Genomic DNA, 45,124 nt, shown 5'->3' with positions numbered 1-45,124 from the left:
ACCAATTCATTGGGTCAGACAAGATCCCATTGCGTTCGGCAGACTGCAAAAGCCTGATAACACAAGGTTTCAGCCATTTTCGCACATCGCATTTTAGGGCTTAGAATCGCCCCTGCGCCGCCCTGTCGGCCCGCCCTGAAACACGCCTGACGCACCTGCGCCATTCACGGCACAACGCAGGCGGTCAAAACCTGCCGATCCTGTCCGCCGCTTCGCTGATGCAAGGGCCCCCGGTCCGTACCAAAAAAATACGCTGCATGACCCTGCGTTTGATTGATTTGGCTCAACCGCGCCGCACAGCCACACCCTAGGTTGACCTTGAATGCGCAAACAGGGGAATCCGACCATGCCACCAATCGGTACATTTGACTGGACCAAATTACTTGCCAGCGATCAGGCCAAATCGAACGAGTTCTTCTCAAAGCTCCTCGGCTGGAATCGCGGACTGGCCGATATGGAGCCGATGAGCATCCTCACGCTTTTCCGGCTGACGGGAAAAGACATAGCAGGCATGACGGACCCGCTGACCGACTACACCAAGAACCACGCCCCATTTTGGTCCACATATATCGAGGTGGACGATGTCGATGCGCTTGCGGCGAACGTCGAAAACCTCGGTGGCCAGATCGTCGCGCCGCCGCAAGACGTCCCTGCGATGGGCCGTGTCTGCATGATCAGTGACCCGGCAGGCTCATCGGTTTGCCTGATGGCCCCGCCTACCCTTTCCGCAAGCTGATGTATCGCCTGATAAAAATCAATTGGGGCCGCAGCCGATGCAGTACCGTGTCAGGCAGACGGTAAGCTAGCGGGCCGGATTTCCCAGCCATGCGGTCAACCGCACGCAAAAAGGAGCGCAACATGTCCATGAACCACTTGATAGCCGCTAGTTTGATTGCCAGCCTTGCTGGTCCTGCTTTTTCGCAAGACCAAAGCGCGGGTCAGGGAGAGTATATGGTGGCTTGCGCCGTCTGTCATGGCGAGACAGCGATGGGCGATGGGCCGTTTGCGTCATTGATGAATGTCGAAGTTCCCGGATTGACCGGACTAAGCGCGGCCAATGAAGGCATATTTCCCTATCTCGAGGTCTTCATGATCGTTGACGGACGCACGGGCGTACGCAGCCATGGCACGGTCATGCCGATCTGGGGCGACCGTTATTCCCGCACCGCGCGCGAAGAATTCGGGTTCTACGGCGCAGAGGTGATCACCCGTGGCAGGGTCGGCGTCTTGGTCGATTACCTCGAATCAATTCAAGAATAATCTCGCGGCGCGGACCAGTTTGGCGCAGAACGTCCCGCGAAACAAAAAAGGCCCCCGCAACCGAATGCGGGGGCCTTTGCTTTGCCAAATGGCAATAATCTTATTCGTCGCGCTTCAGAGCCGCACCAAGGATATCGCCCAAGGATGCGCCGGAATCAGATGAACCGAACTGCTCAACTGCTTCTTTTTCTTCTGCGATCTCACGTGCCTTGATCGACAGACCCAGCTTGCGGGTCTTGCTGTCGATGTTGGTCACGCGCACGTCAACCTTGTCACCCACGCCGAAACGCTCTGGGCGCTGCTCGGCACGGTCACGGGACAGATCGGAACGACGGATAAAGGATTTCATGCCTTCATACTCGACCTCAATGCCGCCATCTTCGATCTTGGTCACTTCGACAGTGATGACCGAACCGCGCTTTACGCCGCCAACAGCATCCGCAAACGGATCACCGTCCAGGGCCTTGATCGAAAGCGAAATACGCTCTTTCTCAACGTCCACTTCAGCAACTTTCGCACGCACGATGTCGCCCTTGCGGAAATCGCCGATAACGTCTTCGCCGCGGCCTTCCCATGTCAGGTCGGACAGGTGAACCATGCCGTCGATGTCGCCTTCGAGACCGACAAACAGACCAAATTCGGTGATGTTCTTGACTTCGCCTTCGACTTCGGTCCCCTCAGGATGGGTCTCGGCAAAGACTTCCCATGGGTTGCGCTGTGTCTGCTTGAGGCCAAGGGAAACGCGACGCTTGGCGCTGTCGATTTCCAGAACCATGACTTCGACTTCCTGGCTGGTGGAAACGATCTTGCCGGGGTGTACGTTCTTCTTGGTCCAAGACATCTCGGACACGTGAACCAGACCCTCGACACCGGCTTCCAGCTCGACAAATGCGCCATAATCGGTGATGTTGGTCACGCGGCCCTGATGCACGGAACCCAGGCTGAACTTCGCTTCGACAGCGTCCCACGGATCTTCCTGCAGCTGCTTCATGCCAAGGCTGATACGGTGGGTTTCTTTGTTGATCTTGATGACCTGCACCTTGATCGTCTCGCCGATCGACAGGATCTCGGATGGGTGGTTGACCCGGCGCCATGCCATGTCCGTCACGTGCAGCAGGCCGTCAACGCCGCCCAGATCAACGAACGCACCGTATTCGGTGATGTTCTTGACCACGCCGTCAACTTCCTGGCCTTCGGTCAGGTTGCCGATGACTTCGGCACGCTGCTCGGCACGGGATTCTTCAAGGATAGCACGACGCGATACAACGATGTTGCCCCGGCGACGGTCCATTTTCAGGATCTGGAACGGCTGCTTGAGACCCATCAGCGGGCCTGCATCGCGTACCGGACGCACATCAACCTGTGAGCCGGGCAAGAACGCAACCGCGCCGCCAAGGTCCACGGTGAAACCACCCTTTACACGGCCAAAGATCGCGCCATCGACACGGTCTTCGTCAGCATAGGCTTTTTCCAGACGATCCCAGGCTTCCTCACGGCGGGCCATTTCACGTGAAATGACGGCTTCGCCACGGGCGTTCTCGACCTGACGCAAGAACACTTCAACAGTGTCCCCTACGTTGATCTCAGCTTCTTCGCCTGGGTTTGCAAATTCCTTAAGATCGATGCGGCCTTCCATCTTGTAGCCGACGTCGATAATGGCTTGGCCCGCTTCGATCGCGATAACCTTGCCTTTGACGACAGAACCCTCAGCGGGCGTGTCCATCTCGAAGCTTTCGTTCAAGAGTGCTTCAAACTCTTCCATTGTGTTAGCCATGTGGCAGCTTTTTCCTAATCTAGCATTTATACGGGCCGTGCGGTTGTCTCCGCCGGTCTTTAGATGAATGCCCACCTTCGGCGGGACGGATTTTAGTTGGTCGTTGCGCCCTTGCGAATATAAAACAACAGGGTCGGCAACCTACCGACCCCGCTCAGGTCTCACATCCGCGCCTGTATCGACACTTAGACAAGCTGCCATATAGGCCCGTTCAGGCTTGTTTGCAAGGGGAATTGGACCAATATCGCCCCGGCCACGTACAGCGCGGCACCCCCCCGCCTACACCTGCCGCAGACCCATTCAAAAGCTGGCGCAACACCGCGAAATCATTATGATTATAGCGACAGGTTGCCGTCATGCCACAGGCGGCGCTCATATTTGGCTGTTGCAAGGTTGGGTCCATGAAAGCGCGCTTCATCCGCTATATGTTGCAATTGCACCAGCGTCTGTGGGCCAGACCCTTGCTGTATTGCATCGTGGCCGTTTTCGCGTCGCTGCTTGCGCGGGCTGCTGACTATGGGGCGCTGGGGGCGCTGCTCCCGGAAATTACGCCCGATACAATCGAGACGCTGCTCACCATCATCTCCTCGTCAATGCTGGCCGTCGCGACCTTTGCCGTGGGGTCCATGATCGCCAGCTATGCGTCGGCAAGCGCGTCGGCCACACCGCGCGCCTTCACGCTTGTCCTCGCCGATGACGTCTCGCAGACAGCCCTGTCCAGCTTTATCGGCGCGTTCATCTTCAGCATCGTGTCGATCGTCGCCCTGAAAACCGGGTTGTACGACCGGGGCGGCCATTTCGTGCTGTTTATCCTGACCTTGGCGATCTTTGCATGGGTTGTGCTGACATTCGTGCGCTGGGTCGACAATATCGCCCGTCTTGGGCGATTAGGCACGACAATCGACAAGGCAGAGGCGGCCGCCCTCGCCAGCCTCAAGGCGCGGCGCCTCATGCCGTTTCTGGGCGGCGTTGCAAAAACATCCGCGAATACGCTTCAAGGCACCGCGGCGTTTTCGGCCAGAATCGGCTATGTGCAATACATCGACATCAAGGCGTTGCAGCACCTCGCCGAAGAACATGACCTGCGGATCATGGTTGATGCGATGCCCGGTGCCTTTCTTGCACCCGGTCGGCCCTTGGCGATTTTGGACAGGCCCGGCGATATCGACGAAAAAGTCGCCGCTAAAATCGCAGACACTTTCGTGATCGACGGCAATCGCAACTTCCATGATGATCCGCGCTTTGGTCTCATTGTTCTGTCCGAAATTGCAGCCCGTGCCTTGTCGCCCGCCGTGAATGATCACGGCACCGCAATTGTGATCACCGGACGTTTTGTCAGGCTCTTTGCGGCATGGGCCGAGCCGATGAAAAAAGACGAGGTGACAGAAGAAAAATATGATCGGGTGATCGTCCCCCCGCTGTCATTGGCCGAGATGTTCGGCGACGCCTTTACCGCCATAGCACGCGATGGTGCCGGGATCGTCGAGGTCGGCATCAGACTGCAAAAGGCCTTCGTGTCGCTGTCCACGCTCGACTGTCCGGGTTTTCACGAACAGGCCCGGCGCCATTCTGCGCTGGCACTGGACCGTGCCAAAGACCGGTTGTCGTTGGAGGATGATTTCGCGCGCCTCCAAAAGATTGCACGCCTGCTCACCTGACGTGCCTCACAGTGACCGCGCGACCAATATCCGGCATCGGCATCGGCATGGGTCGTCCCGCTAAGATGGCATTAACCAAATCTCAATAAACCTTAACACCAGCGCCGCGATCCGGCGAGGCAGCCCGCATGGGCGTACATTTGTACGTACAGCTTCTGCACGCATTCCATACGGGTTCTGCACCGTCTCGCAGCCCTTTTTTTCCTGCGAAATACCCCGTCAGCAGACCTGCGCGCCACGCCACCCCCGCACCCCGCGCGCGCGGCGTTAACCGCGATCCAGCGCCGCCTGCACCACCGCGACCGCGCGGGCCACGGCCTGCGTGATCGTCATGTCAGACGTATCGATCAAGACGGCATCCGCCGCCGGGATCAGCGGCGCGGTTTCCCGGCTGCTATCGCGCGCATCGCGTGTTCTGACATCGGCCAGCACCGCTTCTGGCGTTACGTCCAATCCCTTGTCGCGCAGCTCTTTGTACCGCCGTGCCGCACGGCATTCCGCACTGGCTGTCACGAACAGCTTTGCGGCCGCATCCGGGCAAATGACCGTGCCGATATCGCGCCCATCCAGCACCGCACCATCCGCCCGCGCCGCAAATTTGCGTTGAAAATCAACAAGTGCCGCGCGCACATCCGCGATCACAGCCACCTCGCTTGCGGCCTGTGCCACCGCCGGGGTCCGCAGCGCTTCATCCTCAAGATCGGCGGGGTCCAGCGCATTGGCCACCGCCACCGGGTCACCCCCGGCCAAAACCTTGGCACCCACGGCCCGGTACAGCAGCCCCGTATCCAGATGCGCAAAGCCGAAATGCGCCGCAACTGCCTTGGAAATCGTGCCCTTGCCAGCTGCGGCAGGTCCGTCAATGGCGACGGTCAATCGCATCAGCAGTCGCGCGCAATTTGCGCCCCAAGCTCTGCCATCAATGCCTCGAACACCGGAAACGATGTGGCAATCGGCGATCCATCATCCACGTGCATCGGCTGCTGCGTGGCCATGCCCATCACCACGAATGCCATCGCGATCCTGTGATCCAACCGGCTTTCCACCGTCACACCACCGGGCACCTCACCATGGCCAAGCCCCGTCACCTGCCACCAATCAGGCCCCTCATCAACCGTGACCCCCGCAGCACGCAGGCCCTTGGCCATTGCGTCGATCCGGTCACTTTCCTTGACGCGCAGCTCTTTGACGCCCTGCATATCGGTCACACCTTCCGCAAAGACAGCAACAACCGAAAGCACCGGATATTCGTCAATCATGCTGGCCGCACGCGCTGGCGGCACCACGACGCCGCGCAAGTTGGGCGAAAAGCGGGCGCGCAGATCCGCCACCGGCTCACCACCCTCTTCGCGCAGGTTTTCATAGGTCAAATCGGCACCCATCTCTTGCAAGGTCGTGAACAGACCCGCCCGCGTGGGGTTCAGCCCGATATTGGGAACCAGCACATCGGACCCCGGCACAATAATGGCCGCACAGACCGGAAACGCCGCCGATGACGGGTCACGCGGCACAACGATATTCTGCGCAATCAGCTCGGGCTGGCCGTCCAACGTGATCACCCGCCCCTCATCGGTTTGCGCGACATGCACGGTTGCGCCGAACCCCTGCAACATCCGCTCCGTATGATCGCGGGTTGCTTCCTTCTCAATCACAACGGTCTGCCCCGGCGCATTCAAACCAGCCAAAAGCACCGCAGATTTGACCTGCGCAGACGGAACAGGAACCATATAACGCACCGGCGCAGGATCAGCGGCACCCACGATCGTCATCGGCAAACGGCCCCCATGACGCCCGACCGCCTGCGCCCCAAACAGCGCCAAAGGATCGGTCACCCGCCCCATCGGCCGACCATTCAATGACGCATCGCCAGTAAAAGTGGCCGTAATAGGTGACGTCGCCATGGCCCCCATGATCAAGCGGACACCGGTGCCCGAATTGCCACAGTCAATCACACCGTCCGGCTCGGCAAACCCACCAACCCCAACACCCTGCACCGACCAAACGCCGCCACCGTGATCCGTCACGCACGCACCGAACGCACGCATCGCTTGCGCCGTATCCAAAACATCGTCCCCCTCCAAGAGACCCGTAATCCACGTCTCGCCAACGCATAGCGCACCCAGAATCAACGCACGATGCGAAATGGATTTGTCACCGGGCACATTGGCAATCCCGCTCAGCGGACCACATGCGTGCGATGTCATCGGGATAGGGCTACCGTGGCGGGACATGAAAGCTTCCTTTTTCAATACTACTGCCTGATAGCGCAGGCAAATGGCAGGGTCCATCGCCCCAACTTCTTCCGAGAGGAAATATCCCCCCCGGAGGGTCCGCAATCAGCGCCTGCGGAACGTCAAATAATGCGGGGTCCGCCCGTCACGTAACGCCTTTTGTTCATAGCGCGTAGACAGCCAATCATCCCAGGCCACGCGCCAATCGTAGGGGCGTTCTGCCAGCCACTCAAACCCCTGACGCGGCACCTGCTCCAATGTCTGCCGGACATAATCGGGAATATCCGTGGCGACCCGCAACAGGGCACCTGGCTTCATGACACGATGAAGCGGTGCAAGATGCTCGGGCGTCACGAAACGCCGGCGATGATGGCGCTTCTTCGGCCACGGATCGGGGTAATTCAAGAACACCTTGCTGATGGTCGCATCCGGCAAGACATCGAACACATCGCGCACGTCGCCGGGATGCACAGCAAGGTTGTCAACCTGCGCCTTGCGGATCTTGCCCAACAACATGGCAACACCGTTGATAAACGGCTCGCACCCGATCAAACCGATATCGGGGTAACGCTGCGCCATATGCACAAGATGCTCGCCACCGCCAAACCCGATCTCAAGCCAGACCTCTCTGCCGGGAAAAAGCGCCTGCAGGTCGATTGGATTGCGGCTGGGGTTTTGTTCCCAACTCACAGATCCCGGCGATAACGGCGCGAGGTCGTTTTCAAGATAATCATGTTGGCTGGCGCGGATGGTCTTGCCACGAAACCGGCCATAAAAATTGCGCCATGGTGCGCCCGAGGGGTGATTGGTTTTTGTCATGCGGCGGGATGTAACAAGCGCGACGCGTCACTGCAATCACCCAAGGTGGGTGGGTTGAAACCCACCTTTGTCAGACCGCGCGCTTCAACGCATCGACGAGGTCCGTTTTTTCCCAGCTGAAACCACCATCCGCGTCAGGCGCGCGGCCAAAATGACCATAGGCTGCCGTCCGCTCATAGATCGGCTTATTCAACTGCAAATGCTGGCGAATGCCGCGCGGTGTCAGGTCCATCACCTGCAAAAGCGCCCGTTCGATCGCCACGGGATCAACCTCGCCGGTGCCATGCGTATCGGCATAAAGTGACAGCGGCCTAGCCACGCCAATTGCATAGCTCAGCTGGATCGTGCAGCGCTCAGCCATACCGGCCGCAACCACATTCTTCGCCAGATAGCGGGCCGCATAAGCGGCTGAGCGGTCCACTTTCGTCGGATCTTTGCCCGAAAACGCACCTCCGCCATGCGGCGCGGCGCCGCCATAGGTATCGACGATAATTTTGCGCCCCGTCAGACCCGCATCACCGTCAGGGCCACCGATGACAAACGTCCCGGTCGGGTTCACCCACCATTCCGTCTGCGCCGTGATCAGCCCCTCTGGCAGGACTTCGCGAATATAAGGCTCGACAATCGCGCGAATATCCGCGCTGGTCTGGCTTTCGTCACGGTGCTGGGTGGATAGCACAATCGACGTTACCTCGACGGGTTTGCCATAGGCATAGCGCAGTGACACCTGACTTTTGGCATCGGGGCGCAGTGTAGGCTCTTCGCCCGACTTGCGCACCTCTGCCAGCCGGCGCAGAATTGCATGGGCATATTGGATCGGTGCTGGCATAAGCGCATCCGTCTCAGTCGTGGCGAAACCGAACATGATGCCCTGATCGCCCGCGCCTTCGTCCTTGTCGGCGGTCCCATTCACGCCCTGCGCAATATGCGCGGATTGTTCGTGCAACAGATTGGTGATTTCGCAAGTCGCGTGATGAAACTTGTCCTGCTCATAGCCGATGTCCTTGATGCAGGCCCGGGCGATGCCGTCGACACGCCCCATATAGTCTTTCAACTTTGCCTTATCCGACAGACCTACCTCTCCGCCGATCACAACGCGGTTCGTCGTGGCGAATGTTTCGCACGCAACGCGTGCCTCCGGCTCTTCGGTCAGGAATGCATCCAGAATAGCATCTGAAATCCGGTCACACACCTTATCCGGGTGCCCCTCAGAAACGGATTCCGAGGTGAAAATATAGTCTTTGCGCGTCATGGGGAAGTGCTCCAGTGTAATCCACTGCCACGTCAGGAAGCCGTTGTGACAGAACCGAGGAAACGTCTATGCCGTGGGTTGCGCGGCGTCAATCACTATCGCGCTGGCGCATAAAAGCCCCCGACAGCACCGCGGCCACAAGCAGCAAGATGACTGGCCAATCGCCCCAGCGGGTATAGACGGGTGCCGCCAAGGCTGGTGGCAGCGGCACATCAACGGCACCTTCCACATCCAGCGGAATCTGCGCCCGCAGGCGGCCGCGGGCGTCGATCATCGCACTCACCCCGGTGTTCGCGACGCGGACCATAGGCAGGCCCTGTTCAATCGACCGCAGCCGCGCCTGCGCCAGATGCTGATAAGGCCCCGCAGCCGTGCCGAACCAGGCGTCGTTGGTGATCAGCACCATCAAGCGTGGCCGCTGCGTGCCCCGCGCGATTTCTTCGGCAAAGATGCCCTCGTAGCAGATCAGCGGGATTGCCGGACCGATCCCCGGCAATGTGATCAGGCCATGCGCGGCCCCGGCCGCAAAGCCGCCGCCATCAGTGGTGGCCAGACCGGAAATACCAAATTGTCCAACCAGATTGCCGCCGGGGATGTATTCCCCAAATGGCACCAGATGTCGCTTGTCATAAATACCGGTAACCGCCCCCCCCTGCCCCATAACCACAAAGCTGTTGTAGAACTGCCCAATGTCATCCCGGCGCTGTATGCCGAAAACAAGCGGCGCGCCGCGCGCCGCGCCTTCAAGTAGGCTCATATCGCCAACGATATAATTGAGCAGGGATGGCACGGCGGTTTCGGGCCACACGATCAGATCAGGCACCGGCCCCTGCCCAGTCAGCGCCACCAGACGGTTCAGAAAGACATCCCTGTAGGCCGGGTCCCATTTCAGGTGCTGGGGCGCATTGGGCTGCACCAGCCGCACAATGGGCGCATCCGCCATCGGTGCGGGCGGCGGACCGGGCCGCACGACGAACCCGGCCACCACCATCAACGCCACGATGCCCAGCCCCCCGGCCCATCGGCCCGCGACCATCAATGCCACGGACCATGCCACCAGTACCGTGATCAAGCTTAGCAGATGTGGCCCGCCCAAGGCCGCGAGTTGGGCCAGCGCCGTCGGTACCCAGATATGCCCCAGCAGGGCCCAGGGAAACCCGCTCAGGATCAACGACCGTGTGACCTCTGCTCCGACCAGCATCAGACCGAACATAGCGATATTTCGTGGCATCAGACGCCCCGCGAGATACGCCGCCACCGCCCAGAATAACGCCGCCCCGCCCGCCATAAGCAGCAGCGCAAAGGGCGCCATCCAGCCGTGACGCGCGACATCCACCAAGAACGGCTCGATGATCCAGCGCAGGGTAAAGGCAAAGTAGCCCAGACCAAAAAACCACGCCTGCCCTGCCGCCTGCCGCGCCGATCGGCAGTCCCCATGCAGGACAAACGCGACCGCCAGCGCGACAATCGTCGCAGGCCACAGATCGAACGGAGCCTGCCCAAGGCCAGCGATAACGCCCGAAACCAAAAGCACCGCAAACCGCCCCGGCCGCGACAACATCGCAAAACGCGCCCGCAGGTTAGGCATCTTGTGCGCTTGGCAACCGGACCCGCAACCGCTTGATCCGGCGCGGATCAGCATCCACCACCTCGAATTCGGGACCGTCAGGATGGATGATCACTTCGCCACGGGCGGGCAAATGTCCCGACAACATGGTCACAAGACCACCCAGCGTGTCGATCTCTTCCTCGTCAATCTCGTGATGAGCGGTCAGGTTCATCCCGATCTCGGCTTCGAAGTCTTCCAGATCGGTGCGCGCCTGCACCATATAGACGCCGGGTTTTTCCAATACCCAGCTTTTGACCTCTTCGATGTCGTGCTCGTCCTCGATTTCGCCCACGACCTGTTCGATCAGATCCTCGATCGTGACCAGCCCGTCGGTGCCGCCATATTCATCAATGACCAGCGCCATGTGGATACGCTCGGCCTGCATTTTTTGCAGCAACACGCCCAGCGGCATCGACGGCGGCACAAAGATCAGCGGCCGCAGCATTTCGCGCAGGTTCATCGGCGCGCTATCACTGTTGAACCCGTGACGCAGCGCAAAATCCTTGAGGTTCGCAATGCCAATCGGCGTGTCCAACGTGCCGTCATAGACCGGTAGCCGGGTCAGCCCGCTTTCGCGAAACACCTCGACCAGTTCGTCTTTGGTGATGCCAATCGGCACCGCGACGATATCGGCTTTGGGCACGGAAACGTCCTCGACCCGCATTCGCCGCAGGTTCAGCATACCCAGCATGGACCTCGCAGGTTTGCTGATTTCTCTCGCGGCATGACCTTCTTCTTCTGCCGTGCTTGCCGTGCCAAAAGCACTGCGAATCCGGGCGAAAATACCGCCCTCTTGTATGTCTGTCTCATCCGATGGCGCGCTGTGCGCTGCCATAGATGGACCGTCGTCCGTCTCGCCCATTTTTCCCTTACCTATGTGGGCCACATGGCCCGATTATGCCCTATATGGGTCAGCGATACCCAGTTTGCCAAGTATCTCTGTTTCCAACCCCTCCATAAGGGTGGCATCCGCGTCACGTTCGTGATCGAAACCCAGCAGATGCAGCGTGCCATGCACCAGTAAATGCATGGTGTGATCTACTATCGGCGTGCCTGCTTCTGCAGCCTCTTTGGTGCATGTATCATAGGCGATTGCGATATCACCCAGCTCTTCGTCCAGACCCGGCTTGGGGCGCAGCGGCATTTCGCCGTCCGTTGCGGCCCCCCGCTCGCTTGACGGCCAGCTCAGCACATTTGTTGCCTTAGGTTTGCCCCGAAAGTCCGCGTTGAGCGTGGCGATTCGGGTGTCGTTGCAGGCCAGCAGGCTGATTTCAAAGTCATCAGGTGCAAGGCCAAGCCGCTCCAAAGCGGCATCTGTCGCGACCCCGGCCAGCCGTTCCAGATCAATATCGGCCCAACGGTGATCTTCGATCAGACAATCCACGGTCATCGGCTAGCTATGTCCTTCATCGGCCTCGTAGGCCTCGATAATTGCCGCCACCAACGGGTGACGCACCACGTCCTTGGACGTAAAGTAGTTAAAGCTGATCTTGGAAATATTCTTGAGCAGGCGTTCCGCATCCCATAGCCCCGAATTGACCCCGCGCGGCAGGTCAATCTGGGTGCGGTCGCCGGTAATGACCATCCGCGACCCTTCGCCCAGACGGGTCAGAAACATCTTCATCTGCATGGTCGTCGCGTTCTGGGCTTCGTCAAGGACCACAAAGGCGTTCGACAACGTCCGCCCGCGCATAAAGGCCAAAGGTGCAATTTCGATCACCTTTTCCTCCATCATCTTCGCCGCCTGCTTGCCGGGAAGAAAATCGCCCAGCGCATCATAAAGCGGCTGCATATAGGGATCGACCTTGTCCTTCATGTCGCCCGGCAGATACCCCAGCTTTTCGCCCGCCTCGACGGCCGGTCGGGACAAAATAATCTTGTCCACACGCCCGCTGATTAGCATATTCACGCCCACCGCTACGGCGAGATAGGTTTTGCCAGTGCCCGCAGGCCCGATGCCAAAAGCCAGTTCATTGTCGAAAAGCGCCTTCACATAGGCTTTTTGTGCATCTGTGCGCGGTTCCACGAGTTTTTTGCGGGTCTTGATCTCGACACGGGCCACCTCGCCCTTGAACAGCTCTATCTGATCCCCCGTGCGCGCCAGACCGCGCACCGTTTCTGGGCCCATCCGCAACTCTCGGTCAATATCGCCGGATTCAACACTGCGCCCCGCCTCAAGCCGCCCATAAAGCGACTTCAGCACCTCAAGCGCGGTCTGCCGCGCACCATCTTCGCCCACGACGGCAAGCTGGTTGCCACGGCGGATGATCTGCACGCTCAGCGCATCTTCAATGGTGGTCAGATTGCGGTCATATTCGCCGCAAAGGTCGATCAACAGAAAATTGTCGGGGAATTCCAGAAGCGATTCCGAAATGTCATCAGCGGGTGGGGTCAGCGCACCAGTGTCCAAACAGCTCTCCTTTGAATCTCTATATGGGTATCGTGGCAAGTGATTGGAACAGGCGCAAGCGCCGCAGTGCGAATGTCACGTAAAAGACATTAAAAATATCTGCTTAGCCAATCAATTCACCAGCGAGCGAATTGGCACTGTCGTGAATGATCTTCACGCGCCGCACCTGCCCCAGCACATCGGCGGGTGCAGGGGCGAAAACGGCATGCAGATATTCAGACTTTCCGATCATCTGGCCCGTTTCGCGCCCGGTCTTTTCGAACAGGACATTTACCTCGCGTCCAATCATCGCGGCCTGCGTCGCCTGCTGCTGTTCGCGCAACAGCGCCTGCAAGCGCTGCAACCGATCATTCATCACGTCTTCGGGCAGTTGCGGTTTTTCGGCGGCGGGCGTCCCCGGACGGGTGGAATATTTGAACGAATAGGCCTGTCCGTAATGCACGTCACGGACCAGTCGCAGCGTATCTTCGAAATCCGCGTCGGTTTCGCCGGGAAAGCCGACGATAAAATCGCCCGATAGCAAGATATCAGGTCGCGCTGCACGAATACGTTCGATCAGACGCAGGTAACCCTGTGCAGTATGCTTGCGGTTCATCGCCTTTAGAATCCGGTCAGACCCGGATTGGACGGGCAAATGCAGATACGGCATCAGCTTGCCGCAGGTGCTGTGCGCATCAATCAGTGCCTGATCCATGTCGTTGGGGTGGCTGGTGGTAAAGCGGATGCGTTCCAGCCCGTCGATCTTGTCCAGTTGCCAGATAAGGCCCGCGAGGCCCTGCGCATGCCCATGGTAGGCGTTCACATTCTGCCCCAAAAGCGTGATTTCGCGCACGCCTGCTGCGACCAGTTCGTGTGCTTCACGCACAATACGGTCCGCCGGGCGCGATACCTCTGCGCCGCGCGTATAGGGGACCACGCAGAAGGCGCAAAACTTGTCGCAGCCTTCTTGCACGGTCAGAAATGCCGTTGGACCGCGCTTGGCCTTGCTGCGGGATTTCAACGTCTCGAACTTGTCATCCTCGGGGAAATCAGTGTCCAGCGCCTTGGCCCCGGTCTGCAACACGTCATCCATAGCAGGCAGACGGTGATAGCTTTGCGGGCCGACCACCAGATCGACGAGCGGTTGGCGGCGCATGATTTCCGCTCCCTCGGCCTGCGCGACGCAGCCCGCGACGCCGATTTTCAGGTTCGGGTTCTTGGCCTTGAGGCTTTTCATGCGACCCAGCTCTGAATACACTTTTTCGGCTGCTTTTTCGCGGATGTGGCAGGTGTTCAGCAGGATCATATCGGCACCCTCGGCCGTATCGGTCTGCACATAGCCTTTCCCGCCCAGCGCCTCGGCCATGCGTTCGCTGTCATAGACATTCATCTGGCAGCCGTAGGTCTTGATAAAAAGCTTTTTGGGCGCGGACATGCTGTGCTCTTTGCGTAGGTGGTATTTCGCGACTTCTAACGCTATGAAGGCAGGCTTGCAATGCGACGGGAATTCGCGGATTTTGCGGCAATCGCAACAAAGCCCGGACCTTATGCATTATCCCGACCTGCCCGCCCTTATTGCCGACCGCCGCCGGACCCTTGCCAAGGGGCCGATCGCGCTGATCCTCATCGAAGATGACGTGGAGATCGCAAGCACCATCGACCATCACCTGAAGGCCGGTTTTGCACAGCTGATCGTCTTTTGCGCAAAAGATGTCGTGCTGCAAGACCGGGGCGGCACGGTCCACCGCGTCGACTATGATTTGCTGGGCGATGACGCGCTGATCCAGATTATCAATACCGTGGTCGAGGCCGCGCCCGGCGTCTGGCTCTATCATGGGTACAACGCAGAATACCTGTTCTACCCGTTCTGCGAACATCGCAGCGTGGGCGAGATGATCAGTTTCGCCACAGAGGAACGGCGCGACACGTTCATGTGCTATGTTGTGGATCTTTATGCGGGTGATCTGGGCGCGTATCCCGATGCCGTATCGCGCCAAGATGCCTATTTTGATCGCACGGGCTATTATGCGCTCGCCCGGCAGGATGCTGATGGTGCCACAATGGACCGCCAGATGGATATTTTTGGCGGGTTACGTTGGCGGTTCGAAGAACATGTTCCCCAGACGCGAAGACGGATTGACCGCGTGGCGCTGTTTCGCGCGGTTCCGGGGCTGCGAATGTTGCCTGACCGGACCTTCAACGTCGCCGAATACAACACCTATGCCTGTCCGTGGCATCATAGCACGACGGCGGCAGTCTGTTCATTTCGGACGGCCAAGGCGCTGCGGCGCAACCCAGGAAGCCGCCATGAGATTACAAGCTTTCGCTGGCAAAATACGGAGGCATTCAATTGGCGGTCGCAGCAGTTGCTGGACCTTGGCCTAATGGAACCCGGCCAGTGGTTCTAGCGGTCGGTGGGTCAAGACCCACCTTACGGCGCTGCACCGTCGAGAATCGCCAGCCACCCGGCGCGCGTACCAGACCGGCATGAACCGGAGCAGCCGCAATGACATGCATATGGAACTGAAAATCAGCCTGATCACGGATCATATGTTCCCAGAACCGGCGCTGCCATATCCCCTTTTCACCACGCCGGAGCTGAGTTGTGGTTCGGTCTGTGGCGGGCGGCACATGCCGCGAAAAGGTGGTTTTGATCATGCGCCACCGGATCGAATAAGCCGCATCATCCGGCGGTAAGGTCCAGATCATATGCACGGCGTTGGGCAGGACGACAGCGGCATCAATGATGAAGGGCCACCGTTTTTGACAAAGGCGCGTTGCGTCGCGCAGAAGATCAATCTTGCGCACCAACAGGTCCGACGCAGGGTCTTGCAACCGTGCCGTGAAGAAAAAGGTGCCACCGGGCACAAAGCGTCTGATGTAATTTGACATGTCACCAGTCTTGCCCAGACCGGGTTAATTGCACGTAAACAGACGCAAGACCGTAGGGTGGGTCTTGACCCACCTTGCAGTCAGAATTTTGGCGTTCTGCGACGCAGCCGGATCACAACGTCAACCGACGCTATTTCTGCCCCCTCCGGGGCATGAGGCAGGCGACGAATCTCAAGCTGTTCTGCAGGCGCATCCGTCAGGCTGGCGCTGTCTTCCCAATAGAAATGCGGATGGTCAGTCATGTTTGTGTCGAAATAGCTTTTCGACCCGTCAACCGTAATCTCGCGCATCAGCCCCGCCGCACAAAAGGCGCGCAGGGTGTTGTACACCGTCGCAAGCGACACCTTTTCGCCCACGTCAGATGCGGCATCAAACAGGCTTTCGGCGGTCACATGCCGATCTTGTCCATCGCCCACCAGCAAACTGGCCAGCGTCAACCGCTGCCGTGTCGGGCGCAGACCCGCACTTGCCAACCAATCCGCGCTCCGCTCTATCTCAATCTGTGCCATGGCTGCCTGTTTACTCCGGTTACATCCCTAATATGGGAAGAAACCCTGCCGGATCAAATGAAAACGACCAAAGCTCCGGCGCACTTGCCCTTGCAAAGGTCAGGATGCTACAGGTCGTAGCAACGTAGCAGACAATGAATGAGACCAGAAACATGGCCGACTATCCCAGCAGTTTTGACAAAGATGACCTGCTCAAATGCGCCCGAGGCGAACTGTTCGGGCCCGGCAACGCCCAGTTGCCTGCGCCGCCCATGCTGATGATGGACCGGATCACCGAAGTGTCGGGCGATGGCGGTGCGCATGGCAAAGGCCATATTGTCGCAGAGTTCGATATCACCCCTGATCTTTGGTTTTTCGAATGCCATTTCCCCGGCAACCCGATCATGCCCGGCTGTCTGGGTCTTGATGGTCTGTGGCAGTTGACGGGGTTCAACCTTGGCTGGCGCGGCTGGCAGGGGCGCGGTTATGCGCTGGGTGTGGGTGAGGTCAAGCTAACGGGCATGGTCCGCCCCGATCGCAAGATGCTGACCTATAAAATCGACTTTACCAAGGCGATCCAGACCCGCCGCCTGACGATGGGTGTGGCCGATGGCATCGTGGAAGCAGACGGTGAAGTCATCTATCAGGTCAAAGACATGAAAGTGGCTCTTTCCGAGAGCTGAGGTCAATAAAATAAGGAGTGTGCCCATGCGCCGCGTCGTCGTCACCGGTCTTGGTATCGTATCGCCCATTGGCAACAATGCGGCCGAAGTTCTTGCATCTTTGAAAGCAGGCAAATCCGGGATCGAGGCATCGCCCGAGATGGCCGAACACGGGTTCCGCAGCCGGATCGCGGGGACGTTGAAAATTGATGTGGCAGAGCATGTGGACAAGCGCACGTTGCGGTTCATGGGTCCGGGCGCGGCCTATGCCCATATCGCGATGAGTCAGGCAATTGCCGATGCGGGGCTGGATGAAAGTGTCATTTCCAACCCACGTACGGGGCTTGTTGCCGGGTCCGGCGGGCCGTCGACTTCGGCAATGTTTGCCGCGCACAATGTGGTGACAACGACCGGCGCAACCAAGCGGATCGGCCCCTTTGCGGTCCCCAAATGCATGTCTTCGACGATCTCTGCCAATCTGTCGACCGCCTTTAAAATCAAGGGGATAAACTATTCCATCACCTCTGCCTGCTCGACCAGTCTGCATTGCATCGGCAATGCCGCAGAGCAGATCATGATGGGCAAGCAAGACGTGATGTTTGCCGGCGGCGGCGAGGAATTGGATTGGACCCTGTCGTGCCTTTTCGATGCCATGGGCGCGATGTCGAGCAAGTACAACGATACGCCGGAAAAGGCGTCACGCGCGTTTGATGCGAACCGCGATGGTTTTGTCATTGCGGGCGGCGGCGGCATTATCGTGCTGGAAAGTCTCGAACACGCCCAAGCGCGCGGCGCCAAGATTTACGCCGAGGTCACCGGCTATGCGGCCACGTCCGACGGGCACGACATGGTGGCCCCATCAGGCGAGGGCGGCGAGCGGGCGATGCGGCTGGCGCTGGCGACCATCCCAGAGGGCCGAAAAGTCAGCTATATCAACGCACACGGCACCTCGACCCCGGTTGGCGACGTGGGCGAAGTGGAAGCGGTGCGCCGGGTCTTTGGCCGTGGCACCACGCCGCCGATCAGTTCGACCAAATCCATGACAGGGCACAGTCAGGGGGCGACAGGCGCGCAGGAAGCCATCTATTGCCTGTTGATGCTACAGGATGATTTCATCGCCCCGTCGATCAATGTCGAAACGCTGGACCCGGCACTGGACCCGGCTGAAATTGCGACGCAACGTGTTGATAATGCGGGGCTTGATACCGTGATGACCAACTCTTTCGGGTTTGGCGGTACGAACGGGTCGATGCTGCTTTCCAAGTTCCAAGGATAAATGAATGACGATTTCAATGCAGGGCAAACGCGGCCTGATCATGGGTGTCGCGAACGAACGCTCCATCGCGTGGGGTATTGCCAAGGCGATGGCCGCAGCAGGCGCGGAGTTGGCGTTTAGCTATCAGGGCGAGGCATTTGGCAAGCGGCTGGCACCGCTGGCGGAAAGTGTCGGGTCTGACATTATGGTCGATGTCGATGTGGCCGACGATGCCAGCATGGACGCGGCATTTGCCACGCTCAAGGAGCGTTGGGGCACTTTGGATTTTGTTGTGCATGCCATTGCTTTTTCAGACAAAAATGAATTGACTGGCCGGTTCATCAACACCAGCCGGGACAATTTCAAGAACTCGCTTTCGATCTCGTGTTATTCGTTTATTGACGTGGCCAGACGGGCGTCAGAATTGATGCCGCAGGGCGGTACGTTGCTGACGTTGACCTATCAGGGGTCGAACCGTGTTACGCCGTTTTACAATGTCATGGGTGTGGCCAAGGCCGCACTGGAAAGCGCCACGCGGTATCTGGCCAATGACCTTGGTCCACAGGGTATTCGTGTCAATGCAATCAGCCCCGGCCCGATGAAAACCCTTGCTGGTGCTGCAATTGGCGGCGCGCGGCGCACCTATAAGCACACCGAGCAGAACACGCCCCTGCGCGCCAATGCGACGCTTGAGGCGGTGGGCGGCACGGCGGTTTATCTGGCGTCGGATGCGGGGGCCTGCACCACCGGCGAAATCATCCACGTGGATGGTGGATTTCATGTTCTGGGCATGCCGCAGCCCGACAATCTAGTCTAGGGCTGGTTCAGGGCGCGCAACGGTCGGTCAGCGCGGGGCGGCGCGTCTTTCGACAGGTGCCGCGAATCAGTTGTTAACCGCGCTTTTGCGGGTGTTTGCGGCGTATGCAACGCGTGCGGAACCCGTACAGACCGCGTATGTACACCGGCCATACAACGGGCGGATGAACGCTGCGTGCGGTCAAATTGTGCATGGCGCGTTAAGGATTGTGGCGGGTGCGCGCACGCACGCACCCTGCCGATCTCAGGCCGCGTCGATGCCAACAACTTCGACATCGAAGATCAGGTCTTTGCCAGCCAGCGGGTGGTTGGCATCAAGTGTGACCTGTTCGTCCGTGACTTCGGCCACGACGACCTGCACGACTTGCCCTTGTGGTGTCTGCATCTGCAACTGCACGCCCGGGTCCAGCGGGATATCATCGGGGATTTCGGCGCGTGGTATCGCCTGAAGCGCATCAGGGTTGGTTTCGCCGTAAGCGGCCGCGCAGGGCACCTCGACTTTTTTCTTGTCGCCGACGGCCATACCGGGGATGGCCACATCGAGGCCTGGAATGATCTGACCGGAACCGACCACGAATTCCAACGGGGCGCGCCCTTCGGAGGTGTCGAACGTCTCTCCGGTGGTGAGTGTGCCGGTGTAATTGATCCGCACTGTGTCGCCTGTTTTTGCATGGTTCATCTTAGTCGTCCTTCGGTTAGTTCAAAAAGTGCCTATTACCTAGGTGCCGGGTTGCGTGTTTGCAAACAGGTTTGCCCTTTTCGTGCCGCGCGCCGCGTGACAATCTGCCGATCATCACCAAGGGAGGTCCATGATGCCAATCACGACTTGCGTTTTCGATGCCTATGGCACGCTGTTCGATGTGAATGCGGCGGCGGCACAGGCCGCGACTGAGCCGACGCATCACGCATTGGCCCCGGTTTGGCCTGCGATTGCCCGCGATTGGCGGCTTAAGCAGTTGCAGTATACGTGGCTGCGTGCCGTTGCCGGACGCCACTGTGATTTCTGGCAAGTGACCCAGGATGGGTTGGATTGGGCGATGGAGGCAAATGAGCTGACCGATGCCGCGACCCGCGTGCGTTTGCTGGAGCTGTATTGGGAATTGGCCGCCTATGCGGAGGTGCCCGCGATGCTGACAGCGCTTAAGGCGCGCGGTATGGCCACGGCTATTTTATCGAACGGATCGCCAGATATGCTGCAAGGTGCGGTGAAATCGGCGGGGATCGGCGCGCTGCTCGATGCGGTGTTGTCGGTCGAGGATGTGGGTGTGTTCAAGCCGCACGCCCGGGTTTACGATCTGGTTGGCGGGCATTTTGGCTGCGCGACGGATCAGGTGTTGTTTGTGTCGTCCAATGGCTGGGACGCGGCGGGGGCGGCAGGTTACGGGTTTCGGACTGCATGGGTGAACCGCGCGAGCGAACCGATGGACCGTCTTTATGCCAAGCCGCACCATGTGTTGACCGACCTGACCACAATTCCGGAGTTGATATGATGCCGTTTTTTGAAACCGCCGATGGGCTGAGATTGCATTTTACCGATGAGGGCGCGGGCCTGCCGGTTATTGCGCTGGCCGGGTTGACCCGCAATGGCGCGGATTTCGATCATGTTGCCCCGCATTTGCCGGTGCGCCTGATCCGACTGGATTATCGCGGGCGCGGGCAGTCCGATTGGGCTGACCCCGCGACCTATACCGTCCCGCAAGAGGCCCACGACGTGCTGGCGTTGATGGATCATCTGGGTCTGGACAAGGCCGCCATTCTGGGCACGTCCCGCGGCGGATTGATTGCGATGATGCTGGCCGCTACGGCCAAGCACCGGCTGCTGGGTGTCGCGCTGAATGATATCGGGCCCGAGATCGCGCCTGCGGGTCTTGGTATCATCATGACCTATATCGGGCGCAATCCCGCGCAACGCACCTATGAAGAAGCCGCGGCATTTCGCGACCGCTATTGGGTGCAATTCCAAGGCGTTCCCATGGCGCGCTGGTTGGCCGAGGTCACGGCGCATTACGTGCAAACGCCAGACGGTTTGGTCATTCGCTATGATCCACGGCTGCGCGATGCCGTGGTCGCGTCAGGCGCGCAGCCGACGCCGGATTTATGGCCCTTGTTTGATGCGTTGGCCGGTTTGCCTCTGGTGTTGATCCGGGGGGCTAACTCGGATCTTTTGAGCGCCGAGACGGCGAATGAAATGGCACGCCGTCGCCCCGATATGATCCGCGCCGATGTGCCCGGACGCGGGCATGTGCCGTTTTTGGATGAGTCCGAGGCAGTGGCCGCACTGCACGCATGGTTGGAGAAAATGCAATGAATATCGACATGATCCGCGCGGCGGCACAGCGGCTGGAAGGCCACGCGCGGCGCACGCCGATCCTGACCTCGCCGTTTCTGGATGAGATCGCGGGGCGGCATGTGTTCGTGAAGGCCGAATGTCTGCAACATACCGGATCGTTCAAGTTTCGCGGCGGCTGGTCGGCGGTGTCTTCGTTGACGGATCATGCGCTGAAGGCGGGCGTTATCGCGTTTTCCAGCGGGAACCATGCGCAGGGCGTGGCACTGGCTGCACGGATGCATGGTGCGCCTGCGGTGATCATCATGCCCGGCGATGCGCCCGCGGTGAAGATCGCCAATACCCGTGCATTGGGCGCCGAGGTGGTGCTGTATGACCGCGCGACCGAGGACCGCGATGAAATCGGTGAACGCCTTGCCGCGCAGCGCGGGCTGACGTTGATCAAGCCCTATGATGCACCGTTGGTCATTGCGGGCCAAGGCACCGTGGGCTTAGAGATTGCAGCCGATATGACCGCGCTTGGGGTCACGAATGCGGATGTGATGGTATGCTGCGGCGGTGGTGGTCTGACGTCGGGCATTGCGCTGGCACTGGCGGCGGATGCACCGGGGTTGCGGGTACGCCCGGCAGAGCCCGAAGGGTTCGACGATGTGACCCGGTCGCTGATCAGTGGCAAGATCGAGCGGAACGCGCGGCTGGATGGGTCGCTGTGCGATGCGATTATCACGCCGCAACCGGGAAACCTGACGTTTCCGATCATGCGGGCCTTGTGCGGGCCGGGGGTCGTGGTGACGGAGGATGAGTGTCTGCGCGCGATGGCGGTGGCGTTTGATCGGCTGAAGATCGTCGTGGAACCGGGCGGGGCCGCAGCGCTTGCCGCTGCGTTGTTCCACCCCGATGCGTTTGAAGGCGACGCAGTCGTGGCGGTGGCGACGGGGGGCAATGTTGACCCTGCGGTCTTTATCAAGGCGCTGGAGAGGAGAGACCATGAAGATAGAGCGTGACGCAATAGCGCTGCATGCGCAGGTGGATGGCACAGATGACGCGGATGCGCCGACGATCATGTTTGCCAATTCGCTGGGGACCACATTGCATTTGTGGGACGGCATTGTGCCGCTGTTGTCACCGGGATTGCGGATCGTGCGCTATGATATGCGCGGGCATGGCCTGTCCAATGCGCCGGACGCCCCCTATACGATGGGGCAGCTGATCAGTGACGCCGAAGCGGTGTGCGATGCGCTGGCGGTGCGAAATTGCATGTTTGTTGGCCTGTCCGTGGGTGGCATGGTCGCGCAGGGGCTTGCGGTGAAACGCACCGACATCATGCGGGCGATGGTGCTGTCGAATACGGCGGCCAAGATCGGCAATCCGCAACTGTGGCAGGACCGGATTGACGTCGTGCTGGCCAAAGGGCTTGAGCCGATCGCCGATGCGGTCATGCAACGGTGGTTTGGCAAAGCGTTTTACGGCACACCCGCGATGGCACGCTGGCGCGATATGTTGGTGGCAACGCCGCCGCAGGGATACGCCGGCGTTTGTGCCGCCATTTCCGGCACGGATTTCTATACGCCGACAAGCGGGCTGCGCCTGCCGACGCTGGGCATTGCGGGGTCCGAAGATGGCGCCACGCCCCCTGATCTGGTGCGCGAAACGGTCGATTTGATTCCCGGATCGCAATTTGCGCTGATGCGTCGCGCCGGGCATTTGCCCTGCGCCGAGGACCCCGCAGCCTATGCCGCAATCCTGAACCAATTTCTGAAGGATACCGGGCATGTCTAGTTTTCTGCTGATCCACGGGTCGTGTCACGGGGCATGGTGCTGGGATGATCTGATCCCACATCTGACCGCCGCCGGACATACCGCGCGCGCGATTGATCTGCCGTCGCACGGGCACGATGACACGCCACCGGGCGATGTCACGCTGGACCTTTATGCCCGCGCGATTGTTGACGCGATTGACGAACCCGTCGTGCTGGTCGGGCATTCGATGGCAGGCTATCCGATCACGGCGGCGGCGAACTTGGCGCCGGAAAAAATCAGCAAGCTGATCTATGTGTGCGCCTATGTCCCGATGCCGGGCAAATCGCTGGCCGAAATGCGCCGGATGGCGCCAAGCCAGCCATTGCTGGACGCGATCCGGGTGTCGGCGGACCGGGTGACGTTCAGCGTCGATCCCGCAGACGCGGCGGCGAAGTTCTACCATGACGTAGACCCCGCCCGCGCCGATTGGGCCGTCGCACGCTTGGGTCCGCAGCCGATTTTGCCGCAGGAAACGCCGATGACACCAGCCCACGCCGTGCCGCGCCATTATATCCGGTGCCTGGATGACCGGACGATTTCGCCCGCGTTTCAGGTGACGATGACGGCCGATTGGCCCCGCGATCAGGTCAGCGAGATGCCGACGTCGCATTCGCCGTTTCTGGCTGATCCGGCTGGTTTGACCGCGCTTTTGGGGCGGGTAGCCGCGTAGGTCACCCGCCCTGCGCATCAAAAATGGAGCCGTCATGAAAAACCGTCTGCCGATCATTTTCATTCTGATTACCATGGTGATCGACAGCATGGGAATTGGCCTGATCCTGCCGGTGATGCCTGATCTGATCCAAGAGGTCGAAGGGGCAGGTCTGGGGGCTGCGGCGGTTTGGGGCGGGCTGCTGGCCACGATATTCGCCGCGATGCAGTTTTTGTGCGGGCCGACGGTAGGGAACATCTCAGACAGCGTTGGCCGACGGCCCGTGCTGTTGTTTTCGCTGGTCATCATGGCGTTTGATTATGTGCTGATGGCCGTGGCCGGGACGATCTGGTTACTGATCATCGGGCGCATCATTGGCGGAATTACGGCGGCGACGCAATCGACCGCAGCCGCATATATCGCCGATATTTCCAAGCCGGAGGAGAAGGCCGCCAACTTTGGTCTGATCGGTGCGGCCTTTGGGGTCGGCTTTGTCTTTGGGCCGTTGCTGGGTGGCCTGCTTGCTGAGTATGGGACCCGTGCGCCATTCTGGGCGGCGGCATTTTTGGCGGGGGCGAATGCCGTGTTTGGGTATTTCGTGCTGCCCGAGACAGTGACCGACCGCATCCGCCGCCCGTTTCAATGGCGCCGCGCCAACCCGTTGGGGGCCTTTAGCAACATCGGCGCCCTGCCCGGCCTGAAACGTCTGATGCTGATCACCTTTGTCTATACAGTCGCGTTTTATGTCTATCCGGGCGTCTGGGCCTATTATGGGGCCGAGCGTTTTGGCTGGGGTCCGGGGATGATCGGGTTGTCGCTGGGCATGTTTGGGATTGGGATTGCGATCGTGCAAGGCCTGCTGATCAGGCCGATCCTGAACCGGATTGGCGAACGCAAGGCGGTGATCTTTGGTCTGGCGGTCGATGTGGGCGCGTTTGTGATGCTGGGGTTTGTGACCAATGGCTGGATTGCGTTGGCGTTGACGCCACTGACGGCACTGGGGTCGGTTGCGGGGCCTGCGTTGCAGGGTATCATGTCGCGCACCGCCTCTGATGATCAGCAAGGTGAGTTGCAGGGCACGGTGTCGTCGATCAATGCGGTTGCGACCATCGTTGCGCCGCTTTTGGTGACCCAGACATTTTGGTATTTCACCGCCGCTGGCACCCCGTTCTATATGCCCGGCGCGCCGTTCTTATTGTCGGCGATTCTGACGGTCGGCTGCATTGTGGTCTTTGTCCAAACACCCCGCCAAAAGCATGCCCGCGTCATCTGACGTCGCGATCAGACTTGCACCGGGGGCCCGCAGGCAACACTGTGTCCGTAACCAGCTTTCTTAAGGACTGCCCGTATGCCACAGATCAAAGCCGCCGTTTGTCATGAATTTGGTGCCCCTTTGCGTATTGAAACCGTCAACCTTGCCGCGCCCCGGATGGGCGAGATCGAGGTGACGCTGAAGGCCTGCGCGATCTGTCACTCTGACATTTCGTATATCGACGGCGGGTGGGGCGGCACCTTGCCTGCGGTTTACGGGCACGAGGCGGCGGGCCATGTGTCTGCCTTGGGGGACGGCGTGCGCGGGCTGGCGGTGGGCGATCCGGTCGTCGTGACATTGATCCGTGCCTGCGGCAGCTGCCCATCGTGTGCCAGTGGCAAACCGGTCGCGTGTGAAACGGCGGTTTCGGGCGGGCCGCTGACGTTGGCGGATGGCACGGCGCTGCATCAGGCGATGAACACCGGCGGCTTTGCCGAGCGGGTGGTGGTGGATCAGAGCCAGGTGGTCAAACTGTCGCCGAGCATCGGGATGCAGGCCGCATCGTTGCTGGCGTGCGGTGTGATTACCGGCGTGGGTGCGGTGGTGAATGCCGCGGGCCTGCGTGCGGGGCAGGACGTTGTCGTGATTGGCGCGGGCGGTGTAGGTCTGAATGCCATTCAGGGTGCCCGGATTGCGGGTGCGCGCCGGATCGTGGCCGTGGACATGTCCCAAGAGAAGCTGGCCATTGCCAAGGAGTTTGGCGCGACTGACGGTGTGCTCGCGACTCAGGACAAGCCGTGGCGCGCCGCGAGACAGGCCATTGGGCGCGGGGCCGATGCGGTTTTTGTCACCGTCGGCGCGATTCCGGCCTATGATCAGGCACCGCAATATCTGGCCAATGGCGGCAAGGTGATCATGGTGGGGATGCCCCATTCGGGCGCGATGTCCACCTATGAGCCGGTGATGATGGCCGCGACGGGGCAAGGCATGGTCGGGTCAAAGATGGGCGATGTGGTGATTGCGCGCGATATTCCGTGGATGGTGGACCTGTATGAACAGGGGCGGCTCAAGCTCGACGAGCTGATTTCCGGCGCGTGGCCGCTTGAGCAGATCAACGAGGCGATTGCCGACACCAAGACCGGCAGCGCCAAGCGCAATGTGATTGTGTTCCCATGAAGCTTGCAGAAATTGATATCATTGTAACCGCACCCCCTGCCCCCGGATGGGGTGGACGGTATTGGATCATCCCCAAGGTCACGACGGACACCGGCGTTGTCGGATACGGCGAATGCTATGCGTCGTCGGTCGGACCTGTCGCGATGAAGGCCGTGATCAAGGATGTGTTTGAACGCCATATGGCAGGCGAAAACCCCGAGAATATCGAGCTGATGTTTCGCAGGGTTTATTCCGCAGGCTTTACCCAGCGGCCAGATCTGACGGTGATGGGGGCCTGGTCGGGGCTTGAGATTGCCTGTTGGGACATTTTGGGCAAGGATCGCGACCGTCCGGTGCATGCGCTGATTGGCGGGAGGATGAATGACCGTGTGCGCGCCTATACCTATCTGTATCCGCGCCCCAGCCATCCGTTGCCCGCGTTCTGGGGCAGCGCCGATATGGCCGCAGAGGTTGCGGTGGACATGGTCGAAAAAGGCTATACGGCGGTAAAGTTCGATCCTGCCGGGCCCTATACGATCCGTGGTGGGCATATGCCCGCGCTGGATGATATCGCCCTTTCCGTCGCGTTTTGCCGGACCATCCGCGAGGCTGTCGGCGACCGCGCCGATCTGCTGTTTGGGACGCACGGGCAGTTCAGCACCGGTGGTGCGATCCGGCTGGGGCAGGCCATCGCGCCCTATGCGCCGCTGTGGTACGAAGAACCGATCCCGCCTGATAATGTTAACGAGATGGCCAAGGTCGCCCGCGCCGTGGGTATTCCGATTGCAACGGGCGAGCGGCTGACCACCAAGGCCGAATTCGCACATGTGCTGCGCAGCGGGGCTGCGACGATCCTGCAACCGGCCTTGGGTCGTGCCGGCGGGATTTGGGAGGGCAAAAAGATTGCGGCCATGGCCGAGGTCTATAACGCGCAAATCGCGCCGCATCTATATGCCGGGCCGGTCGAGTGGGCGGCAAATATCCAGCTGGCCGCGTCAATTCCGAATATCCTGATGGCCGAAACCATCGAAACACCATTTCACAGCGCGCTGATCAAGGACACGATCAAGGTCGAGGGCGGGTATATCACCGTGCCGACCGGCCCCGGGCTTGGCATTGATTTCGACGAGGCGTTGGCCCGTGCGCATCCCTATGTCGGCGACGGCCTGCACCTGCAGATGCAGGAGGACCCGATCAGCTATCATGAGGCGAACACATTTGCGGGGGGTGCCCCGGTCAAGACCTGACCGGGGTTTTCAACGCCCTCCGCGCTTGGTACGGTGAACTGCGTTCAACGGGGGCATCATGGCAGGCAAAGTGGCTGAGCGGCGCAAGGCATTGCGCGACAATCTGACTGCGATTGCAGAGCGGACGATTGCCGCCAAAGGGCTAAGTGCGCTGCGGGCACGCGATTTGGCGACCGAGGCGGGCTGTGCCGTAGGCGCGATTTATAACGTGTTTGGTGATTTGACCGATCTGGTGCTGGCCGTCAACGCCCGCACGTTCCACCGTCTTGGCGCGGATGTTGCCGAAGCGCTGGCCGCAGCGCCGCAGGACCCGGTTGCGCAACTGGTGGTCATGGCACAGGCGTATCACCGATTTGCAGCAGACAATCATCATAGCTGGCGGGCCTTGTTCGATGTCGAGCGCGCACCGGGCGAAGCCGCCCCTGATTGGTATCTGCAAGAGATGGGGCAGTTGTTTACCTATATCTCGGACCCGCTGGCGGTGATTTTCCCGAATCGTGATCCACATGAACACGCGCTTTTGACCCGCGCGCTGTTTTCATCGGTGCATGGGATCGTGCTTTTGGGGTTGGATCAGGCCAGCGCGGGCGTGCCGTCCGCCGATATAGACCGGATGATCGCCCTTGTTTTACGGCAAATTACAGCCGCTGCGCCGCTTTCGTGAACAGTGTTCAATAATTTACTTGATCGCCCCGCCGGATGTGCTATCCCTGATTCATGAACGGTGTTCACACACTGAAATGAAACGGAGACCCCAGATGTTCAAGACACTTGCAACACTGATCAACGGGCAGAACGCACGGGCCGAAGACCGCGTGCGGGATGCCTTTGCGATTGAGCTGATTGACCAGAAAATCCGCGAAAGCGAAAATAGCCTGCGGGCCGCAAAGGCGACGCTTGCCAGCCTGATCCAGCGCCAGCGGTCCGAGGAAAAGCAGCATGGCGGTCTGAAATCACGCATCGGCGATCTGACCAAGCGCGCCGCCGAGGCGCTGGACAATAACCGCGAGGACATGGCCGCCGAGGCCGCCCGCGCCATTGCCACGATGGAGAATGAACTGACGGTGCGGACCGAAACGCTGGACCGGTTGGACCAGAAAGTGATTCGCCTGCGGGCGTCGATCGAAAGCGGGCACCGTCGGATCATTGATCTGAAACAAGGCGCCATTCAGGCACGTGCGGTGCGCCGCGAACAAAATATCCAGATGCGGATGGTCAAGACCGGCGTGCAATCGGGCAGCGTGGAAGAAGCCGAGCAGATGATCGCCCGCGTCCTTGGCCGCGATGATCCGTTCGAACATTCGGAGATCCTGTCGGACATCAACCGCGACCTGAACCATGACACCATTGGCGACAAGATGGCCGATGCGGGATTTGGCGCAGCGACCCGATCGACCGCCGAAGACGTTCTGGCACGCCTGAAGTCAGGCAGGAAATAACCAGGCTTTCAATTGCAGACCCCATCAAAGGACTAGAAAAATGGCTACTCATAAGAATGACAACTCACTGATCATGTTTGTAAACGGCGTCGGCGTTGCCGTGGCTTACGGGATGCTTGGCATCTCGCTCTGGCTATCGACAGATGTGCCGCTGGCCACCAAGGGGTTCTGGGGCATGAGCGTGATGATGCTGACCCTGGCGCTGGTGAACTTTGTCAAATACCGGTTTGACGAAAAGATGTCCGAGGACCGTATCCAGCGCATCGAAGACGCGCGCAACGAAAAGCTGCTGTCGGAATATGTGAGCGCCGCGGCCTGATCCATCGCCCTGCCCCGTCCATGATCACATGGGCGGGGCTTTTGTGCGGTGAACCCCCTTTTCAAATCCACCCAGCTTCGCCAAGGTCATCCGATGAAACTCTTGCGCACCTTTGCTGCCCGTATCGTGGGCCACGCCATCCGCATTTTTGCCCGCGCGATCACTGCCGTGCGGGCCGACTGGCAAGGGATTGAACCGGTGCCACGGCAGCGGGTCTATTATTCCAATCATACCAGCAATGCAGATATGCCGATGATCTGGTCGGTGCTGCCTGCCGCGTTGCGCCGGACCGTGCGCCCGGTGGCGGCGGCGGATTATTGGCTGAAAAACCCGCTGCGCGCCTTTGTGGGGCCCGAAGTATTCAACTGCGTGCTGGTGGACCGGCGCCCAGAAGTGAACGACAAACCGATGGACAAGATCCTTGCCGCGCTGGACGAAGGATCGTCGCTGATCATTTTCCCCGAAGGCAACCGCAATATGACAGAAGACCCTTTGCTGCCGTTCAAGGCGGGGCTTTATAATATGGGGGTCGCGCGGCCTGATGTTGATCTGGTGCCCACATGGGTCGCCAATCTGAACACGATCATGCCCAAGGGCGAGGTGATCCCCCTGCCCCTGATCTGCACCGTGACGTTTGGCGCGCCGATCCATGTGGCCGAGGGCGAAAGCAAGGATGCGTTCCTGAAACGCGCATCAGATGCGCTGGTCGCGCTGGCGCCGCAGGTGCAGTCATGAGCAATACGACGAGTGACATTCTACTGCTGGCACTGGGCAGTTTCGGCATTTTGCTTGCGATGACGTTTCTGGGTGAGGTGCTGCGCGCGCGCCAGCCCGCAGACACGCTGAACCCGGTTCTGGATACATATATGACCCGCGTGCAAAGCTGGTGGGGGATGGTGACGTTCATCGGGCTGGCGTTGATCAGTGGCAAGGTCGGGGTGATGGTGTTGTTTGCCTTTGCGTCCTTTGCGGCGCTGCGCGAATTCCTGACGCTGACGACCAAGGCACAGGCAGACCATATTTCGCTGGCGCTGGCGTTTTTCGTGGTGCTGCCGCTGCAATATGTCTTTATCGCGCTGGGCTGGGACGGGCTTTATACCGTGTTCATCCCGGTTTACGCATTTTTGTTACTGCCCATCGTGTCGGCGCTGCGTGGAAATGCAAACCGTTTCCTGATCCGCGTCGCAGAGACCCAATGGGCGCTGATGATCTCTGTCTTTTGCCTGAGCCATGTGCCCGCCCTGATGGCGATGCAGATCGCGGGATATGGCGACCGTGCGGTCCTGCTGATCGCCTTTTTGGTGATGGTGGTGCAGTTGGGCGATCTGCTGGAGTATTTCCTTGGACGCCGGATTGGCCGGACCAAAATCGCCCCCGGCCTGTCGCCCAAGACATGGGAAGGGCTGGTTTGCGGTGTGGTCAGCGCGATGCTGATCGGTGCGCTGCTGAACTGGATCACGCCGTTCGGGGTGTTTGGAGCCATGGCGATGGCCGGCGCTGCGTCGCTGGTGGGGATGTTTGGCAATATCGTTTTTGCCGCGATCAAACGTGACCGCGGCGTCAAGGATTGGTCGCATCTGATCCCCGGTCAGGGCGGTTTTGTCGATCAGCTTGATAGTGTTATTTTCGCGGCACCGATTTTTTACCATCTGACAAAATACTTTTACGGCTAGGGCCGTTTGGTGGTGAATTGGGTGACTTTGGACAGGTTCTTGGCCAGTAATGTCGCGATGCCGCCAACCCCATGCGTGCGGATCGCGCGGTAATCTTCACGGTTTTTGCGCAGTATTTGGGCAAATGTGCGGTTGCTGGCCCCACCGATCCGCATGCGCACCATGACCTGTGGGATATAGCCCAGCCGCACATGGCCTTGCGTCAAAAAGCGCAGCATGCCGTCATAGTCACCCGAAATCCGGTAGCTCGTGTCGTAAAGCCCTGCCTGTTCAAACACCGCGCGGCGCAGATATAGCGTGGGATGCGGCGGCATCCATCCGCGCCGCAACCGGTGCTGCGCATAGGGTCCGGCCCGCCAATGGCGAATGACCTTGGTGCTGTCCGCGCGGGCGACATATTGCAGGTCGCCGTAGACACCGTCGATCCGGGGGTTCTCAAGCGCGGCGGCGACCTGCGCAAGAATGTCATCGCCCGCCAGATAATCGTCAGCGTGCAAAAGCCCGATGACATCGCCGGTGGTGCGCGAAATCCCTGCGTTGATTGCATCATAGATACCTGTGTCGGGGGCCGAAATCAGTGCCATTTGCGGGTGGCCGTAGCGGGCAAGACAGGCCAGCGTGCCATCGGTCGACCCGCCGTCTTGCACCACATGTTCGATGTCGGGGTGGGTTTGGGCGCGCAGGCTTTGCACGGCAGTTTCCAGCGTATCCCCCCCATTCATCACGGCTGTCACGACAGATATTTTCATGCAGCGGCCTTTGCGGTTTGGGATAGGTCAATGCCCAGCACATCGCGGATGGCGTCGATGGGATGTGCGCCGGTCGTGGCCATATGGCGGCGGACCCCGGCCAGTTTTGCATCAACAAGGTAGCGATACCAGAACCCCTGCAAGACGTGGAATGACCGCCCCTGCGCCCCATCAAGAAAGCCGAGCCGCAGCATGTAACGATAGAAGAAATACAGCCCCGCGCGCAGGCCTCCGGGCAGGCGGGCATAGAGGTGTTCCTTGATCCAGCGCTTGACCTGCGCCTGTGTGCCGCCTTGCAGGCGCGCGATGGTTTGTTGTGGCAGGAACCGGAATTCGTGGTTCAGCACGTCCACCGCTTCGCGGGTGGCATAGCTGTTGTGTTTGGCGATCCACCAATCCAGCGGATTCAGGTTATCGTCCACGATCGCGCCCGTCAGATCAGCAGTCGGGCCATCGGCGATGATATGTTCATCCATCCAGCGGTCTTCGCAGCGGCCCGCACCATTGCGAAACAAGCGCAGAACGCGGATCGGAAACAGGCCGCCGTAGCGCACCCGTTGCCCCAGAAAATGCATGTGCCGCCCGACATAGATGCCTGCGACATCCGGCAGGCCCTGTGCGATTTGCGCGGCCAGCGTCGGTGTGACGATTTCATCGGCATCCAGCCGCATGATCCAGCCCGGTTCGCCTGCAATCTGATCCAGCGCCCAGTTGAACTGGGTGGCATAGTTGATCCAGCGGTGATGCAGCACGCGCGCGCCGGCATCTTGGGCAAGGGTCACGGTGTTATCGGTCGAGCCGCTGTCGATGACCAGAACACGGTTCGCGATGCCCCTGACCGACGCGACAGCGCGCCCGATGTGCAGGGCTTCGTTTTTGGTCAGGATGATCACGGTCAGATGGGTCATTGTGGGTCCCGTATCAGGAGAGGGTTGCCGATGCCGATCTTGCCCGGTGCCACGTCGTGCATCGCGACGGCGCGTGCGCCAAGGATGGCACCGGCCCCGATCCGCACACCCGGCCCGACAAATGCGTCGGCGCAGACCCACGCGTCATCGTCGATGACGATGGGCCGCTTGCGCAGGGGGCGTGCGGGGTCGTGATGGTCGTGGCTGCCGGTGCAAAGATGCGCGTTTTGCGAAACCGTCGCCCGCGCGCCGATGCTGATCTGGCCCAGCGCATAAAGGATCGCACGGTCCCCGACCGCCGCCTGATCCCCAAGGCAGAGGTTCCACGGCATGGTGACACGCACCGTCGGATGGATATGGACCCCCTGCCCGACCTGCGCCCCAAACGCGCGCAAAAGCCAGATACGCCAGACCCACAGCGGGCGCGGGCTGAGCCGGAACAGCGGCTGACACAGCCACCACAGAACCCGGCCAGCCTGCGTGCGGCGGCCATAGTTACGGTGTTGCCGGTTCGCGCTGATATCAAGCTGGGCCGTCATGCGGGCACGCCCCGGACATCGCGTTGCAGCATGCTGTGGTACAGTGCGGCAAAGGCTGTGGCCATTGCCACCGGCGCGAAATCCCGGATCATCCAATCGCGCCCGCGCGCGCCCATGGCGGGCAAATCTGCCGTCAGCAGTGACGCGATTTCGCAGGCCAACGACGTGGTTTGCAGATCAATGCAGCGCCCGCAGCCGTGATGGTCAAGCGCGTGCCACGGCGTGCCTGTGGTGGTCAGGACGGGCAGGCCGTGGGCCAATGCCTCGGCCACGGCGATGCCGAAGTTTTCCGAATGGCTGGGCAGCACGAACAGATCGGCTTGGGCAAAGGCGGCGATCTTGGCGCTGCCATCCACATGACCATGCAGGCGGATACGATGGCCATAGGCCGCCGCGCGCTGATGCAATTGCGCACTATAGCCGGGGTCGCCCGTGCCGTAGATATCAAGCGTCACATCACCCGAAAGCTGGGCCATGGCATCAATCAGCCGCGCGAGACCCTTTTTGGGATGAAGGCGCCCAAGGCACAGCAGGCGCGTGGCGGCGCCGTGCCGTATCGGGCGCGGGGCAAGCGGGGGAATATCAACGCAATTGGGGATCAGGGCCGTGGGCATGTCCGTCAGGTTGGTTTTGCTGGCGGCCTCTTCGGCGGCAGATGTGACGTGCAGAACATTGCTGCCGTGACGCAGCAAGTTGGCCGCCTTCTCAAACAGGTGCTTGGTGCGTTGGCGCGGAGCATCGGCCCATTGCGCAGTGGCCTGCAATGCGCCGCGCGGCGACCACACCACGGGCCGCCCCAATGCGCGGGCCAGTGCAAGCGTGGGCAGGGTCGGGGCGTTATACGTCGCGGTCAAATGGACAATATCGGCCCATGCAATCGCGCCCGGAAGCCGCGCCAGCAGGCCCGGCGCGATACTGTGCCCCGCGATACGCCGGGCATAGTGCACGCCGTAGGGCAATGCGACCGGCGTCACCCTGTCATGTCTGTCTGGGCTGGCTGCGTCGGTCGTCAGCACCCGCAGCATGATGTCGCCGCGCGCGGCAATGCCGTCGCAGATCGCCTTGGTCGAGAAAATCGGCCCGCCCCAATAGGTCGCGGGAAAAAAGTTGGGGGTGACGTGCAGGACCTTCATGCGGCGACCTGCGTGCGGTCGGACGATGCACCCAGCACGCGCGCCGGATTTCCCGCCACGATCGCCCCGGCAGGCACGTCGCGCACCACAATCGCACCGGCCCCGATAACAGCGCCGCATCCGATATGCCGACATTGCGGCAAGATCACCGCGCGCATCCCGATCCAGACGTTTTCACCGATGATTTTAGGGACCATGCCGGGTGTCGCGCGCGGGTCCAACCCGTGGTCATGGGTGTAGATCACGGCGTCCTGGGAAATCAGCGTTCCGGCACCGATGGTCAGCCCGCCGGTCGTATCAAGATGAACGTTGCGGTTGATCTGCACCCCGTCCCCGATGATGAGAGGCTGGCCGCGCACTTCGGCAGAGGCGTGACAGCCCGACCAGACATAGCAATCCGCACCGATACTGACGATGGCAGGGTCCGCAAAGCGGACGCCGGGCTGAAAGCGGCTGCCTGCGCCAACCGATCCAAGCGTGGCACGGTGCAGCGCCGTTGCGCCGCGCAGACCGATCCGGCGGTGCATGGCGGCTGTGGCCCGCAGGCCCCAATAGATGGCTTTAAGCAACATTGAGATGGCTCCTTGTGGGGTCGGCGGGGGACAGCCAGACCGCGTAGCGGGTGACAAAGACGGCGATCATCAGGGCGATCAGCACGCATTGCGCCACTGCACCGACGATAAAGGCGCTGAACGACGATTGCAGGGTCGCCTGAATGAACGGGTAGAACAGGATCGGGTAGAGCAGGAATGCGCCGTAGCGGAGGCATGCAAAAGGCGAGAAAAGCAGCGCCTCGGCCTTGCGATACAGCCAGCCCAGCGCAAAGCCGACGCCGACGCCAGCCCAGGCAAAGTTGATGAATGCCTCGCCCGGGCCGGTGACGTTAAACGCGCCCCCGGTGTAGACCTGCATCACGTCGCGTTTGAAAAAGACACCCAGATCAATCGCCGGCTTGTCGGGCCAGATCGTGCGCGGCACCCAGCCGAACGTCCACCAGGCATAGCTTTCGCCCAGCATCAGCATCTGTGGCTCGACCCGGTCCGTGACCATCACAGCCGCGTTGAAATCCAGAAAATAGGTCGATCCGACGATCTGCCGCAGCAACGCAGACAGCGTTCCCGCCTGCCCCAGCCGCAACTGCGTCATATAGACGGAAAGGGCGATGATCACGGCGGCAGACAGGCAAAGCCACAGGCCCGTTGCCGGGCTGAGCCGCCCACCGAGGATCAGATGTGTCGCCAGCGCAAAGATCGACATCTCGATCAGCTCGAACCTGTCACCCGAGATCAGGGCGATTCCCAGCAGCAAGACCGCCAACGCAACGGCCTGCATCAGCGACACCCGCGACCGGGTCACGAGGCCATGCGCGAGCAACAGCACAAAGGCGAACTTGGGTACGATAAAGAACGTCTTGAGCCCGGCCAATGTGCTGCCCACGCCATTTGCATTGACGTTGATCTGCTTGGCCGTATTGACCCCGGCCAGCAGGTTCAGATCAAGCGCTGCGCCGCGTGCCCGCAGGATCACCAGCGCGGTTGCGGTCGCCACCGCAAAGGCCAACCAAAACAACGGCCATCGCCGGGTGATCCCACCCGCAACCTTCCGCGCGGCCATGATGCTGTCGGTGCGGCAAGCGGGTGCGCAAGCGACCCGGTATCCCAGACACATCAGCAGGATAAACACTGCAAGATACAGCGCACCCAGCATGTCGCCCCACGGGTTATCGACATAACGGCGATAGAACGCCAGATTGGGGATTGCGGCATAGACCACCGCCTTGATCAGAAAACCGAACAGACAAAAATAGCTGAGCAGGTGCATCGGAGACAGCAGAGGTGCGATGCCGTGACGCTGCCCAAGCCAGAACGGCACAGCCGTGCAGATGGCGGCCAGCGCGATGATCAGGGCAGCTTCCATGTTTGCCCCCGTTGCGCACGCCAAAGAGCTGCACCAGAGGTGTCGATTGCCAGTCGCGCCCAGAGCAAGGCCCAGAGCAGCAGGCCTCCGCTGGCGATGCCGCTGACATATGCGGCGGCATTGCCAAGCGCCGACAGGGTGCTGCCCGACCAAACGACCATCCCCAGATACGTGAAAAGGCCAAGCAACCTTGCGCCAAAGGCAAAGCGTTCAAATCCGCACAGCGTCGCGACGGTCATGCCCGAGGCCAGAAAGACCTGGATCACGGCACCGCACAGCAGGACCAATGCGACGCTGCGCGCCTCCACGCTCCAGGTTTGTCCGGCGAACGGGGCGACCCAAGGCAGCAACAGCAGCGCCGCCAGAAAAAGCACGGCACCCGGCAGCAGGGCGATCCGGCTGCCGGCGGCGCTGGCCTGTCGCAACGCGGTGCGATCCTGCATGCCGAACGCAGCCGAGATCGGAACCGCGCTGACCCAGGTTGCCACACTGACCGGCAGCGCAACCAGATTGGCCACCCGGCGCAGCAGCGCATAAAGTCCGATTTGATCAGCCCGCAAAATGCTGCCGCCAACGATGATGTCAACCTGCGCCGCCGCCATCCCAAGCACAGCCGTGCCCCACAGGCCGTATCGGATCGCGCCGCCATCACCGCCCGGTTGGATCAACGCGCCGATGGCTGGCCGCCGCAAGCAGATCACCAGCAGCAAGGTCGCAGCGCCGCCCATGATCACAGCCGCCCCGGCCATGATGCCGCCTGCCGCCGGTCCCCACAGGACAGCCGCCGCACCCAAGGCCAACTGCGGCAGACCATCGCGCAGCAGCATCGACAGCTGCACACTGCCCAGCCCGCGCATGATGCTGGCCACGCATGTGGCCGCATTCACCGCAAGGCCTGCAAGCATCACTGCAACCCATGGCACATCGGGCACCGCACGCGGTAACACCAGCAGCGCCACGGCGGCCAGCCCAGCAGGGTAAAGCGCGATTTGCCGCCATAGCCCGCCTGCCGTAACGCCGCCGCCATCCGTCAGGATGCGCAACAACAGCAGCGGGGCGCCGACCGACACCACCGTGCCCGCGACCATCGCCAACCCCCACAAAACGGCAATCTGACCAAAGGCATCAAGCCCCAACCAAACGGCCAGCGCCATCATGACGGCAAAGTTGCCGCCGACGATCCCCACACGGCCCAACAGGGTGCGGACCGCGCATCCGCTTGTCAGTCGCCCGATGAATGATCCGATCATGATTCCGCCCGCTTGTCCGCTGCGGCGTTAACCAAACCGCGCTGGGGTTCAGTGGTCATTCATCTGAATTAATTTAAGGTTAACCTGGATGTGATGAATTGCTTGAAAAGCAAGGTAATCGGGCATCATGGCAACACTTATCGCAGACACATCGCTAAAAATTCAGCGGATTGAGCCGCTGGATATCATGGGCCTGTTGTGGGTCGTCTGGCACGGCAAGCTGATCATCGGTGCCAGCATCGCGCTGGCACTGTTTGCTGCGGGATACTATGCCTTTGCCATGGCCCAGCCCAAGTTTGCGGCCACCGCCACGCTGGAAATTGACGCGGCATCGGGGCCGGTTTTCGATATCGAGCAGGTGGCGGCGGGCATTGCGACCGATCAGACCAGCATCAACACCCAAGTCGCCATTCTACAATCCAAACATTTGATGACCCAGGTCGTCAACACGCTTGATCTGACCCGCGACGCGGAATTCAATCGCTATTTGGTGCCGGTCGCCCCGCTGTCCGTCATCGGCCTGCGGACCCGGTTGCGCGACCTGCTGAGCGGGCAGATAGCAGCGGTGCCGGACAAGGCTGCGGTGCTGGAAAAAACCGTCGAAAATCTGACGGTTGCGATACGTGCAGGCACCAGCCGGGACACTTATATTTTCAACATCACCGCGACGACCGGGACACCGGACAAATCAGCGCTGATCGCCAATACGCTGGCGCAGGTCTATCTGGCCGATCAGGTGGCGGGAAAACATGCCGCGACGGAAACTGCCGTGACGTGGTTGTCCGAGCGAGTTTACGCACTGCAATTGCAGCTGGAAAGCAAAGAAACCGCCGTCAATAACCTGATCGCCACGGCGCGGGTACACGATGATGTCGTGCTGGACGCGCTGAGCCGGCAAGCGGTGGAAACCCAAGAGCGGCTGAACGCCACGCAGGACGATCTACAGGCGGCGCAGGCCCAACTGCGGCGGTTGGACAGCCAAACCGAGGTCGTGGCGGCCACGGATCGCCCGCAACGGCGCGACCGGCTGACGGCGGAGGTCCAGCGTTATGGCAATCAGGTGGCGGCGCTGCGTGTCTTTCAAACCAGTTTGAACACGCAACTGGCCGATCAATCCGCCGGATTGGTCCAGTTGCAACAGCTGCGCCGCGAATCCGATGCGACCCGCGTGATTTATGAAACCTTTCTTGCCCGACTACAGCAAACCAGCATCCAGCGCGGGTTGCAGAACCCCGACAGTCGGGTGCTGGCCGCGGCGAGCGTCGGGAAATATGTGGCCCCGCGCAAGATGCTGATCCTTGCGATAGCGGGCCTGCTGGGGGGGCTGGCCGGTGTGGCGCTGGTCCTGACGCGGCAGGCGTTGCGCCGCGGCTTTTCCGATGCCACGACACTGACAGATGCCACGGGACATAGGGTAATCGCGCAGATTCCGCGCATTGCGCGGCACGGCCGGGGGCAATTGTTGGGGTATCTGCGCGCCAAACCCACGTCGGCCACAGCCGAGGGGATGCGCAACCTGCGCACGTCGCTATTGTTGGCCGATCAAGGCAGGCCGCCGCAGATCATACTGTCCACCTCCAGCGTCCCCGGCGAGGGCAAAACCACGCAATCCATCGCCTTGGCGCTGAACCTTGCGGGCTTGGGCAAATCCGTGATCCTGATAGAGGCGGACCTGCGGCAAGGGGCCTTTCGTCACTATTTTGATTTTGCGCAAAATGATGGTCAGGGGTTGAACAGTGTCATCGGCGGGCGAGCGCCCTTGGCGCAGGCGGTCGTGCACGACGCAGGCCTTGGCGCGGATGTTCTGTGCGCGGGGACGGCAGGGGATAATCCCGCAGACCTGTTTTCAGGTGCGGCATTTGCGGCGCTGCTTGCGCAGCTCCGCCAAAGCTATGATTTTATCGTGCTGGATGCCCCGCCGGTGCTGCCGGTGCCCGATGCACGGCTGCTGGCGCAATACGCCGACGCGGTGCTTTACACGGTGCAATGGGAGAAAACGCCGGCTGACCTTGTGTGTGCTGGTTTGCGCGAGCTGGATAGCATCAATGCCGCGCGCATCGGGTTGGTGCTGTCGCAGATCGACGGCATACGCATGCGACAGTACGGGCGTACGTATTTCGCCAATTACGGGCAGGCCTATTATCAGAACTAGCGCCTGATCCGCTCAATTTCGAGCGCGCCCACACCCGCCGACACCCACTGCCGCGACCACCAAAGCGTTCCGTCGGGGCCAATGTGGTAGGTGTTCTCGAATGAATCGCGCGTCTGACACCGTTCGACAAAAACCTTGACCGGGATGCCGTTTGCCGGATGCCGTTGCCGGCCCTGCGCGGTCATCACGCAGGTCTGGGGCACGACAATGGTTTGCGCATCGCCCGAGAGGTAGGTGACCAGACGGGTATAGCGGAGCGGGCCACCGCGCAGCGCGGCAGAGGTTCCACCGATATCAGCAGACATCAGGTCAAATCCCAGTCCACGGCTGGCAATGACCAGCCCATTCTGCGTCGCGATCTGCACCCCGTCGCGAGTCTGCCATGTGCGCACACCCCCATTCTGACCAACCGGCACCAAGGTCGCTGCAACCCGTCGCGTCGGTGCGACGACAAAAATCATCGGCGCCCGCAATTGCGCGACTTGTTCGGGCGTCAGCATCGCGCGCATCACGTCCGGGTCGGGTGCTGTCGCACAGCTGCACAGCATAAAAACAAGACAAAGCCATCTCATCGCCAGAAACTTCCCCATGTGTCGGTCACGGCCTGCGGCGTCAACGGTTGGGTCAGCGCATACAACCGCCCGTCAATATCCACGCGGGCGCCGCCATCGCGCGTTACCGGACGGATCGTGCGGGCAATCACGTCGCGGCGGGGTTGCCCGCTGATCCACGAAAGCGGGACAGTCACCATCAACCCCTTGTCAAAGGAACCTTCGCCGAAGTCCGCAAACGACACATCCGTGAAAGTCGCAAAGGCCCCCAGTGACCAGCCGTTCCGAAACTGGCGCGCGAGTGTCAGCGTTGCGCCCCAATCGCCCGCCAAATAGTGCCCGGCATCCAGTTGTGCCTGATATCCCTGCCCTATCTGCCAATAGACCGAGGCGTGGCCGCTGGTGATGGCGCCCTCAAAAAACCCAAGGCCGCCGCCATAGTCGCGCTGCCAAAGCTGATTGACCTCGACGCCAAAGGCCAGATCACGGCCTGCCGGACGCCACAGGATTTCGCCCGAAATCCCGCCATACATCGTTTCGAACAAACCTGCGGTCAGCCGCGTTGCGATGGTCGCGGATGGCTGGCCGTACCATGCCAGCGTCAGGTCCATGATATCAGCATCGCCTTCGCGGTCATAACGGGCGAAATCACTGCGGACGTGCGGCAAGACCGAGGTTGATACACGGGTTGCATCGGCCAGATTGCCGATCAGCCGCTGATGCAATGTAGCCGACGCAACCAGCCCCGGCGCGGGTTCCCAACGGGCATCAAGCGCCATGCCGAAATCAGCGCGCAGCGGGTTGTCGGGGTCAAACAGGTTTGGGGTCAGATAGGGGCCGATACCCCACGAAAACGTCGGGAAGCGGGTTGCAATAACGGGCGGTGGCGAGGGTTCTAGGGCAATGTCGGCGACCGCTGCGATGATATCACTGCCGTGCAAGGCATACTCTGCCAGTTCCAGATCGGCGCGGCGGAGCGTAATCGGCGGGCCATGCAGCCCATTTTCCACCAAGGTGATCGCAACCATGCTGACCCCAACTGGGATCATCCGGGTCAGCACGCGGGCGGCGCGGCCAACGGCCTGTGCGCTGGTCGTGTACCTGTTGTTTTCTACGGAAACGGCAAGCATGGCATCATCGGCGCGAAGCCCGTGCAGGGTCAGCCCCTCGGACTGTAGCGCGCGGGCAAGAGGGCCCACGTCAACCATGGAAGGCTGCCCGCCTGCGGACCGTGGGCGCACAGGCGCGGGCCCAAGATCAAAGCCGCTTGGGTACGGTGGGCGCATCGGGTTGACGACATAGGTCAGTTGCACCCCAAGTTCGGACCCATAAAGATACTGCCCCGACAGTCGCAATGAGGGCTGTGGGGCGTAGGTGACGCCGATATTGATCGGCACACGGCGATGAAACGCGGTGCCGTCTTCATAGGGATATGCGTCGGAGGAGTATTCCAGCGTCACCCCGAGGGCATCGGACGCCTGCCAGTGAAGCCCCCCGAACAGCGCCGCGTCGCCGCGAAAGAATGCATTGCGGGTCATCGTGCCGCCTTGGCCGAACACGCGCTCGGGTCGTTCGGAAAAGGCGGGGCCAAGTGGATTATGGAAACCGCCGATGCCCGCGAAGCGCCCCCAGCCAAGCCCCAGCGTTGCCGCCATATCTGGGCGCAGTGCCGTGGTCGCAACCAGATATTCACCACTGTAAATGCCGGTTCCCACGAAATCTGTAACGCCAATCGCCAGAGCCGGGCGGTGCGGACCTGCGTCCAAAAACCTGTAATGCAGCGCCAGACTGCGATCCAGAATAGTGTCGTAAAACACATCCTGCGGACCCAGAACATCGTCAAGATCGGCATAACGAAAGCTGGCGGACAGACGCGGCGAGGCCTGAAACGTCACCGTATTCCGGGTCTGTCCGGCAAAGCTGGACATAGAAAACGCCAGCTCTGCATCCGGGGCAGAGCTGGCGATAGGCATGTCGATCAGGCCCGGGGCACCATAGGCGTTATAGCGCAGCGGTGCCTCTTGCCCCGACAACGCCAGCGGCCAAAGCGCCATGATCAGCCAAACCGCTGCCTTTGCCCGCATATTCGCCCCACGCTTGCGCCCAATCCCGATCCGGGGCCTGCACGCCACCGGGCGCAGAGGCGGAAAGGAAACCCATCAGTCAATGCGCAGTACGTGGCGGCTGAAAAAGCCCAGCACGTCACCCGCGCCAAGCACCAACCCACCAGCGGCACCACCTTTGACATAGGCTTTGGCTTTCCAATCAAGGCTGCCGCTCGCAGAAGCGGCATCGAGATTTGGCCGCAGAAAGGTGTCAAATTGGTTAACAAGATTGCCAAAAACCGGCAACGGCCCAGCTTCGTGACCATATCGCAGGGTCGCCCCGTCAAAAGTGGCGGAAATCCCGATCTGGCGCGCGCCAGGGTAGTCAAGACTGACACCCGAGGCACCCGCATAATCGGCAAGGCTCACCGATGTCGCATCCGCGACCGCCACGGTATCGACAACCGTATTTGCAGCTTCGCCATCCCAACGGACCATCGGCACCATCCCGGCATAAAGCCAGTCAAAACTGGCTTGCACAGCAGTGCCGGTAACCGTCACCTCGTGGCGCACCGCACCCGGCGTGACGGTCCGGGTCAGTTGGCAATCGGCGATAGCACCGCCCGTTTCGTGCTGCCATATCGTCGCTTCAGTCACCCCGATCTGCGCACCAAGGCTTAGCCCGTTGCCGGTCACATCGGGAACCCACGGGTTGCCGTCCAATGTGATGATGCGTGATTGCACGACCTCATTGCCATGGGTCTGGCCACCCAATTCCGTCGCGGCACCATCCACGATACAGCGCGCGGCATATTCGCGTTCTGACGCATAATCCATTGAGACAAAACGCGGATAGGTGCTCCGGTTATCGGCACGCCAGTCCAGCGCGCCATCAGAGCCGATACCGCCGGTATGGCCGGGCGGGGTGGCGCCGCTCGTGCCATCGGCACGGGCGGCGTAATAGATCCCACCATATTGCACCTCGTCACCAGTTTGGTAGGCTGTGCCCGGCTGCCACATCGAGGGCAGAATGCGCGGATCCGACAAAGCACCTGAAATCGCCAGGGCCTCAATCATGATTGCATTTCCACCGGGGGACGCCGCGCCCCCGCTGCGCAGGGTGATGTCGTGGCTACCCAGCAGTCCACTGGCCACCTTGACCGATTGCCGCCGCTGCAAATCAATCGCGGCATACGTTGAAAACGCTTTGAAACCGAGCTCTGCGGGATCGTCAATTTCATTCACCAGCGTCTGTGCGCCGTCAATCTCGACCCGGCAATAACCGCCGCCGGTGCGCCCGGTGAAATGTACCCACAGATCGTAGGTGGCGGCACGATCAACCGTCACGGTCACGGTGGCCGTCAACGATGCGGTGCTGACCGCGCGGTTACCCGTATAACTGCCCGACAGGCCAGACCCGGACGATTGCAACTGCGACCATGCCCCGGCCAGCGTAAAGTCACCAACGGGATATATATTGCGCAACTCCATCACCAGCGTCTCGCGCCACGACAGGCGGGTGCCGGCATTGCTGTTATCAAGGCGTAAACAGGCCGCATAGTGCGGAGCAATCTCGGTCCAGACAGACACGCTGCCCCCAGCCCCCGCTGCCAAGGCGACCGACTGTCCGCCACCTGCTGAAAAGAACGCGGCCAGCGGATTCGGCTGTGTGCGTTTCATGTGACCGGGGGAAAGCTCCAGACCGATCACCTTAGTACCACGCTACAAGCTGGGCAGTGGTACCTGTCGCCATGACCCGGACCGGGCGGATGCTGAGCACCGCACCCGCAGCGACATCATAGCTGATTACGACGCCATCTTTGTCCTGCAGTGCGGCAGTGCCGGCAACATTCACGAACAATGCGCGCGGGCGGACCGGCAAATCAACGCCATCGGACGGAATGACGGCATAGTGCGAGACGGCAGGCGAGGTCAGGTTCACATAATCGGAATCAAAAGGATCAGGCATCGGGCTCTCCATATTCAGGTTGAATATCCTGACTATCGGCCCGAACTTACCAATAACTTGGAGCAGCGCGCGCAGGGTCCCGGCCATGCAACACGCCGCTGGATATGGTCTGCCAACCGCTTAGGCACCACGCCGCGTCAGCACGACCACGACGGTTCGCCAGGTGATCCACAGATCAAAGCGCAAACACGCGTTGGCAATATAGTGCAGATCAGCTGCCACTTTGCGCTGAACCCCATCCAGACCGTCAACATAGCCAATTTCCGTTTGCGCCAGCCCGCTGATCCCCGGTTTGATTTGGTGGCGGTCGCGGTAGCCGGGCACCTCGCGCAGGTACACACGGGCATGATCATAGCTGTCCGGGCGAGGGCCGATCAGGCTCATCTCGCCGCGCAGCACATTGATAATCTGTGGCAGCTCATCAATCCGTGTCTTGCGCATGAAATGGCCAAGGCCGGTAATCCTGTCAGTCTCAAGCGGGTCAAACGCACCGCGTACCGCATGCGTCGATTGTGACATCGTACGAAATTTAAAGGCTGCAAATGGCGCGCAGTGAAATCCCATCCGGTCCTGCACAAACAAAAGCGGCCCGCGATTTAAGAATGGGTTGCACATGACCAACAACACCGCAGCCAACGCAAGCGGCACGAGCAGGCAAAGCCCACCCGCGATATCAAAAGCACGTTTTAAAAGATAAGGCTGAAATATGCGCGTATCGGGGTCAAAAGAAAGCGCCCCAAACGCCCTGTCGTCGACCTCGCAGAGGTCATTTTGATAATCAAACATGCCTGCAACTCGCTTTGGAAAAGTTAACCGCTCTGCAGTCGCGTTCCGCTCTGCACAGTTAACAAATCTCAAACAATGCCATTAATGGGTGATTAACGTCGGCAATAAATTAAATGAAATTTTACAAAAATTATCACTTTTCCGACCACATTTCATAATGACGCAAATAATGGCACGCGCCACCTTGCGGACAGATTTC

Annotated in this window: 46 protein-coding genes and 1 riboswitch; of the genes, 21 read left to right on the top strand and 25 right to left on the bottom strand. The window is 60.5% G+C overall.

What is annotated here, in order from left to right; genetic code table 11:
• Positions 1 to 346 precede the first annotated feature (346 nt).
• On the top strand, positions 347 to 736 hold the full coding sequence (locus QZ196_RS11965) for a VOC family protein (protein WP_296426697.1): 390 nt from the start codon (positions 347 to 349) through the stop codon (positions 734 to 736).
• 122 nt (positions 737 to 858) lie between these two features.
• Positions 859 to 1,260: a cytochrome c gene (locus tag QZ196_RS11960; RefSeq protein WP_296426695.1), complete on the top strand. Its 402-nt coding sequence runs from the start codon at positions 859 to 861 to the stop codon at positions 1,258 to 1,260.
• A gap of 100 nt (positions 1,261 to 1,360) precedes the next feature.
• Here QZ196_RS11960 and rpsA read toward each other — a convergent pair whose 3' ends face one another.
• The gene (gene rpsA, locus QZ196_RS11955) at positions 1,361 to 3,034 is read right to left on the bottom strand and encodes a 30S ribosomal protein S1 (protein ID WP_296426692.1); all 1,674 of its coding nucleotides are present in this window, start codon (positions 3,032 to 3,034) and stop codon (positions 1,361 to 1,363) included.
• Positions 3,035 to 3,435: 401 nt separating this feature from the next.
• Here rpsA and QZ196_RS11950 point away from each other — a divergent pair, with 401 nt between their 5' ends.
• Positions 3,436 to 4,692, top strand: coding sequence for a DUF2254 domain-containing protein (locus QZ196_RS11950; RefSeq protein WP_296426691.1), 1,257 nt, complete (start codon positions 3,436 to 3,438; stop codon positions 4,690 to 4,692).
• Positions 4,693 to 4,959: 267 nt separating this feature from the next.
• On the opposite strand, the gene QZ196_RS11945 is transcribed toward QZ196_RS11950, so the two are convergent.
• The 9 genes from QZ196_RS11945 to miaB form a co-directional block, all read right to left on the bottom strand.
• Entirely contained in the window at positions 4,960 to 5,574 is a 615-nt protein-coding gene (locus QZ196_RS11945) for a d(CMP) kinase (protein WP_296426690.1), read from the bottom strand.
• On the bottom strand, positions 5,574 to 6,923 hold the full coding sequence (gene aroA / locus QZ196_RS11940; protein ID WP_296426689.1) for a 3-phosphoshikimate 1-carboxyvinyltransferase: 1,350 nt from the start codon (positions 6,921 to 6,923) through the stop codon (positions 5,574 to 5,576). The genes QZ196_RS11945 and aroA overlap by 1 nt, the downstream gene beginning before the upstream one ends.
• Before the next feature lie 105 nt (positions 6,924 to 7,028).
• Complete coding sequence (gene trmB, locus QZ196_RS11935) at positions 7,029 to 7,742, bottom strand: tRNA (guanosine(46)-N7)-methyltransferase TrmB (protein ID WP_296426688.1); 714 nt, start codon at positions 7,740 to 7,742, stop codon at positions 7,029 to 7,031.
• A gap of 70 nt (positions 7,743 to 7,812) precedes the next feature.
• Positions 7,813 to 8,994: a methionine adenosyltransferase gene (gene metK / locus QZ196_RS11930; protein ID WP_296426687.1), complete on the bottom strand. Its 1,182-nt coding sequence runs from the start codon at positions 8,992 to 8,994 to the stop codon at positions 7,813 to 7,815.
• A gap of 7 nt (positions 8,995 to 9,001) precedes the next feature.
• A riboswitch (SAM-SAH riboswitch) is annotated at positions 9,002 to 9,049 on the bottom strand.
• Between the two features lie 33 nt (positions 9,050 to 9,082).
• Positions 9,083 to 10,582, bottom strand: a complete 1,500-nt coding sequence (gene lnt, locus QZ196_RS11925; protein ID WP_296426686.1) for an apolipoprotein N-acyltransferase — start codon at positions 10,580 to 10,582, stop codon at positions 9,083 to 9,085.
• Positions 10,575 to 11,465, bottom strand: a complete 891-nt coding sequence (locus tag QZ196_RS11920; RefSeq protein ID WP_296426685.1) for a hemolysin family protein — start codon at positions 11,463 to 11,465, stop codon at positions 10,575 to 10,577. Before QZ196_RS11920 ends, lnt begins: the two co-directional genes overlap by 8 nt.
• Before the next feature lie 33 nt (positions 11,466 to 11,498).
• Positions 11,499 to 11,993: an rRNA maturation RNase YbeY gene (ybeY, locus tag QZ196_RS11915; protein WP_296426684.1), complete on the bottom strand. Its 495-nt coding sequence runs from the start codon at positions 11,991 to 11,993 to the stop codon at positions 11,499 to 11,501.
• A gap of 3 nt (positions 11,994 to 11,996) precedes the next feature.
• Positions 11,997 to 13,013: a PhoH family protein gene (locus QZ196_RS11910; RefSeq protein WP_296426682.1), complete on the bottom strand. Its 1,017-nt coding sequence runs from the start codon at positions 13,011 to 13,013 to the stop codon at positions 11,997 to 11,999.
• A gap of 103 nt (positions 13,014 to 13,116) precedes the next feature.
• Positions 13,117 to 14,427, bottom strand: coding sequence for a tRNA (N6-isopentenyl adenosine(37)-C2)-methylthiotransferase MiaB (gene miaB / locus QZ196_RS11905; protein WP_296426680.1), 1,311 nt, complete (start codon positions 14,425 to 14,427; stop codon positions 13,117 to 13,119).
• Positions 14,428 to 14,539: 112 nt separating this feature from the next.
• On the opposite strand from miaB, the gene QZ196_RS11900 reads away from it, so the two are divergent.
• Entirely contained in the window at positions 14,540 to 15,400 is an 861-nt protein-coding gene (locus QZ196_RS11900; RefSeq protein WP_296426679.1) for a hypothetical protein, read from the top strand.
• On the opposite strand, the gene QZ196_RS11895 is transcribed toward QZ196_RS11900, so the two are convergent.
• The gene (locus QZ196_RS11895) at positions 15,339 to 15,884 is read right to left on the bottom strand and encodes a transposase (RefSeq protein ID WP_296426678.1); all 546 of its coding nucleotides are present in this window, start codon (positions 15,882 to 15,884) and stop codon (positions 15,339 to 15,341) included. The genes QZ196_RS11900 and QZ196_RS11895 overlap by 62 nt on opposite strands.
• An 80-nt stretch (positions 15,885 to 15,964) precedes the next feature.
• Positions 15,965 to 16,393: an iron response transcriptional regulator IrrA gene (irrA, locus tag QZ196_RS11890; RefSeq protein WP_296426677.1), complete on the bottom strand. Its 429-nt coding sequence runs from the start codon at positions 16,391 to 16,393 to the stop codon at positions 15,965 to 15,967.
• A gap of 152 nt (positions 16,394 to 16,545) precedes the next feature.
• On the opposite strand from irrA, the gene fabA reads away from it, so the two are divergent.
• Genes fabA through QZ196_RS11875 form a run of 3 tightly spaced genes read left to right on the top strand, consistent with a single transcriptional unit; the run spans position 16,546 to position 19,106 of the window.
• Positions 16,546 to 17,055 (top strand): bifunctional 3-hydroxydecanoyl-ACP dehydratase/trans-2-decenoyl-ACP isomerase, encoded by a 510-nt coding sequence (fabA, locus tag QZ196_RS11885; protein ID WP_296426676.1) that lies wholly within the window; start codon positions 16,546 to 16,548, stop codon positions 17,053 to 17,055.
• A gap of 25 nt (positions 17,056 to 17,080) precedes the next feature.
• Positions 17,081 to 18,310 (top strand): beta-ketoacyl-ACP synthase I, encoded by a 1,230-nt coding sequence (fabB, locus tag QZ196_RS11880; RefSeq protein WP_296426673.1) that lies wholly within the window; start codon positions 17,081 to 17,083, stop codon positions 18,308 to 18,310.
• A gap of 4 nt (positions 18,311 to 18,314) precedes the next feature.
• A complete protein-coding gene (locus tag QZ196_RS11875; protein WP_296426672.1) occupies positions 18,315 to 19,106 on the top strand; it encodes an SDR family oxidoreductase in 792 nt (263 codons plus the stop codon).
• Positions 19,107 to 19,349: 243 nt separating this feature from the next.
• Here the strand turns inward: QZ196_RS11875 and QZ196_RS11870 are convergent, their stop codons facing one another.
• On the bottom strand, positions 19,350 to 19,784 hold the full coding sequence (locus tag QZ196_RS11870) for a peptidylprolyl isomerase (protein ID WP_296426669.1): 435 nt from the start codon (positions 19,782 to 19,784) through the stop codon (positions 19,350 to 19,352).
• A 133-nt stretch (positions 19,785 to 19,917) separates the two neighbouring features.
• Here QZ196_RS11870 and QZ196_RS11865 point away from each other — a divergent pair, with 133 nt between their 5' ends.
• The 13 genes from QZ196_RS11865 (at position 19,918) to QZ196_RS11805 (ending at position 30,926) form a co-directional block, all read left to right on the top strand.
• Positions 19,918 to 20,595, top strand: coding sequence for a haloacid dehalogenase type II (locus QZ196_RS11865; protein WP_296426668.1), 678 nt, complete (start codon positions 19,918 to 19,920; stop codon positions 20,593 to 20,595).
• Complete coding sequence (locus tag QZ196_RS11860) at positions 20,595 to 21,413, top strand: alpha/beta hydrolase (RefSeq protein ID WP_296426666.1); 819 nt, start codon at positions 20,595 to 20,597, stop codon at positions 21,411 to 21,413. Before QZ196_RS11865 ends, QZ196_RS11860 begins: the two co-directional genes overlap by 1 nt.
• A complete protein-coding gene (locus QZ196_RS11855) occupies positions 21,410 to 22,396 on the top strand; it encodes a threonine/serine dehydratase (protein WP_296426665.1) in 987 nt (328 codons plus the stop codon). Before QZ196_RS11860 ends, QZ196_RS11855 begins: the two co-directional genes overlap by 4 nt.
• The gene (gene pcaD, locus QZ196_RS11850) at positions 22,380 to 23,171 is read left to right on the top strand and encodes a 3-oxoadipate enol-lactonase (protein ID WP_296426664.1); all 792 of its coding nucleotides are present in this window, start codon (positions 22,380 to 22,382) and stop codon (positions 23,169 to 23,171) included. Before QZ196_RS11855 ends, pcaD begins: the two co-directional genes overlap by 17 nt.
• A complete protein-coding gene (locus QZ196_RS11845; RefSeq protein WP_296426662.1) occupies positions 23,164 to 23,862 on the top strand; it encodes an alpha/beta fold hydrolase in 699 nt (232 codons plus the stop codon). Before pcaD ends, QZ196_RS11845 begins: the two co-directional genes overlap by 8 nt.
• Before the next feature lie 34 nt (positions 23,863 to 23,896).
• Positions 23,897 to 25,114, top strand: a complete 1,218-nt coding sequence (locus QZ196_RS11840; protein WP_296426660.1) for a TCR/Tet family MFS transporter — start codon at positions 23,897 to 23,899, stop codon at positions 25,112 to 25,114.
• Positions 25,115 to 25,189: 75 nt separating this feature from the next.
• A complete protein-coding gene (locus tag QZ196_RS11835; RefSeq protein WP_296426658.1) occupies positions 25,190 to 26,269 on the top strand; it encodes a Zn-dependent alcohol dehydrogenase in 1,080 nt (359 codons plus the stop codon).
• Entirely contained in the window at positions 26,266 to 27,495 is a 1,230-nt protein-coding gene (locus tag QZ196_RS11830) for a mandelate racemase/muconate lactonizing enzyme family protein (RefSeq protein WP_296426657.1), read from the top strand. The genes QZ196_RS11835 and QZ196_RS11830 overlap by 4 nt, the downstream gene beginning before the upstream one ends.
• A 58-nt stretch (positions 27,496 to 27,553) precedes the next feature.
• Entirely contained in the window at positions 27,554 to 28,159 is a 606-nt protein-coding gene (locus QZ196_RS11825) for a TetR/AcrR family transcriptional regulator (protein ID WP_296426655.1), read from the top strand.
• 94 nt (positions 28,160 to 28,253) lie between these two features.
• A complete protein-coding gene (locus tag QZ196_RS11820; protein ID WP_296426653.1) occupies positions 28,254 to 28,934 on the top strand; it encodes a PspA/IM30 family protein in 681 nt (226 codons plus the stop codon).
• 40 nt (positions 28,935 to 28,974) lie between these two features.
• Positions 28,975 to 29,253 carry a hypothetical protein gene (locus QZ196_RS11815; RefSeq protein WP_296426651.1) on the top strand — a complete coding sequence of 93 codons (279 nt, stop codon included), beginning with the start codon at positions 28,975 to 28,977 and terminating at the stop codon, positions 29,251 to 29,253.
• Positions 29,254 to 29,346: 93 nt separating this feature from the next.
• A complete protein-coding gene (locus tag QZ196_RS11810) occupies positions 29,347 to 29,988 on the top strand; it encodes a lysophospholipid acyltransferase family protein (protein ID WP_296426649.1) in 642 nt (213 codons plus the stop codon).
• A complete protein-coding gene (locus tag QZ196_RS11805; RefSeq protein WP_296426647.1) occupies positions 29,985 to 30,926 on the top strand; it encodes a phosphatidate cytidylyltransferase in 942 nt (313 codons plus the stop codon). Before QZ196_RS11810 ends, QZ196_RS11805 begins: the two co-directional genes overlap by 4 nt.
• On the opposite strand, the gene QZ196_RS11800 is transcribed toward QZ196_RS11805, so the two are convergent.
• From QZ196_RS11800 to QZ196_RS11770, 7 genes are read right to left on the bottom strand one after another with little or no spacing between them, the layout of a single operon-like run.
• Positions 30,923 to 31,675: a glycosyltransferase family 2 protein gene (locus QZ196_RS11800; RefSeq protein ID WP_296426646.1), complete on the bottom strand. Its 753-nt coding sequence runs from the start codon at positions 31,673 to 31,675 to the stop codon at positions 30,923 to 30,925. The two genes, QZ196_RS11805 and QZ196_RS11800, sit on opposite strands and share 4 nt — an antisense overlap.
• Positions 31,672 to 32,583 (bottom strand): glycosyltransferase family 2 protein, encoded by a 912-nt coding sequence (locus QZ196_RS11795; protein WP_296426643.1) that lies wholly within the window; start codon positions 32,581 to 32,583, stop codon positions 31,672 to 31,674. The genes QZ196_RS11800 and QZ196_RS11795 overlap by 4 nt, the downstream gene beginning before the upstream one ends.
• Positions 32,580 to 33,122: an acetyltransferase gene (locus QZ196_RS11790; RefSeq protein WP_296426641.1), complete on the bottom strand. Its 543-nt coding sequence runs from the start codon at positions 33,120 to 33,122 to the stop codon at positions 32,580 to 32,582. Before QZ196_RS11790 ends, QZ196_RS11795 begins: the two co-directional genes overlap by 4 nt.
• The gene (locus tag QZ196_RS11785; protein ID WP_296426639.1) at positions 33,119 to 34,255 is read right to left on the bottom strand and encodes a glycosyltransferase; all 1,137 of its coding nucleotides are present in this window, start codon (positions 34,253 to 34,255) and stop codon (positions 33,119 to 33,121) included. Before QZ196_RS11785 ends, QZ196_RS11790 begins: the two co-directional genes overlap by 4 nt.
• Positions 34,252 to 34,827, bottom strand: a complete 576-nt coding sequence (locus QZ196_RS11780) for an acyltransferase (protein WP_366510974.1) — start codon at positions 34,825 to 34,827, stop codon at positions 34,252 to 34,254. Before QZ196_RS11780 ends, QZ196_RS11785 begins: the two co-directional genes overlap by 4 nt.
• Positions 34,817 to 36,172: an oligosaccharide repeat unit polymerase gene (locus QZ196_RS11775; RefSeq protein WP_296426637.1), complete on the bottom strand. Its 1,356-nt coding sequence runs from the start codon at positions 36,170 to 36,172 to the stop codon at positions 34,817 to 34,819. The genes QZ196_RS11780 and QZ196_RS11775 overlap by 11 nt, the downstream gene beginning before the upstream one ends.
• The gene (locus tag QZ196_RS11770) at positions 36,157 to 37,422 is read right to left on the bottom strand and encodes a hypothetical protein (protein ID WP_296426635.1); all 1,266 of its coding nucleotides are present in this window, start codon (positions 37,420 to 37,422) and stop codon (positions 36,157 to 36,159) included. The genes QZ196_RS11775 and QZ196_RS11770 overlap by 16 nt, the downstream gene beginning before the upstream one ends.
• A 127-nt stretch (positions 37,423 to 37,549) precedes the next feature.
• Between QZ196_RS11770 and QZ196_RS11765 the strand changes: the two genes are divergently transcribed.
• Positions 37,550 to 39,574, top strand: coding sequence for a GNVR domain-containing protein (locus QZ196_RS11765; RefSeq protein ID WP_296426634.1), 2,025 nt, complete (start codon positions 37,550 to 37,552; stop codon positions 39,572 to 39,574).
• Here the strand turns inward: QZ196_RS11765 and QZ196_RS11760 are convergent.
• From QZ196_RS11760 to QZ196_RS11740, 5 genes are all read right to left on the bottom strand, one after another.
• Entirely contained in the window at positions 39,571 to 40,122 is a 552-nt protein-coding gene (locus tag QZ196_RS11760; RefSeq protein ID WP_296426631.1) for a YjbF family lipoprotein, read from the bottom strand. The two genes, QZ196_RS11765 and QZ196_RS11760, sit on opposite strands and share 4 nt — an antisense overlap.
• 20 nt (positions 40,123 to 40,142) lie before the next feature.
• Positions 40,143 to 42,209 carry a YjbH domain-containing protein gene (locus QZ196_RS11755; RefSeq protein WP_296426629.1) on the bottom strand — a complete coding sequence of 689 codons (2,067 nt, stop codon included), beginning with the start codon at positions 42,207 to 42,209 and terminating at the stop codon, positions 40,143 to 40,145.
• Positions 42,210 to 42,284: 75 nt separating this feature from the next.
• Positions 42,285 to 43,850, bottom strand: coding sequence for a hypothetical protein (locus QZ196_RS11750; RefSeq protein WP_296426627.1), 1,566 nt, complete (start codon positions 43,848 to 43,850; stop codon positions 42,285 to 42,287).
• Between the two features lie 31 nt (positions 43,851 to 43,881).
• Positions 43,882 to 44,139 (bottom strand): hypothetical protein, encoded by a 258-nt coding sequence (locus QZ196_RS11745; protein ID WP_296426625.1) that lies wholly within the window; start codon positions 44,137 to 44,139, stop codon positions 43,882 to 43,884.
• 120 nt (positions 44,140 to 44,259) lie between these two features.
• Positions 44,260 to 44,925 (bottom strand): sugar transferase, encoded by a 666-nt coding sequence (locus QZ196_RS11740; RefSeq protein WP_296426623.1) that lies wholly within the window; start codon positions 44,923 to 44,925, stop codon positions 44,260 to 44,262.
• Positions 44,926 to 45,124 lie beyond the last annotated feature (199 nt).

Source organism: Yoonia sp. (assembly GCF_017854565.1).
Classification (GTDB): Bacteria; Pseudomonadota; Alphaproteobacteria; order Rhodobacterales; family Rhodobacteraceae; genus Yoonia.
The sequence above is the reverse complement of the archived record's forward strand: the minus strand, read 5'-3'. Positions and strand labels throughout refer to the sequence as shown.

What these genes read in the sequence shown, in the direction of transcription:
- QZ196_RS11965 (WP_296426697.1), top strand. Translation starts at nt 347, where the DNA reads ATGCCACCAATCGGTACATTTGACTGGACCAAATTACTTGCCAGCGAT.
- QZ196_RS11960 (WP_296426695.1), top strand. Translation starts at nt 859, where the DNA reads ATGTCCATGAACCACTTGATAGCCGCTAGTTTGATTGCCAGCCTTGCT.
- rpsA (WP_296426692.1), bottom strand. Translation starts at nt 3,034, where the DNA reads ATGGCTAACACAATGGAAGAGTTTGAAGCACTCTTGAACGAAAGCTTC.
- QZ196_RS11950 (WP_296426691.1), top strand. Translation starts at nt 3,436, where the DNA reads ATGAAAGCGCGCTTCATCCGCTATATGTTGCAATTGCACCAGCGTCTG.
- QZ196_RS11945 (WP_296426690.1), bottom strand. Translation starts at nt 5,574, where the DNA reads ATGCGATTGACCGTCGCCATTGACGGACCTGCCGCAGCTGGCAAGGGC.
- aroA (WP_296426689.1), bottom strand. Translation starts at nt 6,923, where the DNA reads ATGTCCCGCCACGGTAGCCCTATCCCGATGACATCGCACGCATGTGGT.
- trmB (WP_296426688.1), bottom strand. Translation starts at nt 7,742, where the DNA reads ATGACAAAAACCAATCACCCCTCGGGCGCACCATGGCGCAATTTTTAT.
- metK (WP_296426687.1), bottom strand. Translation starts at nt 8,994, where the DNA reads ATGACGCGCAAAGACTATATTTTCACCTCGGAATCCGTTTCTGAGGGG.
- lnt (WP_296426686.1), bottom strand. Translation starts at nt 10,582, where the DNA reads ATGCCTAACCTGCGGGCGCGTTTTGCGATGTTGTCGCGGCCGGGGCGG.
- QZ196_RS11920 (WP_296426685.1), bottom strand. Translation starts at nt 11,465, where the DNA reads ATGGGCGAGACGGACGACGGTCCATCTATGGCAGCGCACAGCGCGCCA.
- ybeY (WP_296426684.1), bottom strand. Translation starts at nt 11,993, where the DNA reads ATGACCGTGGATTGTCTGATCGAAGATCACCGTTGGGCCGATATTGAT.
- miaB (WP_296426680.1), bottom strand. Translation starts at nt 14,427, where the DNA reads ATGTCCGCGCCCAAAAAGCTTTTTATCAAGACCTACGGCTGCCAGATG.
- QZ196_RS11900 (WP_296426679.1), top strand. Translation starts at nt 14,540, where the DNA reads ATGCATTATCCCGACCTGCCCGCCCTTATTGCCGACCGCCGCCGGACC.
- QZ196_RS11895 (WP_296426678.1), bottom strand. Translation starts at nt 15,884, where the DNA reads ATGTCAAATTACATCAGACGCTTTGTGCCCGGTGGCACCTTTTTCTTC.
- irrA (WP_296426677.1), bottom strand. Translation starts at nt 16,393, where the DNA reads ATGGCACAGATTGAGATAGAGCGGAGCGCGGATTGGTTGGCAAGTGCG.
- fabA (WP_296426676.1), top strand. Translation starts at nt 16,546, where the DNA reads ATGGCCGACTATCCCAGCAGTTTTGACAAAGATGACCTGCTCAAATGC.
- fabB (WP_296426673.1), top strand. Translation starts at nt 17,081, where the DNA reads ATGCGCCGCGTCGTCGTCACCGGTCTTGGTATCGTATCGCCCATTGGC.
- QZ196_RS11875 (WP_296426672.1), top strand. Translation starts at nt 18,315, where the DNA reads ATGACGATTTCAATGCAGGGCAAACGCGGCCTGATCATGGGTGTCGCG.
- QZ196_RS11870 (WP_296426669.1), bottom strand. Translation starts at nt 19,784, where the DNA reads ATGAACCATGCAAAAACAGGCGACACAGTGCGGATCAATTACACCGGC.
- QZ196_RS11865 (WP_296426668.1), top strand. Translation starts at nt 19,918, where the DNA reads ATGCCAATCACGACTTGCGTTTTCGATGCCTATGGCACGCTGTTCGAT.
- QZ196_RS11860 (WP_296426666.1), top strand. Translation starts at nt 20,595, where the DNA reads ATGCCGTTTTTTGAAACCGCCGATGGGCTGAGATTGCATTTTACCGAT.
- QZ196_RS11855 (WP_296426665.1), top strand. Translation starts at nt 21,410, where the DNA reads ATGAATATCGACATGATCCGCGCGGCGGCACAGCGGCTGGAAGGCCAC.
- pcaD (WP_296426664.1), top strand. Translation starts at nt 22,380, where the DNA reads ATGAAGATAGAGCGTGACGCAATAGCGCTGCATGCGCAGGTGGATGGC.
- QZ196_RS11845 (WP_296426662.1), top strand. Translation starts at nt 23,164, where the DNA reads ATGTCTAGTTTTCTGCTGATCCACGGGTCGTGTCACGGGGCATGGTGC.
- QZ196_RS11840 (WP_296426660.1), top strand. Translation starts at nt 23,897, where the DNA reads ATGAAAAACCGTCTGCCGATCATTTTCATTCTGATTACCATGGTGATC.
- QZ196_RS11835 (WP_296426658.1), top strand. Translation starts at nt 25,190, where the DNA reads ATGCCACAGATCAAAGCCGCCGTTTGTCATGAATTTGGTGCCCCTTTG.
- QZ196_RS11830 (WP_296426657.1), top strand. Translation starts at nt 26,266, where the DNA reads ATGAAGCTTGCAGAAATTGATATCATTGTAACCGCACCCCCTGCCCCC.
- QZ196_RS11825 (WP_296426655.1), top strand. Translation starts at nt 27,554, where the DNA reads ATGGCAGGCAAAGTGGCTGAGCGGCGCAAGGCATTGCGCGACAATCTG.
- QZ196_RS11820 (WP_296426653.1), top strand. Translation starts at nt 28,254, where the DNA reads ATGTTCAAGACACTTGCAACACTGATCAACGGGCAGAACGCACGGGCC.
- QZ196_RS11815 (WP_296426651.1), top strand. Translation starts at nt 28,975, where the DNA reads ATGGCTACTCATAAGAATGACAACTCACTGATCATGTTTGTAAACGGC.
- QZ196_RS11810 (WP_296426649.1), top strand. Translation starts at nt 29,347, where the DNA reads ATGAAACTCTTGCGCACCTTTGCTGCCCGTATCGTGGGCCACGCCATC.
- QZ196_RS11805 (WP_296426647.1), top strand. Translation starts at nt 29,985, where the DNA reads ATGAGCAATACGACGAGTGACATTCTACTGCTGGCACTGGGCAGTTTC.
- QZ196_RS11800 (WP_296426646.1), bottom strand. Translation starts at nt 31,675, where the DNA reads ATGAAAATATCTGTCGTGACAGCCGTGATGAATGGGGGGGATACGCTG.
- QZ196_RS11795 (WP_296426643.1), bottom strand. Translation starts at nt 32,583, where the DNA reads ATGACCCATCTGACCGTGATCATCCTGACCAAAAACGAAGCCCTGCAC.
- QZ196_RS11790 (WP_296426641.1), bottom strand. Translation starts at nt 33,122, where the DNA reads ATGACGGCCCAGCTTGATATCAGCGCGAACCGGCAACACCGTAACTAT.
- QZ196_RS11785 (WP_296426639.1), bottom strand. Translation starts at nt 34,255, where the DNA reads ATGAAGGTCCTGCACGTCACCCCCAACTTTTTTCCCGCGACCTATTGG.
- QZ196_RS11780 (WP_366510974.1), bottom strand. Translation starts at nt 34,827, where the DNA reads ATGTTGCTTAAAGCCATCTATTGGGGCCTGCGGGCCACAGCCGCCATG.
- QZ196_RS11775 (WP_296426637.1), bottom strand. Translation starts at nt 36,172, where the DNA reads ATGGAAGCTGCCCTGATCATCGCGCTGGCCGCCATCTGCACGGCTGTG.
- QZ196_RS11770 (WP_296426635.1), bottom strand. Translation starts at nt 37,422, where the DNA reads ATGATCGGATCATTCATCGGGCGACTGACAAGCGGATGCGCGGTCCGC.
- QZ196_RS11765 (WP_296426634.1), top strand. Translation starts at nt 37,550, where the DNA reads ATGGCAACACTTATCGCAGACACATCGCTAAAAATTCAGCGGATTGAG.
- QZ196_RS11760 (WP_296426631.1), bottom strand. Translation starts at nt 40,122, where the DNA reads ATGCTGTGCAGCTGTGCGACAGCACCCGACCCGGACGTGATGCGCGCG.
- QZ196_RS11755 (WP_296426629.1), bottom strand. Translation starts at nt 42,209, where the DNA reads ATGCGGGCAAAGGCAGCGGTTTGGCTGATCATGGCGCTTTGGCCGCTG.
- QZ196_RS11750 (WP_296426627.1), bottom strand. Translation starts at nt 43,850, where the DNA reads ATGAAACGCACACAGCCGAATCCGCTGGCCGCGTTCTTTTCAGCAGGT.
- QZ196_RS11745 (WP_296426625.1), bottom strand. Translation starts at nt 44,139, where the DNA reads ATGCCTGATCCTTTTGATTCCGATTATGTGAACCTGACCTCGCCTGCC.
- QZ196_RS11740 (WP_296426623.1), bottom strand. Translation starts at nt 44,925, where the DNA reads ATGTTTGATTATCAAAATGACCTCTGCGAGGTCGACGACAGGGCGTTT.